This window comes from Prevotella sp. AM34-19LB, from assembly GCF_003468525.1.
Lineage (GTDB): Bacteria > Bacteroidota > Bacteroidia > Bacteroidales > Bacteroidaceae > Prevotella.
Window position 1 is genome coordinate 1 of record NZ_QSIG01000009.1, and the last position, 57,671, is coordinate 57,671.

Consider the following 57,671-nt stretch of genomic DNA (forward strand, 5'->3'; position numbering starts at 1 on the left):
AGCACCTGCATGCCGAATGCAGTGGGTCTTCCACCATCTCTTTAGAAGTTACGACAGAAATCTATCAGATATAGCCAATATCAGACTTCATTCTGTCTCAGGACACACTTTCTGGTGCAAAATTATATAAAGGAATAAACAACAGGTTTAAAAATCATTTCATAAGATACAAAAAATCGTTCAATGAAACATAATTGCCAGCAGATGAACGAATATTAATAAGAATAAAAGAAAAGATTTGCATAAGAAAGAAATAATTCGTATTTTTGCAACAAATAAAGCACACAATTAATAAAAAGTGCAAAACATATAGACAATGGAAGAACGGAAGATTATACATATCGACATGGATGCTTTCTTTGCAGCGGTAGAACAAAGAGACAATCCCGAACTGAGGGGCAAACCCGTAGCGGTAGGCTTCGACGGTCCCCGCGGTGTGGTTTCTACAGCCAGCTATGAAGCTCGAAAATGGGGCGTTCATTCGGCACAATCCATCGTTCAAGCCAAGCAGCGCTGTCCAGATCTTATTATCGTGCCCTGCCGACATGACTATTATGCAGAAATATCCCATCAGATACATCAGATATTTCAGGAATATACCGACCTCATCGAACCCATCTCCATTGATGAAGCCTTTCTGGATGTCACTCACAACAAGAAAGGGATAGAACTGGCGGTGGATATCGCCAAGGAAATCAAGACTCGTATCAAGGAGGCAACAGGTCTCACAGCCTCGGCAGGTATCAGCTATTGCAAGTTTCTCGCCAAGGTGGCATCCGATTACCGGAAGCCAGACGGGCTCTGCACCATCCATCCCGATAAGGCTCTCGATTTCATCAACCAGCTCGCTGTAGAGGATTTCTGGGGCGTAGGCAAGAAGACCCTACAGAAGATGCACTTCATGGGCATCTACAATGGTGCCGACCTACGGAAAGTTTCCGAAGAACATCTCGTAGAAGTATTCGGGAAAGCCGGACATATCTTCTACCATTTTGCAAGAGGAATAGACGAACGCCCCGTCATCACCTACCGGGAACGCAAATCCGTGGGATGTGAACAGACTTTCCTGGAGGATATCTATGCCAAGTCGGCAGTGATTATCGAACTCTACCATACGGTGATTGAACTACTGGAGCGAATCGCCAAGAGCGGTTTCGAAGGAAGGACCTTAACCCTAAAGGTGAAGTTCTCTGATTTCACCCAGATTACCCGCAGTATCTCTCAGGAGAAGATTCTGACGAAAAAGGACGATATCCTTCCCCTGGCCAAGCGACTGCTTCAACTGGTGGATTACTCTTCGATCCGCCCCATCCGTCTGTTGGGCCTATCCGTAAGCAATGCCACCTCAGAAGAAGCCCGGAAGGAAGACAAGGAGAACAGTACCCTGAAACCTAAGTACCGGGAGTTGGAACTCGAGTTTGAGGAATGGAAAGAATGAGAAAGGTGATGAGAAGGAGATGAAATGAAAGAAGAAAAGGAGATAAGCCCCGAATAGAAAGTGAAAAGCAGCTGACAGGCATATTCCTGCAGCTGCTTTTTCATTTTTACTGTTTTTTTCCAAAAACTAACTATTCATTTTCCCAAAACTAACTATAAACCTATCTAAAACAACTAACTAAAGTATTCCCTAAACAACCTTTTACCTAAAAGAAACTAATTACCTCTGAAAAACAATCCTATAAACCTAAATAACTAAAACCTATATACTTACTAAACCTATGAACTTACTAAACCTTAAACTTTTAAACCATTAAAAACTAAACTTAAAAACTTGCAAATATTACTACCTCAAATACTTGAAACAATTTATTAACTTCAAATTTCTGGTGCAAAAGTATGAAGATTCAGCGAGAGTCATGGATAAATATCGTTCAAAAAATAGCAAAAAATAGTACATTGCACTTTTTTTTGCTAAAATGAACGATTTTTGCACATTTTTCGAACGATATTTTGATTCAATGACATTTATTTTCTTGAAAAAGAATAAGGTACATCATCCTCTTGAGTACCTCGCTGCAAGTTTGGTTGCTCAGAAAGACGATAGGTAATCTGTGTTCCCTGCATCAAAGAGTTCATATCAAGATAGTTATGCTGGTAAGAATTGCCATTCAGTAACATCTCATCCACATAGCATCCCTTGCCCTCCGACTGGATATCTACTTCCTTACCATTCTCCAGATGAAGCTTCATCGACTTGAAATAAGGAGTTCCCAACACATACTGGCCACTACCAGGACAAACAGGATAGAATCCCATCGCAGAGAAGACATACCAGGCTGAAGTCTGACCATTATCCTCATCGCCGCAATAGCCATCAGGGGCTGGTGTATAGAGCTTGTCCATCACCTGGCGAATCCAATACTGAGTCTTCCAAGGCTGACCGCTATAGCCATAGAGATAGATGGCATGCTGGATAGGCTGGTTGCCGTGTGCATAATTACCCATATCCATCACCTGCATCTCACGGATTTCATGAATCGTATATCCATAGTAACTGTTGTCGAAGACAGGAGGCAGGATAAAGACAGAGTCGAGCATTTGATTGAAAGCATCCTTACCACCCATCAGCTGGATTAATCCATGAGGATCATGGAATACCGACCAGGTATAATGCCATGCATTACCCTCTGTAAAGGCATCACCCCACTTCAGAGGATTGAAAGGAGACATAAACTTGCCATCCTTCAATCTGCCACGCATCAGCTTCGTTTCCTTATCAAACACCTTCTGATAATTCATCGCACGCTTGGCAAAAGGCTTCAGCTCCTTAGCCGACTTACCCAAAGCCTTACCCAACTGATAGATACACCAGTCATCGTAAGCATATTCCAAGGTACGGGCTACACTCTCATTGATCTTCACATCGTATGGAACATAGCCCAACTTATTGTAATACTCATATCCCAAACGTCCGGTAGAGTTTACCTGAGGATGAACAGCCTGGGTACCATGAACCACAGCCTGCCAAAGCGTTTCCATATCATAACCACGTAAACCGGAAAGATAAGCATCGGCTACCACGGAGGCTGAATTATTGCCTACCATACAGCCACGATGCCCCGGGCTTGCCCACTCTGGCAGGAAACCACTCTCCTTATAGGTATTGGCAAGACCTTCCTGAATCTTCACGTTTTCAGATGGATACATCAGGTTGAGAAGAGGGAAGAGACAGCGGAAAGTATCCCAGAAACCAGTATCCGTGAACATATAGCCCTTCTGAACCGTACCATTGTAAGGACTGTAATGCACGATTTCGCCAGCAGCATCCTTCTCGTAGAAAGCACGAGGGAAAAGTAACGAGCGATAGAGACAGCTATAGAAAGTACGGAGATGATCGATACTCTCATCCTCTACCTCTATCTTTCCCAGAACTTCGTTCCAGCGCTGACGGCCCTGCTGTTTGAGCTGATCCATATCCGCCTGTCCCAGTTCCTTGAGATTCTGCATGGCCTGGGCGCTGCTGATAAACGAAGAAGCTACACGTGCCTGAATCTTTTCGCCACGCTGACTGGTTTTGAAAGTGATGATAGCACCCACGTGGTTTCCCTTCTGTTCGTTAGCAGAAATCAGTTGACCATCCTTCACACTGACAAATGCATCAAAGTCGTGATCGAACTCGATGACAAAGTAATTGCGGAAATTATCAGGTACTCCCCCACTGTTGCGGGTAGAAAAACCGATTACTTTCCGTTCAGCAGGAATCACCTGGATGCAACTTCCCTTGTCGAAGGCATCAATCACCACATTTGCCTGATCAGTCTTCGGGAAGGTGAAAGCCATCAAGCAGCGCGCTCCGTAGGGCACAACTCTGCCGTTACATCATAGTCTGCCAGATAGACACTATAATAATAAGGTGTAGCCTTCTCTGCCTTGTGAGAGAACCAGCTGGCTCGCTTCGCCTCATCAAAGACCGGTTTACCCACGGTAGGCAAGAGAGAGAACTGACCGTAATCATTGATCCAAGGACTTGGCTGATGAGTCTGCTTCAATCCTCTGATTTTCTTAGCCGCATAGGTGTATTGCCATCCATCACCCATCTTTCCGGTCTGAGGAACCCAGAAGTTCATACCCCAAGGCATTGCTATGGCTGGATAAGTATTTCCTGTAGAAAGCTCTGGGTTGGAATCAGAACCAACGAGTGGATTGACGAAATCTACGGCATTCTTTACGTTCACCTTGACAGCATGTGCCAGCAAGGTGAGACATACAAATAGTAATAAAAGTGATTTTCTTTTCATTTTCTTCTGAAAATTAGTTATTATTAGAAACTACGTAAATTATATGATGTCATATTATACATTTCCCACTTCTCCCGGCAACATACCATACTCATCTTTAAAACACTTGGTGAAATAAGAAGGAGCAGAGAAGCCCACATCATAGGCTACCTCGGAAACACTCATACTGCGGGACTCCAGCAAACGTTTTGCTTTCGCCAAGCGAGCCTTGCGAAGCAAATCTACGACAGAAGAACCCGTCATCGCCTTCACCTTACGATAAAGCTGGACGCGGCTCAAGCCAATCTGCTTACCGATATCCTCGACACCAAACTCGCTATCCGAGAGATTCTTCTGAATGATGGCGTGAAGCTGTTTCAGGAACTGCTTATCGCGATCTTCCAGATGAGAATCGGCAATTTCCAGCTCTGCCTCCAAAGTGCCCTGGAAAAGATGCTTCAGAAGCTTGCGCTGCTTCAACAGATTCTCAATACGTGCCAGGAGTACCTTGCTGTGGAACGGCTTGATGATGTAGGAATCGGCACCATGCTCATAACCCTCGGCACGATGCTCTTCCAGATTCTTCGCCGTAAGCATAATGACAGGGATATGAGAGGTTGCAGTATGGGTCTTCAGATTCTGCGTAAACTCCAGACCATCCATCACCGGCATCATCACATCACAGACCACCAGGTCAGGAACTTCCGTCTTGGCAACATCCAGACCTTCCTTACCATCGGCAGCTTCCAAGACAATATAATCATCCTGCAGAAGGGTATGTTCGTACTGACGGATATCATTGTTGTCATCGATAACCAAGACGGTTGGCTTATTCGCATGTTCGCTCAGCACCTGCTGTACTTTTCCACTTTTTCTCTCTCCATCGTCGATATATTGCAGTTCTGACTCACTAATCAAAGTTTTACATTCTGATAAAGAAGCATTTACAGAGTTATCCACGTTATCCACATCCGTGTGGATAACTAGCGACTTATCTTCCTGCTCACGAGGAATCACCACGAAAAAGTCGGATCCCTTACCCAATTCACTTTCTACACGAGCCTCGCCATGATGCAATTCAACAAACGACTTCACCAAAGCCAAGCCGATGCCCGTACCGCTTGCAGCTCCCTTAGCCTGGAAGAAACGCTCGAAAATCTTGCCAGCCTCTTCCTGCGAGATTCCCTTACCGGTATCCCTCACATCCAGACGGAACTTTCCATCCTCGTCTTTCAGAGATACAAAAATATCACCACCGGCAGATGTATATTTCAAGGCATTGCTCAGAAGATTGAAGACAACACGAGCTATCTTCTCCTTATCAGCAACCACCTCCTGAGAACCGACAGAATCAGATATATCCAAATGGAGCTTGATTTGCTTACGCTCAGCAGTAAGCTGGAAATCGCCTACCCACATTTTCAAAGCTTTCACCAGATCGAAGCGATAGAGCGTCAACTCCATCTTTCCGTTCTGAATCTTTCGGAAATCGAGGATGCTGCTCACCAGTTGCTGAAGAGCTACCGCATTACGCTTCACCATCTTTAAGAGTTCACGACTCTTTCCCTTGACGCAACTGTCCTCCAGAAGCATCTCCACAGGATCGGCTATCAATGTCAATGGAGTACGGAGCTCATGACTGATATTCGTAAAGAACACCAGGCGGGAATGGGTGAGTTCCAACACCTCCTCGTTCAGTCGTTTCAACTCAGCGTTCTTGCTTTCCAATTCCCCATTCACTCTTTTCAATTCTCCATTGGTTCTCGCCAGTTCCTCATTCAGTTTAGCCTTCACCACATAACTGCGGAAAATCATAGCAGCAGCGACAATACAAACCAGCAAGAACAGGCACAAGCCTATCAACATCACTTTCTGGGAATTATAGTCAGAAAGATACCGATCCACCTGTTTATGCAAAGCCTTCAGATTATGAGCCTGTCGCTCAGCGTCTCTGGCTTCCATCAACGTAAGTTCCGCATTTTCCCGGGTAATGATAGATGTACTGAGATAGTTTTTCCGCTCAAAAGGCTGATGCTTCAGAATCTTCATCGCCAAGGCAATCACCTCATCACCCTTGGTAGGATAAAGATAGGAAGCCTCAAAGATGCCATCGCGCACCAGCTCCAGGCCACCACCCCTGGTAGCCATTCCATCAACACCCGTAAATTTATAACGATGCTGCAGCCCCATCTGCTTGGCGGCCTCGTAGGCACCCCATGCCAGACGATCGTTGTGAGCAAAGACATAATCAAAATCCTGTGTCTTCTTCAGGATGCGCTTCATAGCCTGAACGCCTCCTTCCTCCTTCCAGTTACCTCCTTCAGAAGCAATAACCTGGATACCCGGATATGGTTTGATGGCATCCATGAAACCAAGATGGCGCTCCATGGCAGGCGAAGATCCATCCAATCCACAGATTTCAACAATACGTCCCTTACCCTGAAGCTTTTGAGCTATAAAGGTACCCATCGACTTACCGATATGATAGTTGTCGCAGCCGATGAATGCAGTATATTTATCGGTATTGGAGAAACGATCATACAGAATCACCGGGATTCCCTTTTCGTAGGCACGCTCAACCGCCTTGGAAATCGCACTCAACTGATTAGGAGAGATGACCAGCAAGTCCACGCCCTCATCCACGAACTGATTAACCTGCCTGTTCTGCAACACATTGTCATCATTAGAGGAAGCAAGCTTCACGATAATCGAATCATTGAGATATTCTCCCATCTTCAGCTCATCATTGAGCTTGTTGCGCCAGATATCCTCGGAGCATTGGGATACACCAATGACAAACTTCTTTGGCTGCTGCTTGCATGCTGCCAAAGAAAGTCCCAAACCTATATATATAATAAGGTATAAATAGCGTTTCATATATATATATATTGTATTGTTTAAATTTATAGATTGAGAGGCTCTAAAAGAGTTGCCTCTATAAGAGTTACGGTGCAAAGTTACTATTTTTTTTTGGATTTTAGTGTATTTGGTGCGTTTTTTACAAATTAAGGTTCATTTTTTATAAAGAGAATCTGCAGAAATCATCGTATCTTTGCAGCGGATAAAGGAAACAACTCCTTCTTCCGAAAACAGAGAATTAATATAATGCAATAACTAGAGAATAGATAACATTAGTATAAACAACAAAACTAACTATATTATGGCTGAAGTTAAAAATTTTAGAGTAGAGTCAGACCTTTTAGGTGAACTCAAAGTTCCTGCTGAAGCACTTTACGGTGTACAGACACAGCGCGGTATCAACAACTATCACATTTCCCGTAAGACTATGAAAGCTTACCCTGATTTCATCATCGCTATCGCTTACGTGAAGTTGGCAGCTATCGAGACCAACCATACCCTCGGTGTGATCAACGATGAAATTTCGGGTTCTATCTCTCAGGCTTGCCGCGAGATCATCGAAGGCAAATGGCATGAGAACTTCCCTATCGACATGGTACAGGGTGGTGCTGGTACTTCTGTAAACATGAATGCCAACGAGGTGATAGCTAACCGTGCACTCGAAATCATGGGTCACGAGAAGGGTGACTATCAGTTCTGCTCTCCTAACGACCATTGCAACTGTGGACAGAGCACCAACGATGTTTACCCAACCTCAATCCGTTTGGCTTTGATTCGTATGAATACACACCTGGTGGGTGCTTTGACTGGTTTGATCAGCGCATTCCGCTACAAGGCAGACGAATATGCAGACGTTATCAAGATGGGCCGTACTCAGTTGCAGGATGCAGTTCCAATGTCTTTCGGTCAGGAATTCAATGCATACGCCAACAACCTGGAAGAGGAAATCCTCAATCTGGAGCGCAACGTGAAGCTCTTACATGAGATCAATATGGGTGGTACTGCTATCGGTACAGGTTTGAACGCTGTTCCTGGCTTTGCTAAGCTTTGTGCTGCCAACCTCAGCAAGTTGACTGGCGAAAACTTCGAAACAGCTACCGACCTGGTAGAGGCTACCCCTGATACCGGTGCTTACGTAAGCTACTCTTCAGCTCTGAAGCGCTTGGCAATCAAGCTATCTAAGATCTGTAACGACCTCCGTTTGATGGCTTCTGGTCCTCGCTGCGGTCTGAACGAAATCAATCTCCCTGCCAAGGCACCAGGTTCTTCTATCATGCCAGGTAAGGTGAACCCTGTTATCCCTGAGGTAACCAACCAGGTTTGCTTCAAGGTAATCGGTAACGATGCTACTGTAAGCTTCGCAGCAGAGGCTGGTCAGTTAGAGTTGAACGTAATGGAGCCTATCATCACCGAGAGCCTCTTCGAGAGCTTGACATGGATGAAGAACGCTATCGAGACTTTGACTTCCGAGTGTATCCTCGGCATCACCGTCAACAAGGAGCGCTGCTACGAGATGGTAAAGAACAGTATCGGTATCGTTACTGCCCTCAATCCTATCATCGGCTACAAGAAAAGTACGAAGGTTGCTAAGGAAGCTCACGCCACAGGCCGTTCCGTTTATGACATCGTCATCGAACAGGGCATTCTGAGCAAGGAAGAGCTTGACAAGGCACTCGATCCTAAGGAGATGTTGCAGTCACACAAATTTACCCTGAAATAAATTTTCCATAACCAGTCAGCTGATTAGCTGACAAACAAAAAACCTGTAAGCGTATTCCTATCAAGGGAATATAGCTTACAGGTTATTTGTTATACATAAAGCTTATATGCCATGTAAGGGCAAAAGCCTTCAACATCAGCCTTGGTTCCGATATGCCAGCGGCGTCATTCCCGCTTTCATCTTAAAGAAATTCGTCATGGCACTCTGATCACTGAAATGAAGATGATTTGCTATTTCTCCCATAGTCATATCCGATTGCTTCAGGAGATTGCAGATTTCCTTATAAAGCAGGGAGGTGATGTGGTCATTCACGGTGGTTCCCGAAATATCCTTGATCATCCTGGAAAGATAAGGTGCCGAGACATTCAACTTGTCGGCATAGACCTGATCTGCCGCTCGGTCTTGAAATGACGATACAGAAGATGAAGGAAAATCTCATAAACTTCCTTCTTGTGGCGCAAATCGCGAGTCACCGATACATTCTCGTAAGGAAGTTCCGAAACCAGAAGCTTCAAAACATTCACCATCGACTGGATCATCTCTACCTTGTAGATGTGCTGATGACGCACGATATCACGAATCATGTGAAAGATATCGATGGCAGCTTTCTGCTTGTCATCCGATAACTGATACACCACATCGGCCGTAATCTCCTCATCCACCAGGATGCACTCTGCCATAAAATCCGCCGACATCTCGGAAAAAGCAATGACATGCTTGGGCGAAACGACCAGCAATTCACCTGCCGAAAACGTCCTGTCGGAATCATTGGCTTCAGTACCTTGCTGAAGTACCCCCATATTGATGTTTCCCTTGGTCACCAACACGAGTTTCGTGAACAGGGTGCGCTCTTGAGCCATCTCTATAAAATCCTTTTCGCATAGATTGTCTATATAAATATGTGCGGCATAAGCCCCAAAGATACTTTCAAGATGGTGTCGAGCGGCAAACTCTTTCAAATTATAAACTTGTTGCTGCTTCATAAAGACCCAAATTTTTAGTTGAGGGCAAAATTACTATTTATTTTTGAAAAATGCAAGAAATGTATGGATAAAAAATGTGAAGAACTTCTAGCAGATTTGGTTATCAACAATCGTTATCCGAACAAGGCTAAACTGATTATCAAGCACTTATATTTCTTTTCCACAGTTATCAACACCCCTGTGGAAAACTTTATCAAGACTTTTGTGGAAAAATGTGGAAAAGTTTGGCGCACAAAAAAGACACTAACTAAAAAGTTAGTGTCTCAATGTAGCGGGAGGGGGCCACGATCCCTCGACCTCCGGATTATGAATCCGACGCTCTAACCAGCTGAGCTATCCCGCCATCCTTACAAGTCATTTCTGATTTGCGGGTGCAAAGGTACAACAATTATTTGATTCCACCAAATTTTTTCGGAGAATTTTTCGAAAAAAGTTTGTTTTTTCTTTTTTTTGCTCAAATTCCGACCTATTTACACCTATTATATATATAAAAAAAGCGAAAAAGAAAGGATTTCTAATTTTTTTGTGTAACTTTGCAGGCTGAAACGATAGCTGTTCACCTCGAAATGATGAGAAAACAGCTTACTAGAAAAAAAGAAATGCTTAGAATTAAGAAATTAGACATATTTATAGCCAAGCAATTTGGACTTCTCTTCATGGGAACCTTCTTCATCTGCCAGTTTGTGCTGATGATGCAGTTCCTGTGGCGATATATCGACGATCTCATCGGAAAGGGAATCTCGATGGACGTGATGGCGCAGTTCTTCTGGTACATGGGCCTGATGCTCGTACCGCAGGCTTTGCCGCTTGCCATCCTCCTCTCCTCACTGATGACTTTCGGTAATCTCGGCGAAAGTTCAGAGCTCACTGCCATCAAGGCTGCCGGCATCTCTCTGATGCAGGCTTTCCGCTCGCTTATCGTCATCACCGTCATCATCATGTTCGGTTCCTTCTACTTCCAGAACAATGTTGGTCCACACTCCAACCAAAAGCTGGCTCAGCTCCTCATCTCCATGAAGCAGAAGAGTCCGGAACTGGAAATCCCGGAAGGCATCTTCTACGACGGAATCCCAAACTGCAATCTCTACGTGCAGAAGAAGGACCTGAATACAGGAAAGCTCTACGGCATCATGATCTATCGCATGACAGACAGCTACGAAGATGCCGCCATCATCCTTGCCGACTCGGGAATGCTGCAAAGTACAGCCGAGAAGAAGCACCTCGTGCTGAGTCTTTACAGCGGAGAATGGTTTGAGAATATGAAGAGCAGTGAATTCGGCAACAGCGCTGCCGTTCCATACAGAAGAGAAACCTTCGTTTCCAAGAAGATCGTGCTCGACTTTGATGCCGACTTCAACCTTACCGATGCCTCGTCGCTTGCCAACAATGCCAAGGGAAAAGGTCTGTCGGAGATCTTCCACTCCATCGACTCCATCAACGGACTGTATGATTCCATAGGAAAGAACTATCTTTCGGAGGCAAATGCCCGATTCTACCGCACGACGCAGGTAAACAAGGCAGATTCGCTGAAAGAAATCAAGAAGGGACAAACGGAGAATTTTGACACCTTATATAATAAGCTCTCGAACGACAAGAAACTCCGGGCACTCAATGATGCACAGATGACAGCACAGCAGGAGCTCACCGACCTTAACTTCAAGGCAATGGTTACGAGTGATGCCGACTATATCATCAGGCAACACAAGATAGAAGCAATCAAGAAATTCACGCTGGCACTATCCTGCCTGATTTTCTTCTTCATCGGAGCCCCACTGGGTGCCATCATCCGAAAGGGTGGATTGGGATTCCCAGTCATCATCTCCGTATTCGTGTTCATCATCTTCTACATCCTCGACAACACAGGCTACCGAATGTCGAGATTGGGAACCTGGACCATCTGGTTCGGCCAGGGACTGGCTCCAGCCGTACTGGCACCAATCGCCGTATTCGTCACCTATAAGGCAACCAACGACTCAACGGTGTTCAATATGGAAATGTACAAGATGTTCTTCATGAAACTGCTCGGTCTCCGTATCAAACGCCACGTCTTCGGCAAGGAGGTCATCATCGAAGAGCCGAAATATACAGAAGATGCACAGCGACTGGAAAAGCTCAACAGCGATATCTATATATATAATAAGGTACACGAGCTGAAGAAGCTTCCAAACTTCATCAACGTGTTCTTCAAATACCAGCCCGACAACGAGATTGAACGCATTAGCGATGAGCTTGAAAACGTGATAGAGGATCTGACCAATACCAGGAACAAGGTCATCCTTCACAATCTCAACCTCTACCCTATCCTCGCTACGAAGGCTCATACCCGCCCATTCGAACGCCAGTGGCTCAACATTCTTGCAGCCATCATCGTACCTGTGGGCATCGTACTCTACCTGAGAATGTGGCGATTCAGAATCCGACTCTACCGAGATCTGAACACCATCAAGCAGAGTAATGCAAACATCATCAGTCAGATAAAAGAAATGTAACTATAAAAAGTATCAAACAAATGGCAGATATCAAACTCAATAGCATCGAAGATGCAGTAAAGGACTTCCAGGAAGGTAAGTTTGTCATCGTTGTAGATGACGAAGATCGCGAAAACGAGGGCGACCTCATCATCGCCGCAGAGAAAATCGACGCAGAGAAGGTAAACTTCATGCTCAAGAACGCAAGAGGTGTGCTCTGCGCCCCTATCACCCTGAGCCGATGTGAGGAACTCGACTTGCCTCATCAGGTATCAGACAACACATCCATGCTCGGCACCCCATTCACTATTACTGTGGATAAGCTGGAGGGTTGCTCAACAGGAGTATCAGCCCACGACCGTGCAGAGACTATCAAGCACTCGCCGATCCGGCATCTACCCCACAGACATTCGGCCGCCCAGGTCACATCAATCCTCTCTATGCCCAGGACAACGGTGTATTGAGAAGAAGCGGACATACCGAGGCTGCCATCGACCTCTGCAGAATGGCAGGACTCTATCCAGCAGGCGCCCTTATGGAGATTATGAACGAAGATGGAACCATGGCACGCCTACCACAGTTGATGGAGATGGCAAAGGAATGGAACCTCAAGATTATCTCTATCAAGGATATGATTGAGTACCGACTCAAGAAAGAATCGCTCATCGAGGTGGGCGAAGAGGTAGATATGCCTACAGAAGACGGACACTTCCGTCTGATTCCTTTCCGCCAGGCAAGCAACGGACTTGAGCACATGGCACTCATCAAGGGTGAATGGAAGGAAGATGAGCCCATCATGGTCCGCGTACATTCATCTTGCGCCACAGGCGACATTCTCGGAAGCAAGCGATGCGACTGCGGACAGCAGCTGCACAAGGCGATGCAGATGATCGAGAAAACAGGCAAGGGTGTAGTCATCTATATGCAGCAGGAAGGCCGAGGCATCGGATTGATGAACAAGATAGCAGCCTACAAGTTGCAGGAAGAAGGATACGATACCGTAGATGCCAACGTACACCTCGGTTTCAAGCCAGACGAGCGCGACTACGGATGTGGGGCACAGATGCTCCGCCACCTCGGCGTACACAAGATGCGCCTGCTCACCAACAACCCTGTAAAGCGTGTTGGGCTGGAGGCTTACGGACTCGAAATCACAGAGAATGTTCCTATAGAAGTAGTACCAAATGAGTACAATGAGCGCTATCTCAAGACCAAGAGAGACCGCATGGGGCACACTTTGCACCTCGGATAATGTAAATTATGTTATTATTTTGCATCAAACTGCGAAATAATGAATAATTTTCTTCCGAAAAAGAAATAAAATGCTTAATTTTGCACTCGATTAATTAACAATAAAATAGAATTATGGCACAATTATCTGATCGTCTTAACAGATTGGCACCATCAGCAACGCTGGCGATGTCACAGAAGAGTAGTGAAATGAAAGCTCAGGGTATCGATGTAATTAACATGAGTGTAGGTGAACCAGACTTCAACACGCCAGACAATATCAAGGAGGCTGCGAAGAAGGCTATTGATGAGAACTTCTCACGTTACTCACCAGTTCCTGGTTATCCTGACTTGCGAAAAGCTATTGTTGCCAAATTGAAAAAAGAAAACGGACTTGACTACACAGTCAACGAGGTAATCGTGGGCACCGGTGGCAAGCAGTGCGTATGCAACGCTGTACTGGCACTCGTAAACCCTGGCGACGAGGTAATCATCCCTGCACCATACTGGGTAAGCTACCCACAGATGGTGAAGTTGGCAGGCGGTACTCCAGTCATCGTGAACGCAGGTTTCGACCAGGACTTCAAGATGACAGCCGAGCAGCTTGGGAACGCAATCACCGAGAAGACCAAGATGCTCATTCTCTGTTCACCAAGCAACCCTACCGGAAGTGTATATTCCAAGGAGGAGTTGGCTGCACTGGCAGAGGTTCTGAAGAAGCATCCAGAGGTATTCGTTTTGGCAGACGAGATCTACGAGCACATCAACTATATTGGCAAGCACCACAGCATTGCACAGGAGCCAGGCATGAAGGAGCAGGTGATCATCGCCAATGGTGTATCCAAGGCATACGCCATGACAGGATGGAGAATTGGTTTCCTCGCAGGTCCAGAGTGGATCATCAAGGGTTGCAACAAGCTGCAGGGGCAATATACCAGCGGTACCTGCTCAGTAAGCCAGAAGGCTGCTGAGGCAGCCTACACACTCGACCAGGGTGCAGTAGAGGAGATGCGCATAGCTTTCGAGCGTCGCCGCAACCTCATCGTGAAGCTCGCCAAGGAGGTACCAGGACTTGAGGTCAATATGCCACAGGGTGCCTTTTATCTCTTCCCTAAGTGCAACAGCTACTTCGGCAAGAGCAATGGTGAGAAGACCATCAACAACTCTACAGATTTCGCAATGTACCTCCTGGAGGAGGCTCACGTAGCAACAGTAGGTGGAGATGCCTTCGGTGATCCAGACTGCTTCCGCATGAGCTATGCCACAAGCGATGAAAACATCGTAGAGGCAATCCGCCGCATCAAGGAAGCTCTGAGCAAATTGAAATAAAAATAGGAGAAAAGAGTCCTAAAAAGGTCAACTTTGTAAGAAAAAAGCAAGATATTGGCAAAAAATGAGCCAATATCTCGTTAAAACTTCTTAATTAGGACGATAGTTTCTCAATATTTATTATCTTTGCCAAGGGAATTTGGATAACCTAAGCGTGTTTATTCAAGACAACACAAACTAGGCATACAAAACAACTACAATAGAGCGAGAAATAAAAAAGAAATATTAATAATTTATTAACTAATAATTTAAAAAAGTAAAAATTATGGCAACTACAAAACAAGCAGCCCCAGCTAAGAAGTCTGAGGGCTTTCAGGGAGTAAGAGGCGCATTCTGGATCATCGTGGTATGTGCTATCATCGCATTCACATTGTTCTTCACATGGTTCGGTAACGACATGCACTTCCAGGATCCAGGTATCCAGGATCACCCAGCAGACATTTGGGGTACAATTTACAAGGGTGGTGTAATCGTACCAGTTATCCACACATTGTTACTCACAGTGTTGGCTATGACTATCGAGCGTTGGTTGGCTCTTAAGACAGCTACAGGTACAGGTGCTCTTCCTAAGTTCGTAGCAAACATCAAGTCTGCATTGAACGCTAACGATTTCGCTAAGGCTGAGCAGCTCTGCAACAAGCAGCGCGGTACAGTTGCTAACGTAGTATTGGCTTCTTTGAACGCTTACAAGTCTATGGAGTCTGGTGCTAACGCATCTTTGAAGAAGGCTCAGAAGGTAGCTAAGATCCAGCAGGCTCACGAGGAGGCAACTCAGTTGGAGATGCCAACTTTGACAATGAACTTGCCTATCATCGCTACAATCGTAACTCTCGGTACATTGACAGGTCTTCTCGGTACTGTAACCGGTATGATCAAGTCATTCCAGGCCATGGGTGAAGGTGGTGGCGCTGACTCAGCAGCACTTTCTGTAGGTATTTCTGAGGCGTTGATCAACACCGCATTCGGTATTTTGACATCTTGGTGTGCTGTAGTATCTTACAACACATTTACAAACAAGGTTGATAAGTTGACATACGCACTCGACGAGGTAGGTTACTCAATTGCTCAGACATACGAAGCTAACCACGCAGAAGAGGCTTAATTTTTGCTAACCCTTTAAAATTTTATCGCTATGGGTAAAGTAAAAATTAAGAAGAGTGACATCTGGATTGATATGACGCCTATGTCAGACGTTATGACCCTGCTGCTTACCTTCTTCATGCTCACCTCTACATTCGTAAAGAATGAGCCAGTGAAGGTAAACACACCAGGTTCTGTGTCTGAGATTAAGGTGCCAGAGAACGGTGTCTTGACCATCTTGGTAAGTCCTGAAAAGGACAAGGCCGGAAAACCAACCGGCGAAGGCCAAGTATTTATGAGTATTGATAATACCGATCAGTTGGGAGCAGCACTGAGCACAATGACAAGCAACTTCGGCGTGTCTTTGAGCCCTAAGCAGATTGAGACATTCAAGAGCGAGGGTACATTCGGTGTTTCTATGAGTGACATGAGCACTTATCTGTCTATGAACGCTGCAAAGCGTCCACAGTATCTCCAGACTAAGGGTATTCCTCTCGACAGTATCAAGGGTGGCATGAGCGAGTTCCAGCAGTGGGTTGACGCTGCTCGTAACGCTAACGAAGACATCAAGATTGCCCTCAAGGCAGATGCTTCTACACCTTACAAGACAGTGAAGAGAGTGATGAACGAACTCCAGGACATGGATGAGAGTCATTACTATATGATTACACAGTTAAAACAACAGGGGGACGAATAAATGGCAAAGAAAGAAAGCAAACAAAAGAAAATGAATGTCCGCGTAGACTTTACGCCTATGGTGGATATGCTCATGCTTCTTATCACGTTCTTCATGCTGTGTACATCTTTGAGCAAACCTCAGACTATGGAGCTGACTATGCCAAGTAATGACGAGAATACTCAAGATGACCAGAAGAACGAGGCGAAAGCTTCTGAGACTATTACCCTCTACGTAGCAGCTGATAACAAGATTTATTATGGTGCTGGTATCCCTAACTACAACGATCCTACATGGATCAAGGAGACAACATGGGGTAGCCAGGGTATCCGTAAGGTCTTGAGAGAGCACGCTACAGAGAACGGTACACGTCCTGTAGAAAGAATTTCGCTCGCTGTTAAGGAGTTGAACATGGATCGTCAGAAGAATCCTAAGCAGTATCCTGATAGCATCTATCAGAAGAAGCTCAGCGATTTGAAGGCTGGTAACTTGAAGGATGGTAAGATTCCTACTCTGACCATCGTCATCAAGCCAACCGACAACGCTTCTTACAAGAATATGGTTGACGCTCTCGACGAAATGCAGATTTCAAACATTGGTACTTACGTCATCGATAAGATTAACGCAGACGATGAGAAGCTTCTCGAGTCTAGACACGTTAAGATGTAAGATGAGTAACAAACAATTTTAAACAAGAAAGAAATGGCAAAAATAGATCTTTACGATCCTAAATGGGTCGAAATGGTTTTCGCCGGAAAGAACAAGGAGTATGGTGCATACCAGCTCCGTAAGGGTACTTCCGGTCGAAACATCAAGTCTCTTCTGATCTTGGTCATTGCTGCAGCTCTCGTGGGTGGATTCTTGGCTTGGAAAGTTATCGAACAGAAACAAGCTGAAGAACAGCAGGCATATATGGAAGCTATGGAGTTGGCTCAACTCCAGCAGCAGGCTAAGAAGGAAGAAAAGAAGAAGGAGCCAGTGAAGCCAAAGATTGAACCTAAGAAGGAGATACCTGTGGCTCGCGAAACTCAGAAGTTTACTGCACCTGTCATCAAGAAGGATGAACTCGTAAAAGAGGAAAACCAGGTTAAGCAGATGGATAAACTGGACGAAAAGGTTGCTGTCGGTACTGAAAACAAGGAAGGTGTGAAGGACCGTACAGTGGAAGCAGTGAGAAGTGAGATTGCGGTAGCAGCTCCACCTCCACCACCAGCTCCAAAACCTGAGGTTGCAACAAAGGTCTTCGATGTTGTAGAGGAGATGCCTTCATTCCCTGGTGGAAATGGAGCTTTGATGCAGTATCTGGCTAGCAACATCAAGTATCCTGTCGTAGCACAGGAGAACGGCGTACAGGGTCGTGTTATCGTTTCATTCGTGGTAGAGCGTGATGGTTCTATCTCTGATGTTAAGGTAGCTCGTTCTGTGGACCCTTCACTTGACCGCGAGGCACAGCGTGTCGTTAAGAGCATGCCTAGATGGTCTCCAGGTAAGCAGAATGGTTCTACTGTACGTGTAAAGTATACTGTACCAGTTGTATTTAGATTGCAGTAATAGAATGAAAAGAATATCTTATATTTATATAGGATTAACAGTACTATCAATGGCTTTCTTCTCGTCTTGTGGCGAGAAGAAAGCCAAAGATGGTAGAACTGATACTCCTACTTCAGGCACAATTGAGTTTGTGGCTGATGAGAGTTTGAGTCCTATCATTGACGAAGAAAGAAGTCAGTTTGAGTTCGAGTACCCAAAGGCCAAGCTCAAACCAAAATACACAGATGAAGTCACAGGACTTCAGATGATCAAGGATTTCAAGACAGCACTCCTCTTCACTACCCGTAATCTGAAAGATAGTGAGATTGCATACTTGAAGTCGAAGAGCAATGTGATTCCTTCCGTTTTCCCTATCGGATACGATGGTCTGGCATTCATTGTCAACAAGAACAATACCGATACTTGCATCACAGTGAATGACATCAAGCGTGTTCTTACAGGAAAGGCGACCCAATGGAGTGATATTGTTCCTGGATCCAAGAGAGGTGATATCGAGGTCATATTTGATAATACCCGCTCTGCAACCACCAACTTCGTAGTAGATTCTGTTCTACACGGCGAAAAGATGGGTGCGAAGATAATGGCTGCCAAAACAAGCAAGCAGGTCATTGACTTCGTTGACCAGAATCCAGGTTCTATCGGTGTTATCGGATCGAATTGGTTGAACGACCGACGCGATTCCACCAACACAACCTTTAAGAAGAATATTCATGTAATGCAGGTATCCATCAAGGAGAAAGCTACCCCTATGAACAGCTGGAAACCTTACCAGGCATACCTGTTGGATGGAAGATATCCATTCGTTAGAACTATATACGCTATCGTGGTTGACCCTCATAAGGCTTTGCCTTGGAGCTTTGCCAACTACATTTCCAATCCTAAGGGACAGCTTATCCTCTTCAAGACGGGCTTGCTTCCTTACAGAGGTGATATTACGATTAAGACAGTTAATGTTAAACGTTAAAAGTTTAGATAGAAAGTAGAATTATGAAAGCAGTTAAATATTTAGTAGCAGGTTTGCTCGTCATGGGTTTGGCAGCTCCTGCAATGGCACAGGACGTTAACTACAAGGATGCTCTGAAGCCAATAGAAGCAACATTAAAGGCTGGTAACGTAGATGCCAAGCTTTTGCCAAGGTTCTCAAGGAGTATCAGAAGGAGTACAAGAAGGATCCTAAGGCACTCGTTGCTTTGGGTAATGCTCTCGTCATCAACAAGGACTACACCAATGCCATGGCTGTAGCTGATGCTGTCATCGCTAAGTACAAGAGTTGTGGTGATGCTTATATCCTCAAGGGCGATATCTACGCTATGCAGGACAATGGTGGTGAGGCTGCTTCTTGGTATAAGAATTGTATGACTATGGACCCTAAGAATCCTCAGGGTTACATCAGCTATGCTAACGTTTACCGCAAGATTGACCCACAGGCTTCTGCAGAGGCTTTGAACAAGTTGAGAACAGTAGATCCTAACTACCCTATTGAGGCAGAAACTGGTCACAACTACTACTCTATCGGTAGCTACGACAAGGCTTATGAGAACTTCTCTAAGGCTAACTTGAATACTATGGAAGAGTATATCTTCTACGAGTACTGCTTCACTACATACGTATTGAACAAGAAGGATGAAACTCTCAACCTTTGCAAGAAAGGTATGCAGAAGTATCCTAAGGATACAGCTTTCTTGATTCTGGCTTTGCGTGCATCTGTTGATACTCAGAACTTTACTGAGGCTCTCCAGTATGCTAACAGCATCATGACTAACAACGATATCAAGAAGAACTCCAGTATCTACTCTTACTATGGTCTGGCACTCGCTGGCAACAAGCAGTTTGACCAGGCTTTGGAGCAGTACAACAAGGCTCTGGAGGTAAACAAGGAAGACTTCAAGCCATATCAGTACATCTCTGAGGCATACAAGGGTATGGGCAATGAGGATAAGGCTATCGAGTTCGCTCAGACATATATGGATAAGAACCCTAACGTGTCACCATCAGACTATGTAAAGATGGCAGAGATCTACAATGCAAAGGCTCAGAAGGGTGGCGATCAGAAGGAGGCTAACGTTGATAAGGCTATCAACGTATATAACAGCTTCGCTGAGAAGTATCCACAGCTGAAGGCATACGCTCACCTCCAGGCTGCCAACATCGCATTCCAGAACGAGTTGGACGACAAGGCTCTTTCTAACTATGAATTGGTTATCAAGGAACTTGAGAGCAAGCAGTATGATGAGGATGAGAAGGGCTACCTGATGCAGGCTTACAAGAACGCCGGTTACATCTACTGGGGTTCTAAGAAGGACCTGACAACAGCTCAGCCATACTTCGAGAAGCTGATCAAGCTTGATCCAAACAACTCTCTCGCCAAGAAGGCTTTAGGTCTTGACGAGGAGCAGCAGGCACAGTAAATTACGAAACAAGAACATAATTAAAGGGGTGATAGCTATGTGATATGGCTTTCACCCCTTTTTTTGTGATATGAATCAGACCATAAACGAAAAGAGCGATTCCAAAGGAACCGCTCTCAATGTTTTATTGTAACTAAAAGTATCTTTCCATAATAAATTATGGAAGACTGATTGCCTCATTAGGACAAACATCAGCACAAGTACCGCACTCTGTGCAGAGATCTGGGTTGATTGAATACTTCTCGCCCTCAGAGATTGCACCTGATGGACACTCGTCAATACATGTACCGCAAGCGATACAATCGTCACCAATTACGTATGCCATAATTCTAAATATTTAAAATGTTAATAATGTCTCTGTATAAATGCTCATCTAGTAATAGGCACATTACCTACTTTTGATGGTGCAAAGATAACAATTATTTTCGAGATACCTACAAATAGGTATGACTTTTTTCTTGATTTTACTCAATTTATACTTTATCGAAATAAATTAGTACAATAAGAAGCCAACCTTGCCGTTTATTAATAATAACGAAGAACAAATAGCAAATATGAAGAGAATCATACTGATGGCTCTAATAGCCTTTTATACAGGTATCAATGGCATGGCACAGCTTAGGACGGTAGAAAATCGCCCATATACCGATTTGCGCCCTTTCCATTTCGGTGTACTCATCGGAACACATGCGCAGGATATTGAGTTTCAGAATACCGGAATCACCCAATACATCGATGCCAACGGTATCGAGCAGCCTTCTCATGTCACTGTAGATCAAGACCGTTGGGATATGGGATTCACCGTTGGCGTACTAGGAGAATTCCGTCTTAACAGAAGCTTCCAGTTCCGTGTAGCCCCTGCCATGTACTTCGGTACTCGCCACCTCACCTTTTATAACCTCTTGGAGAAAGATGGTGCAGGAAACGCCATCGTACAGCATCAGGAGATGAAGACTGCCTACATTTCTTCCGCTATGGACCTGATTTTCGCAGCCGAGCGGTTCAATAATCACCGACCTTACGTGATGGCGGGCATCAATCCGATGATGAACCTCAACAGCCGCAAGTCAGACTACATCAAGCTCAAGAAATCGGAAATATTTCTCGAACTGGGCGTAGGCTGCGATTTCTACATGCCATTTTTCAAGCTCCGTCCGGAACTCAAGTTTATGTATGGATTGACAGATTCCTTCGACAAGAAACATCCCGAGCACATCAAAAACAAGAATGAGCTCCCTTATGCCTTGGCAGCTAAAGGAGCTCATAGTAAGATAATTGCATTGACGTTCTATTTCGAGTAGCCTACTCTACCACTTCCCAAGAGAAGACACAGCCATTCTTCATACCGGCATCAGCGCCCTGGAAATCAGCAGAATAAGGACTTCCGTCGGTAGGATGCTTGCCTATATACCGCTGGGTCTTCAGTGATAGAAGCATACAGCGGTTGTAAAGCATATCCTGCCATACAAACTCCTCAGCATGAGAGGCATCAGAAGTAAGACGCACATCGCCCGACAAGCCAGCACCTGCAATATAGACATATCGTCCATCTGCTGTTTTCAGCACAATCTTGCCCAGTCCACGGTCTTCGATGATGAATTTCACGCCATTGCTCATCTCCTTTATGTTCGAAGAGCTGTGCATGAGACCATGACCGGTAGCATTCATCAGGTTACCATCAGCAAGATTAAAGAGTCGGATAGTCTTTCCTATAGGCAGATTAGCTGTTCTGTCAGCCATCGGTTCCTCCACCTTGAAGTCATCAAAATCAGCCACGCCGCCGTTCACTCCCGCCTTGTTAAAGGCATACAGCGCTACACGCACACCCTGGAAGGTCTTCAACTGATAAGGAGAAAGCATTTGCTCTCCGATATTCTCCCAAGTCTTTCCATCAAGAGAGTAGGAATATTGCAGCAGACTCTTATCATAATCACCCCAAAGGCGCAACCATACCACCTTGTTCTTGGCAATCGGTTTCAGCACCTCCTTGTTGGTATTCTGGTCGTAGCATCTCAGGCTTAATCCCTTTTCCGTCTTCATCACGCCCAATGAAGCGTATGGCGTATTCATAGCACCGAGTCCAGCCTCATCCCCCATCTTCAGTCGGGATGCATCCAGCTTGACAGATGTATAAGATACAGGACCGATGGCACGTTGCGTCAACGAATTTTTTGCCCAGAGCAGCTGCTTGGCAGGCATAGAATGCAATCTGAGCCATCCTTTTCGCTCCTTGTTCAGCGACCACATCTTGTCGTTCGGATTATGATTCCACTGCCAAACCGGCTTGAAAGTCTTTCCCGAGAAATCATCACATCTATCGAATGGAGCCTGTGGTGTCTTCACCGCATCATTCGGTTTGAACCAGGTTCGAGGCGAGCGCCCCAGGTTCTTCTCCAATCCGAAGTAAGGCCAGCCATCCACCCATGTGACAGGCGAAAGGCATACCGTTCTACCCACGGCATTGAAATCCAGCATCGATACGCCCCACCATTTGCCATCAGGAGCCTGTACGATACCGCCTTGGTGAATGGTAGCACAACCCAGATTAACTCCATTAGGCTGGTTGTTTTGGAATCTGAAACCATCTTCCGGCAAAGGCCTACCGATTCCCATGTTACCTACGCTCCATCCAGCAGCATAACCATACGATTCGCGCTCGCTAATTACGCAAGTTTCATAAGGTCCCCAAATGCTCTTGCTTCGGGCGCACTGCATGCGGCCCATCGGTGAATAATCTGCAGAGAGGATATAGTACATACCATTGATTTTATAAATATGATGTCCCTCACCCATCGCATTGCCTTCCGGAATCACCACCTTACTGCTGCCCTCTACCGGACCGCTCAAATCGGGCTTCAACTCCGTAATGGTCACGTTGCCATACTTGTGCACGGCATAAATCTTGCCATCCTCATCGAAGAGCACAGAGAGGTCATAGATATCGCCATTAACTTTATGATGCGTCCAAGGACCCTTGGCACTGTCCGAGATATACACCTGCAATCCATGCCCGTTGATATTGGAGAAGATATAGAACTTGCCGTTATGATATCGGATGGCAGGCGCCCAGATACCCTGTCCGTAAGCCTCCTTGCCATTGCGGAGATTGAAATCATCAGAATCATCAAAGCGGTCGAAGCAATAGGAAGAGAACTCCCAATTTACGAGATCCTTGGAATGGAGCACTACCAATCCCGGAACACTGTGCATCGTGGTACCCGCCAGATAGTAATCCTCCCCCACTCTGATGATATCAGGGTCAGAGAATTCATCGTAAAACAAAGGATTGGTAAAGGTACCATTACCATTATCAGCCGACCAAGACTTCCCTTTCAAAGTCTGTGTCAGAACATTCTTGGTTGCAGATTTTTTCTGCGCCGCTGCTCCCAAAGAACCGCCTAAAAGAGCGATGCAACAGGTTGCAAATAATAATTTCTTCATTCTCATTTATAGGTCTAAAAGATTATTATAAAAAATATTGCCACAAAAGTACGAATAATGATCCAACCAGAGGTGGACAAAATGATACTTTTATGGCAACAAATGTAATTTTAGGACATTATTTAATCAGATAAGTCTTTCCTGGTTCTGTTTCCAAGTCATATTCATATACGTCAGGAATAGGGGCCTTCACTCCTTCTGCTATCCGATGCTGTTCCATTACAGGCTTCACTTCTGCAGATGCAAAAAGGATATTGGGACATATTCCTTCAGCCTTCTTCAGATTCTTCGCCTTCAGCGGAACGTAGGAGCGGAGACGCAGCACACCTCCGATGGTGGAGCGAATCTTCGCCTTCATCAGTCTGCCATTCTTCCAGTCCATATCCACCACAAAGCCGCCACGGGCACGAAGTCCCTTTACGCTTCCCTTGTTCCAGGCATCAGGCAAGGCAGGCAAGAGATGCACGGCTCCATCATGACTCTGCAGGAGCATCTCTGCGATGCCGGCTGTTACTCCGAAGTTACCGTCAATCTGGAATGGTGGATGGGCATCGAAGAGATTCGGATAGGTTCTGCCATCAGGATATTCCTTTGCCTGCGCATCAGATGGCAACAGACGAAGCATATTACTGATGATTCTGAAAGCATAATTGCCATCGAGCATACGTGCCCAGAAGTTCGTTTTCCAACCCAGACTCCAGCCCGTAGCCTGATCGCCACGATGCTTCAGAGTGGTGACTGCGGCATGGAACAGTTCCGGATGAGAGAAAGGAGAAATCTGATTAGATGGATACAATCCATAGAGATGCGAGATATGGCGATGCTCATTCTTCGGATCATCCGCATCCACAAGCCACTCCTGCAACTGTCCGTACTTTCCTATCTGCATCGGCGGAATCTGCAAAACCAGCTGCTGCATATCCTTGCGCTCAGCCTCATCAACTCCCAATACCTCAGAAGCCTTCACAGCATTGGTCAAGGCATCGAAGGCTATCTGGTTATCCATCGTGCATCCCGCCGTTACGGCAGTTCTCTTACCCATAGGTCCCTGTTCCGGACTCACCGACGGCACGGTTACCTTCCATTCGGTGCCCGGTAACTTCTGCATATAGTCAAGATAGAACTCAGCAGCACCTTTTATTACCGGATACCACTGCTTGAGGAAAGCCTTGTCGCCCGTATAGAGATAATGCTGCCAGAGATGGGTGGTGAGCCAGGCTCCGCCATTGGGGAACATGCCCCACTGTGCACCGTCCACCGGACCTGCTATGCGCCAGATATCAGTGTTATGATGTGCCATCCAGCCACGGCAACCATACATTTCCTTAGCCGTCTGTGCTCCCGTTACACTCAAATCCTTAATCAGCGAATACAGAGGCTCCGTGGTGTTACCAAGATTCGTTACCTCGGCAGGTCAGTAGTTCATCTCCGTATTGATGTTGATAGTATATTTACTGTCCCAAGGTGCATTTTTGCTGTCGTTCCAAACGCCCTGCAGGTTTGCCGCCTGTCCACCAGGCTGTGAAGAGGAGATGAGCAGATAGCGACCGTAATTATACATCAGCGCTACCATCGCCATATCCTTGCTGCCTGCAAATTTCTCCAGGCGCTGATTGGTAGGCAACGAAGCATTGATATCGGCTGGCAGAACCAGAGAAGAAGTAGCGAACTGCTTCTGGTAAGCCTCCACATGGCGTTTCTCCAACTGTGCATAGCTCATCAGTTTCACCTTATTTATATAGTCAGCATTGCGCTGGGCTGCATTGCCCGACACATCGTGATAGTTCACAAAATTAGTGGCAGCACTCACGATGATGGTTGCCTCGATGCCATCCGTCCTTACATCCGTCACACATTCGGCAGTGAGAGCCGCCTTGATGCCTTCCTGGTCTTGTCCCTTCACCTTCAGCATAACCCCAGAAGGCGTTTTCTGATTCAGATGTTCAAAAGGCGAATCCAGGGTAACATCGATATTCAAAGCCCCCTTTCTACTCGCCTTGATGTGGCAAACGATGACGCCATCAGCCAGCGAAGCAAAGGTAGTACGGGTATATCTTACGCCATCCATCACGAAAGAAGTCGTGGCAATCGCCCTCTTCAAATCCAAGTCGCGCACAAACTGCTCAGCCTTTCCCTGATTCTTCATGGTGATATGCAGATTTGCCATCGGCAGGAAGCGCATGCCATGAGGACCTGGGATGAAGGTCTGGTTGATGAGAGCAGCCGCCTCCTCTTCCCTGCCATTGAAGATGAGTTCCCTCACCTTTGGCAGATTCTCCAGGGATTTCTTACTATTGTTGTTATGAGGACCGCCACTCCAGAAAGTCTCCTCATTCAACTGGATATTCTCGTCCGTGGTTCCGCCATACACCATACCTCCCAGATGAGAGTTTCCGATAGGCAGAGCCTCCAGCCACTGCTGGGCTGGGGCGTTATACCAAAGTAGGGTGCTATTATCAGAACTGCTAGCCTTAGCCATCATCTTTACCGGAAGAAGGAACGCCAAAGCCATAGTTCCCACTATTATTCTATTTCTCACTACTATTCTGTTTTTGATACTCAAAACTATCCACATCCACATATCCGCCAGCAGCCTTTGTGGCATAATTGTAGATGGCGATACGGGTACCCATGAAGAGGCGGCGATAATCATACTGCATCTTGAAATCCTTGATGGCAGGAATCCAGGTCTTTCCATCTATACTATATAATAAGGTGGCGAGATCCTGATGAAGACGGAAATCGCAGCTCATCTTCAGATAGATGATGCTTGATTTCGTTGCCTTATCCTGCTTCAGATTCAAAGGCTGGCGATACACCTCCTCACGCTTCACATCGGTCACAGCCTTTTCCTTTTCAGTCAAAGCTACACTCTCCTTGGTACCCACCACAAAGAGTTTCTTGCCTTCCTTCACGATAGAGAGCAGAGCCGCATCACCCTGGAAAGCTGACAGACCAGCCACATCGCCATCCTTCATCCGGCTTACATCCATCTTGATGATTCCCTCACAGGTTGGTCCTTCAGTACGGGTACTGATGGTATTGGGAGCCAGGAAGATGTTAGGAACAACGCGGGATGTCTTCAGGCGGAGCCAGCCCTTGCGCTCTGTGAGCGACCAGGCATTATCCACAGGATTGTGGTTCCACTGCCACTGCAATTCCAGTTTATCCTTCGAGAAATCGTCGCTATACACGAGTCCCTTACCGTCATATCCCAATACAGGCTTCTGCATCTCGGCAGGAATATTGCCCTTCTCATCTGTCAGCATAGGCCATCCATCCTTCCAGGTACATGGCTCCAGCGTGAGCACTCTGCCCACACCACCACGGTCTTGGAATACGATGCCATACCAGTTGCCATCCTTATCATCTACAATCGTACCTTGTCCCACGCCATTGAATCCGGCAAACTCCGTTTCCAGAATCACCTTCTTTTCGTAAGGACCCGTTATTTTATCAGCACGATAACAAACCTCACGACGAGGATGTCCCTTGGTCCACGAAATCATCAGGAGATAATACTTGCCGTTGTGCTTAATCATGCGGGAGCCTTCGAGCAAGCCCGTTTCATCAGCATCACGCTCAAAGAGTTTACGATGGCTGCCCGGCACCACATCCGTCAGGTCGGCATTCAGCTGCACCATCTCTCCTGTGCCATAAACCACATACGCCTTGTCGTCGTCGTCGAAGAAGAGAGCGGCATCATGGAAATGCTGCAAACGGCTGTGGACAGTCCATTTGCCCTCGATATCATCGGCGGTGCAGATATAAGTCTCTCCACCGGGATTATCATTCGGAGCAAAGAGCGCATAGAACTTGCCACGATGATACTGCAGAGATGTTGCCCACTGACCACGACCATACACCGTACCCTCCTTCATGTCATACTTAGGTGAATCGGTAAGTTTAGGGAAGATATAGTTCACGGTTTCCCAGTTCACCAGATCCTTCGATTTCATGATAGGCGCACCCGGCATCAGATGCATGGTGGTGCTTACCATATAGAAGCTGTCACCCACACGGATTACATCCACATCAGGCACATCAGCCCAAACCACAGGATTGGCGAAATTCTTCTCAAACTTCCACCAGTCGAAATTGAAGAGTTTGCTTCCCTTCAATCCCTTGAATACGAAGTAAATATCATGCTTTCCTGTCACTTTCTTTAGCATTTGTGCAGAGAAAGTCTTCCACTTTTCCCAGCCACCCGTCTTGGTAACATCAAGTTTAGCTATCAGTTCGCCATCTTCCTTATCGAGATGAACCTCCAGCGAACCTCCAAGCGAAGAGCACGCTGCAGAGATAGCAAATGCATCCGGACTCTCATTTCCGAAATCCACCTCGCGTACCTTGATATAATCGCCTTCATGGATTTCAGAAATATAAACACCCGTATCATCGGTCTGCTCCGACTTCACTCCCTTAGAGAAAGCGATGGTTTCAGCCTCCTGACGCTTGTAAGGATTGAGGGTTGCGATAGGAGCCACTCCTTCCTGAGTATGGTGGATAATTGGGAACGTGCCGTCGGCATTATATTTGAATTCTTCCACAGCCACACTGCGTCCGAATCCGCCTCCCAGTTTACCCGTATGGTAGAAGAAATAAGACTTGCCCTTGAAGTCGGTCACACCGCAATGGTTAGTAAAGGAACCCGTATCTTCCAATGGCATGATTTCGCCCATATACTTCCATGGTCCGAAAGGCTTCTTGCTCATGGAATAAGCAATGTGCTCAGGCACTCCACCTGCAGCATAAAGCATATAATAGTTCTTGCCACGCTTCATGAACCAAGGTCCCTCGGTGTAGCAATCTTTATATTTTCGGGTAGAATCACGCTTCTCCACGTCAGGCGAACCGAATCCCTCCTCAGTCATCACGATTCTGCCCACTTCACGCTTTTCATCAACAGCTGCCTTAGCATCTATACCACCCTTGAAGCTGATCATATCTTTATTCAGTTTGGCATAGTAAAGATGCGGATTACCCCAATAAAGATAAGCCTGACCATCCTCGTCCATCCAGACGGTAGGGTCGATATTGTCCCAACTTCCATTATCGAAAAGCGGTTTTCCCAGCGCATCCTTGAACGGACCGGTAGGAGAATCTGCCACAGCTACGCCGATAGCCATTCCGCCCGTCAGTTTAGAGTTCGCACAGATATACCAGTAATACTTACCATTACGTTCGATGGTCTGTGCTGCCCAGGCACGGTCGTCTGCCCAGGAAAAAGAACTGAGGTCGAGCGGAGAACCATGGTCTGTCCAGTTCACCATATCCTTGGTGGAATACACACGCCATTCATTCATCCAGAAGAAGTCAGCCTTATCTTCATCATGACCGGTATATACATAGAGACGGTCTCCGACAACCAGAGGTGCCGGGTCGGTAGTTAACTGTGTTTGTACGATTGGGTTCTGTGCATAGGTAGCCCCCTGCATGGCAAGCAGCCATGCGCTTATCAGTAACGGCTTTCTGAAAGCCAAGATTTTCGTTGTATTCATCATTATGATTGTTTTTTCGTTTAATGCTGCAAAATTACAAAAAACAATCATAATGACTTTATAGAATGTTTCAAAAACTTTATTAAGTTTATCTTACTCCCCAAACTTCCACCAATCCAATACGATAGTCTTATCTTCATCAATCATAAAGTTCATACCAATCTTTTCCACGGTTTTGCCTCTTAGAACAAAAGCATCAGCATAATGCTTGTTGTTGATTTGGTCAAGAGCCTCTTGTGCCGACTTATTAAATTTCAGTTCTATCACATAGATGGTATCCTTTGTTTCCATCGTAATGTCTGTTCTTCCCCGGAAAGTATGCTGTTCCACCAATATTCGGAAATTCGTAAGCAGGGCAAAGATGATATACATTGTCTGCTGATAATGCCCCTCATAATCGGTATTATCGCAATAAGGTACCGTCTCCCAGAACGTTTTCAATAGCTGAAGAGCACCATCCATGTTACTCTTATTGATAAGAGCCGACATCTTGGCCACGGTCGTATTGCACATTGCAGACTTTGCCGCCAAATAATGCGGCAACATACTGCGATACAAACCTATCCTCACTTCTTTGTTTGGCAGAGCCAAGGTATAGAGTTCCGTTTCCGGATCATAATTCTTGATTGTGATATAACCACTCTGATAAAGCAAAGGCATGATAGTAGTCATCGTCTCAGTGGCTGCATCGAAATCATCCTTTGACGCATCCATCTGTTCACCCAGGTCAATCGGTGTAAAGTCATATTTTCGCATCATATTAAGGAGATAGGTAGGAGTGCCTGAGCCAAACCAATAGGAATCAACCTTTCGCTTTGAAAAGCAAGTGAGCAAGCTATATGGATTGAATATGTCAGAAGAAGGCCAAGCGAAATGATAGCCATCATAATTTTCCTTCAACTTTTCCAAAGTTTTATCATACGACAAGCCCAACACATCTGCCATCTGCTGAATATCTTCATGCATTTCTGTCACAAGTTCCTCCTTGGTAATGCCGCAAATGCCAGCATATTCTGTATCCATACTCACATTTGTAATATTATTGAGTTCACTGAAGATACTAAGTTGCGAGAACTTTGTGATGCCTGTCAAGAAGACGAAACGCAGCATACGGTCGCTATCCTTTAGGGGACTATAGAAATTGCGCATCACCTCCCTTAAGACGCCCAAACTAGTATCCTCATGTACCACATCAAGCAAAGGAGCATCGTATTCATCGATGAGCACAACGACCTTCTGCCCAGTCTGCTCATATACCGTTTTTATTAAATTAAGCATACGGACATTCGGGTCGGGAGACTCATTGACGATGCAAAATTTTTCTTCATTTACCTTTAATATATATAAGAGATAGCGCACCAATTGATCTTTCTCCATGTGCTTTCCACCTGCCAAACTAAAATGAAGCACAGGATATTCCGTCCAATCTTTTTCTAGCTTTTCGATGGCAAGCCCCTTAAAGAGTTCCTTCTTTCCCTCGAAATAGCTCTGCATAGTAGAGACGAGGAGTGACTTTCCGAAACGACGTGGACGCGCCAAGAAGAAATACTTTCCACTCGTATGAGTCATACGATAGATGTACTCCGTCTTATCTACATAGAGAAAGTCCTCCTCTCGAATCTCAGAGAAGGTCTGCATGCCTATTGGATATAACTTCGTTGCCATATTATCAACTATTTACCATTAACGTTGGCAAAGATAAGCAAAAATCCCGAAACCGCCAAGCGATTTCGGGATTTATTCTGTATTGATCTGTGTATCCAATACCTTGAAGGGAATTTTATCACTTTATCAACGTTTATCAAAGAGTTTATAGGATGTAACAAGTAAGAAGAGGATGCGTCATAAAATGAGATGAGGTGTTTTGGTTAAATCTCCAAACTTTTTGGGAGTTTTTCATCTTTTATAGGTGCCGATCGCTTACGTGAAAAAGTTTTTTAGCGAAAAAAGTCTCATAGTCTCATTTTTGTTTGAAAAATATGGCTTAAGCACTTGTTATATAAAGAATTAGCAACAATGAGACTTCTCTGTTTTAGCGCCGAGAAGTCTCATTGATGTATCATAGAAGTATCATTGACTGCACTTTTAGCTAATGCGTCTACTATTTCAGTTTTATGAAATTGATAGTGTCTACCTTTCTAGTTTATAAAGTAAAAAAGTGTCTACTGAAATCAGGAAAATTCAGTTCATCAGATGGTCCCTCTATGCCCTTCGGTTGGTCTGCCTGTGCCCGTTACACGGGCATCCGTAGCCCACCAAGTGGGCATCGACAGCCCCTGTGCTGGGCAACCACTGCCCATAACGCGGGCAACGAGTGCCCAAATATCGGACTCATTTTTGGGCAATATCCTTTTGATTCTTTGCGATATTTAAAATGCATTTTTGCTATGTTTAAAATGACTTTTTCTGATGTTTAAAACAGGGTTAAACTGGCTTTTCGCATACTGTGGTAAGCGGCTCCGCGTTTATACCTTGCATAATTCAAAAAAACAGTAACAGCTGATTAAACAAATGCTGCTACTGCTTTTTCCATCGGTTAGGAAGTAAGTCTCTATATTTTTCCAGTGGGGGATAGGCATCTTTACGAGTTGTAAAGAGCTTCTTACCATGTCGGAAAGAGTATCTTCTCGGGTTGGAGAAAGTATCATTCCGGGTGCAAGGAAGTAACTTCTCCAACGTTGCCACTAGGCTCGGCAGACCTGCTAACTGCAGTCAGCACCTCAGTCGAGCCTAGTGGGAACACCTTGTTGTCGTACAACTATAACCCATTTAGTCGTATAACTATACACCCTATAGTTGTACAATCGTAGCTTTATAGTCGTACAACTTCACCTTTGGTGAAGAGTGGTGAAGGGTGGTGAAGGGTCAGCGACACCCTTCACCCGTATAAACATCTAACTATTAGATATTTATACCTGATTGGTGAAGGATGAAGGGCGTTTTTGAAAGTAGCTTTCTATCCACCGCCTGAATCTTCTATCCACTCTTCTCAACTCCGGGTGCAAGGATACGAAATTACCTCCATAATCCCACATTATAGACACAGGAATTTACTGGTGCGCCCAAAAAACTTTATTATTTTTTCCATCTCTACCAATTATTATATAGTCCATACAAATCTGCATTGTATTACTTCTCACAATAATTCAAACTCACCCATTCACTTTTGAGGGTACAATATTACTTTTTTACCTCTTTTTTTAGAAGGATACATATATTGGTAATTTTTTGGAATACCATATAATTTTATATCAGGAGACACTAAATCTTCTGATTCTATGTAATTATAAAATCCAGAATATTGTCTTAACAGATATATGACTCGCGGATTTACAGAAATACTATCATGATGAACATTTACAACATCAAACCAGCGATTAATATAATATTTAGCATTGCCAATTTTTACGCTAAAACGCACATCAAATTCTTCTATCTTTTTATCATTTGTTTTTTTAAAACCATTATAAATACTATCAAACTCATTTTTAGGTATATAAGACATATCAACTTTATAATGTTGAAAATCTGAATCAAATTTTTTGGGTTCGACAGAAAAAGGAGTCTCCACCCCATCATAAAGGTAAGAAACCATAATGTCCTTTTTTAAAGAACAAGATGTCAACATAAATATGCAAAAAAATAATTTCTTCATACGCTTTTTTATTTTATACTAAAAGAGTTCTTCGTTGGAAAATTTTTCCCCTTATGATTTTTACGAATTCCCTCTTTATTTTTTCTTGCTGTTAAACTTTCATATCCGGTAACAACTCGTTTTTCTTCTTTATTATCATATTGATAATCCTTAGTTTGTTCCCTTTCTTTATGATTTTTGTGATTTAGCACATCATCAACGTAATGAGCAAATTCATGTTCCAAAATTGTTGCAGCAGATTGTTTATCTCCATTACTTAAAAGAAGTCCTTGACGAGATTGCCAAACTACATATTTATCTTTGCGACCATTATTTTGATAATAGCTCTCATTTTCTTTTAAATCTAAAGCATTAAACAGATTAAAATCAACCTGAGATTTTGCAGCTTCAAGCATTGCCTTACCACCACCATTATTTATATTGTAAAAATATGCCTGAATAAAGTCCCTTACAAATTGATTCTGCGGTAATTCTTTCGTTTCTTGTCCTGTAAAAACGAAAGATTGATCATTTCCGATTTTGTCTTTATACCACACAATAATTCTATTACCATCATCATCAATAGAATTAATCGGATTATTTCCACTATACAAATAAGTATTAAGAGGGTAATATTTGTCATACAAAGGCTCCATCCTATCCCAAGCCAATCTTGCCGCATCATACATTCTAGCCCCATGGTCATACCAATCCAACCCATGCATGTGGTCGAACTCCTTGCCGATGTACTTGTTTCTTTGCAACTCGCCTTTGTATGACAAGTCGCCATATACTCCACCGAATGGATAGTAATGATTCACTTGTTCTATCGTACCATTCTCATTCACCACCATCCTTACACTGCCGAGATGATCCTTCTCGTAATAATGGAAACTTGGATTCTGATTGTTATCGAAGGAGCAATAGCCACCATCGAAGAGATACTTAGATAGCTTTCCATCTTCGAGCACGAAGTTGCCAATGTAATCAGTCGTGTTTGCCACGACTGACTCATGAGTGGTTCGCAGTTTATTGCCTGCTGCATCATAGATATATTTCGTCTTGAAGCCATTAGAGAAAGTGATGCGCTTCAAGTTACCAAGAATATCATACTCTATATTGCTGATGCCCTTGTTCAAGTCCTTGACCAATGCGCCATTGGCATCATAGAAATACTCCACGTCCGCATTTGCTCCATCCTTGAAATCAAAGGAACCATTATAGAGTAAGCTACCAGCCTTATCGCTGATTGCCTTTATCTGGTTGCCGTTGTATGAGTACGTTAAGTCGTCTATGAGACCAAACGTCCCATTGTTTTTTCCCATACCACCAAGACCATTGGTTGCTGTCTCCACAGGATTCCCCAAACCATCATAATACGTAACAGTCGTTATGGCGTGAGTTCCATCGACGTCAAGCACGTCCTTACTCATCACATAGTTTTGAGTAGGACTTTGTGCCTTGACTGAAATGGCCAAGGCACAAAGAAACAACATGATACTTAAAGTTCTTTCAATTTTCATTTTCGTTTGAAATTATATGAATATCTGTGCAAAACATCTAAATGGTCTCCTACACTTGTAAGCCTGCCTTCTTAGTCAGATTTTTCTTAATATTCATAATTTACCATTATCTTCTTCAAATCCTTATCAGCCGAACTGCTGCCGTAATAAACCTCATACTTTCCTGCCTTGGCACGGACGGTATTGGTTGCAGCATCGAAGAGTTCGAAGTTTCTGCTATCCAGCGTGATGACAGCCTCAGCAGTCTTTCCAGCCTTCACCTCCACTCTCTCGAAAGCCTTCAAGCTCTTCAATGGTCCTTCGGTATCGGCAGGATCCTTCACATACACCTGCACCACCTCGGTCCATCCTTCTTTCCTACATTGCTTACCGGTACCTTCAGCGTAATCTTCTCACCCTTCTTCAAGATAGAGTTGGAAAGTGTAGCATCACCCATACGGAAAGAAGTGTAGCTTAAACCATATCCGAATGGGAAGAGGGCATCGTTCATATAACGATAGGTTCTACCCTTCATGCTGTAATCCTTGAAATCAGGCAACTGCTCTGAATTCTTATAGAACGTAATAGGCAACTTGCCGGCAGGATTGTACTCTCCGAAGAGTACACGAGCCACTGCCTCTCCACCTTCCTGACCAGGATACCAAGCTTGGAGAATGGCATCGCAACTCTCTGTCTCTGGAGTCAAGGCGATAGCCGAACCCGAACAGTTGACAAAGACAACCTTTTTGCCCGCCTCCTTCAAAGCCTTCAGGAAATTGCGCTGAACCTTAGGCAATTCGATGTTGGTGCGGTCACCACCCTTGAAGCCAGAAATCTCGATAGGCATTTCCTCACCTTCCAACTGTGGAGAGATGCCACCTACGAAGACTACTGTCTCGCAATCCTTCAACTGCTTGAGCGAAGCCTGATAGTCGATAGGATTCTCATGCCCGATATTGAACTTCATGTCCGCATTATAGTTAGGCATCTCGTGATAGCGAATCTCTATCTTATACTCCTTGCCTTTCTCGGCTTGGAACTCGATACGACTCTCGGTAGTGCGCCAGATAGAATGCTCTGCCTTCTTCTCACCATTCAGATAAACCTCGTAGTGACCGCAACCAGCCACGTCGAGCAACACCTTGTCTGTCTGCTTAGGACGGAACACGGTTTCATATTTTGCAGAGAAGCCCACCAGCTTCACATTAGGAGCGAAGGAGTGCTGACCATAGGTAGTTACCTGCACAGGATTCTTCTCCTGGGTGATGGTAACAGGCTTACCGTTCATTTCACGATTGTTCCAGAAAGTGCCCTTAAAGCCCATCTTGCCATCCATGCTACACTGGTCGAAGTAAGAATTCAAAACTTGGTCGTTCACCAAGTCGCATCCATTAAAGGTGACAACCTGGTTTTTCTTCAAACGACTCCTGATACCATCCAGGATGGTAATTGTCTGTCGTGGAGTACCATTATAGTTTCCCCACATCATCGGTTCGTTATCCACATTCGGTCCGATGAAAGCAATCTTCTTTACTTTTTTATTGAGAGGCAAAACCTCATTATTGTTTTGGAGCAGCGTCATGGTCTGCAGAGCCATATCGAGCGAGAGCTGGCGATGCGCCTTACTGCAAAGCACCGATACAGGAATCTTCGACCATGATACAATCTTGTTGTCATCCATCTCGCCCAAATCGAAACGACCTTCGAGCAGACGAATCACATGCTTATCAACTTCATCTTCAGTCAAGGCACCATACTCTACAGCCTCAGGCACAGACTTATATGCATAATTATATCCACACTCCACATCTGTACCAGCCAGCACGCCCTTGGCAGCCGCATTTCTGGCATTGCTCGAAACCTTATGATTCTCCCAGAAATCAGTAACAGCGCCACAGTCGGAAACTACCAGGTACTTGAATCCCCACTCATCCCTGAGAATCTGCTGCAAAAGGCGGGTACTGCCGCAGCATGGTTCATCATCCCAACGCTGATAGGCACACATCACCTCGCGCACTTTGGCATCCTGCACCAGTGATTTGAAGGCAGGCATATAAGTTTCCCAAAGGTCGCGCGGTGTAACATCGGTAATATTGTCTGTATGGCGAGCCCATTCTGGTCCGCTATGAATTGCATAGTGCTTGGCACAAGCCCAGAGTTTGCGGTATTTCGTATCTTCAGGTCCCTGCAATCCGCGCACCACGGCACATCCCATCCTACTGGTAAGATAAGGATCCTCACCATAGGTTTCCTGTCCACGTCCCCAGCGAGGATCACGGAAGATATTCACGTTTGGAGTCCAGACAGATAAAGCATGGAAACGGGTTACATCTCCTCCCTTCTGCTGCAGTTCATTCCATTTGGCACGCATCTCATCAGATGTTGCATCAAAGACTCTATACACCATTCTGTCGTTAAACGAAGCTGCCATTCCGATAGGTTCCGGAAAGACGGTTACATCTCCCATGTTCGCCACACCATGCAGTGCTTCGCTCCACCACTGGAATCTCTTGATTCCCAATCGTGGGATAGCCGGCGAATCATCCAGCATCAGAGAAGCTTTCTCTTCCAAAGTGAGACGACCACATAAATCTACCGCTCTCTCATGAGCCGAGAGGGCTGGATTCTGATAAGGCAACTGCTGCGCTGAGGCTTTGCCGGATGACATAGTCAGCACAAACATCAAAGCTGCGTATATAACTTTTTTGTTCATTGTAATTACTATTAAGCTATTAGTATATTAAATTGGGATTCATCATGAATTTATTGTTGCCTGAAATTCCATTTAGAATTGTCGCTGTTGAAATCGAAGGGAGCCAAGCCTGGAGTACAGTCGCCGAGTGAAACCAATGCCAGTTTCTCTTCAGTGCCTGGCACAGCCTTAGGCATGATGCGATAGGTGCCATCGGTGAGCTGTTCGATACGCCAAAGCTGGGCATCTTCACCCGTAAACTCAGGTTTGGCAATGATATCATGCTGAGCGGTTGCGGTAAGATAGCGAGTAGTGCCTTCTATGCAGATTTTATAATAAGGACCACCCAGATAACCACCCTTTCCGGCAGGCATGATACTCCACTTCTGATGAGGACGGAACATATAATCGTTCATTCTTACCTTCACCTCGCCCTTAGGCCATTCTGCCTCTACCTCCTTCAATGTCTGAGGTTCGATATTCTTCAGAGGCTTGGTCGGCTTGATCCAGAAAGGTTCGATATCACGTTGCATTCTCACGAAATCTACGGCAATCTCCAGGGCATAGCCTCTTCGTTCCGATTCTATCTCGTAGGTTCCGGCATGAAATTCATCACCAGCCACAGGCCAGTCGTTCTTCCACAATAAAGGACGGATAGCCAATACGCTTCGTCCTCCCTGTCTGAAATCAGACTCATAGTGGAATGACATCTTTTCTACACCCTCTTCCTCGATATAGCGTCCGAAGTGACCGGGACCCGTCTTCAGATTGTTGGCAGCAATCACCATCTTTCCACCGCCCTGCAACATCTCTCTGCCCAAATTATCTACGTATGGACCGGTTATCTTTCGCGAACGTCCCACCACGATATTGTAGGTAGAATTAGGACCATCGCAACAGGTGCCATGAGTGCCGAGAAGATAATACCAGCCATTGCGGTAAATCAAATCAGTAGCTTCGCAGTCGATGGCAATATTGACGGGTTCGTTGCCTTCCATCCGCTTACCCGTCTTCGGATCGAGTTCTACCAGACGGATAAATCCGAAATAGGTACCATAACTGAGCCAGAGTCTGCCAGTAGTAGGGTCGAGCAACAAGCCCGCATCAATGGCATCACAGTCTTCATCATCCAAGGATGAGGCTACCACCACCGGTTCAGTATATTTAAAATCAGGCGATTTCGGATCGAGCGTTTTGTTCCACATCGTCAGGACATCACCGCGATGACTGCCTCCCAATCCACCACCCGTAGCACTGTAGGCTACAAGATAACGGTCGCCAATCTTCAACACATCAGGAGCCGCTCCTCTGCCGGGACGAACAGCACCACCCTGCCAGGTCCAGCCATCCTCCGACCAGATTCCACCTTCACCCGTTCCAAAGGTATAATACTTTCCATCACACTGGGCAATGGTAGAAGGATCATGAATGAAAGGTTCACCCACCTGGGCTTCTGCCTCGTAAGCAGAGGAAGATAACAAGGCAACCAAAGCAGCGGCATAAAGTTTCTGCTGAGCAGCAACCGGGCTAAAATATCTGAAAAATATATTGTTCTGTTTCATAACTTTCTTTATTGATTGCACTACTTCACGTGAATAGACAGGTTTCTGACAGGCTTGCCCTGTCCGTCGATGAATCGGACACAGAAGTCGCTCATACCAGGACCATTGATTACCGCACCACGAAGAATATTCCTACCTTTCTTCAAGGTAAGTTTCTTAGAAACCACATCATCACGAACCATCCTTCGGTCGCCTTCGAGCATCACCGCCTCCTCACCATTGAGCCACCACATGGAAGCACCATTCGAGCCAACAGACAAGCGGACGTCTTTCATGTCCTCAGGGCAATCGATGATGGTAACCGCCCAGAACAAGACACCATACTTGGACTTCTTAAACGAAGTAGCGAAACGGAAGAGCTTCACATTAAACAGTTTACTGTCCAGCGCATGCCATTTCAGTTTTTCCTTACCCACCTTCACGACGGCTCCATCCTTAGGAACTGTTTCCATCTGTTTAGGGAAATACTGCTTATGGAATATCTCCTTCAGATAAGAATCAGTAAAAACGACATTGCTCTTGACCGGCATAGAGATTGGCTCCAGGAGCAACCATCTCTGAATAAAGCCAGCCGCATTAGGCATGACAGCCTGCTTGCCGACTGGTCCGAAATAAGGATTGATGTCTGCAGGTAAATTCCTATTTTGGGCATCCGCAGAGGAATGTCCAAAAAGGAATACACATAAACAAAACAATCTTACTATTTTATTGAAAAAGTTGTTCATAGACTATTCTTTTTATTTTTGAGGTTTGATAATCTGATAACGGCCACTCAGATGCATGAAGGCGAAGAGGCGCAACAGTCCGTCGTAGTAGCCATCGAAGAAGCCTGCTTTATCTGGCTCATGCTTGGCATTCCAGAAATGACTGACGAATTCCCTGCCCTTCACATGATTGCTGACCAATGAAGCCGCAGCCGAAGTGGCAACAAAACCGATGGAATGGCGGAGTGCCTTAGGAGCCGTACCTGCCGGCAGAATATCTTCTACCATCGTTCCATCTACATTATACTGGTCCAGGAAAGAATCAATGCCCTGACTATACAGGAAGTTCTGCAGCGTATTGGCATATTTCTGCTGCCACTCCTTATCCTTACAAGCCCAGGAATAATCGAGCGCTATGTTCATAGGCACTCGCCATGAGTCATAACGGAAAGCATCTCCCAACAACCGACCGGTCTTCATCAGACTGCCATCATAGTTGCAATAGTCCGGGTTCAAGCCCGTCTTCTCATTGATGCACTTATGCAGGAACTCACGGCTTTTCTCAGCACACTTCTTCCAGAACTGAGAACGTCCATCGTTAGCCCATTTAGCCCAAACCTCGTAAAAGGCAGGGAGATGGTAAGAAGGATCGGTAAACTTCCCACCCCAATGATCGGGCGTAAAGGTGATGAGCTGATGTTCGAGATTGATGAGCGGAGCTGTGCGGTCCATTCCCACCTTCTGCATACTACAATCCAGAATATTCTGCGCTTCCTTCAGATAGTTGATGCCCGTATCATTGCCCCATCGGTTGGATGCAAAGATGAGCGAAGTTACGAAATAGAGTTCACCATCCGATGCGGCTCCCTGCGCATTTCTCGTTCCATCAGTCTTGCAACTCCATGCGAAATAGCCCTTATAAGGTCCTTCCTGATGCTGCATGTATTTCTTGCTCCATCGCCAGAGGCGGTCGAAGATGTCCTTCTTGTCAAACTGCACGGCAGCCATCATTCCATACGACATGCCCTCGGTTCTCACATCATTGTTCTTCACATCGCTGACATATCCCATGGAATCGCCCACTTCGAAATAAACCTTGTTCTTACCATAGAATACATCATTAAATACTTCGTTCACCTTCCTGTCAATATCAGCCTGCTTATAGCCCATCTCGGCAAAGAGATTGCGATACTGATGAGTTTCGAAAGCTCCTTTATCCCAAGGCAAAGCAGCAAATCCCAGCCAGTCTACCTCTACATCGGCACCACTCTGCAAGGATACGTGTAGAGCATGGACACCTAGAGGAGCATGGAGCACCTGGGCACGGACATTCTTCCAGCCTGCCGACTTCGGAATCTTCACCTTAGCGATGATATTACCCTTCTTGCCATCGGCTCTGACTACGAGCACACCGCCCTTAACCGACTTGGCACGAACGGTGATTTCTTCCACCTTCTCATTACCGAAATCCACCTTATTATATATAAGAGCTGTATTCGATTTAGAGAAGAGAGTCTTCCATCCGGCAAAACAATTGTTTTTATCCAGATATTCAATACCAATACCCTTGCCTTGCAGCGCAGAATAACGGTCAATCTGAATATGCGAACGTGCCTTCGTCAATCCCACACCTCTTAGTGTAGGTATCACCTTCTGTATCGTTCCGTCAGGATTGAAGTTCAGAGAGTCGATTCGCACCGAGCGGTTCTTGTCAAACTTAGGCGAATAATCATTATGATGATAGAAGAGATACCACTGTCCCTGATATTCCACGATGCTATGATGATTGGTCCAGCACTTCGTAGGCGACTCATCCATGATGATGCCCTTGAACGTGAAAGGTCCCATCGGATGGTCAGCCATGGCATAAGCCAGCGTTTCGGTTCCATCCTTTTCACGTACCCAAGGGAAGGTGAAATAATATTTGCCGTTACGCTCGAAGACAAACGGGCCTTCCTTGAATCCCTCAGGCAACCCCTCTACCAGTTTTGGTTCCGAGGCAAGTTCCATCATGTTTGGTTTCAGCTTAGCCATGTGCAAACCTGCTCCCGCCCAGTAGATATAAGCCTGTCCGTCCTTATCTATCAGCACACAAGGGTCTATGCCGTGCACACCCTCTATGGGTTTCCACATCGGCATAAACGGTCCTTCAGGCTGGTCGGCAACCGCCACACCTATTCCGAATCCCTTCTCCTCCCCTTTCGGAGCAGCAGGGAAATAGAAGTAATATTTCCCGTCTTTCTCCACACAATCTGGAGCCCACATCGTATAGCTTCCATCCTGTACCCAAGGTACTTTATCCTGCGAAACGATGACACCATGATCCTGCCACTCAGTAAGATTGGTAGAAGAGAAAACGTGATAATCTGCCATGCAGAACCATTCCTTCAGTTTCTCGATAGGACTCGGAATGTCATGAGAAGGATAAAGATACATCTTCCCGTTGAATACGCGAGCCGTAGGATCAGCAGAATACTGTCCGCTGATAATCGGGTTTTGGGCTGATGCTCCTACCGCCATTGTCATCAACATTGCACACATCCATGTTTTCATACGCAAATTCCTTTAAAGAAGAAAAAAGGGAGTGTTTTTTTCAAAACACCCCCTAATTGTCAAACTAACCTATAGTCTTATAACTTAAAACGTTTTATTTACAAAACAACTTCATGATTACCAACCAGGGTTCTGCTCCAGGTTAGGGTTCATGTTCTTCACTGTTTGTGGATAAGGGAAGTAATCATGTTTTCCCTCTTGGTAACCAACTGTGAAACCAGCATCCTTTGCTGCATGAGAAGAAACTGTATAGAAGCGGCTATTTGCCTCTGTACCATGCTCCCAGTGCAACTTCTCGTCAGAAGCCTGAGGTGCGCGGAACAACTTGTCAAAGAGGTGAGGTACATCGGTACCCGCATTCTTGATGCGATTGATGGCAGTGGCATCCTTCCATCTCTTGATGTCGAACCAACGACAACCTTCCATCCACAACTCGTATGATTTCTCCTTCTTGAGAACATCCATATCTACTGAGCTACTAATGGTCTTGGATCCTGCACGCTCCTGAATGGCATTAATATACTTCTTGGCCTCACCCTGATCGCCAGTCTGGAGACAAGCCTCAGCATAGTTCAAAAGAACCTCGGCATAACGCATCACGAGATAGTTGTTCAAGCGGATGTTGTCACCATATTTCTTACCATCTGAGTCAGCTGCACGCATCACTGTCTTGAATGCCAACCAAGTAGAGTTACCATAAAGTCCCTGAACCTGATCCTTAATACCAACAGCCGTGCTTACCTTCTTCTGCTCAACCGTCATCTTGTTTAGCTCATCATTAGCATACTCCATTTTATAAACAGCATCATCAATGTGCTTCAAGGTAGCCTTGAAACGGTAAGAGTCGCCATCGTTCTCATGGAACTCATCACCAAACCACTGAGGTACACCTAAGCCACCCCAACCATCGATACCACTATATACAGACTGAGGAGAAACTACGAAGTTACCAGCACGCCAGTTCATTGCATTAGACTCCATCCAGGTAGAACGCTGAATCATACCGCCCCATGCACCCTTACCAGCATTGTACTCGAAGTTGATTTCGAAGACCTTTTCCTCGTCGCCATCACCCTCAATATGGAAGTTGTCCATATACTTGTCGCCTGGAACAAGGGCATACTTGCCTGAGTCGATAACCTTCTTGAGGGCAGTCTTAGCCTGTTCATACTTGCCAGCGAAGAGGTAAGCCTTACCAGCCAATGCATTAGCAAAGCCCTTGGTTACCTTTACAGCTCCATCCTTGTCATCCTTGCTTTTACGCTCATCAAGATCGGCCGCAGCTGCCTCACATTCAGAAGCAACCCACTCTATCAACTGTTCGTGGGTCATAGGATGCTCAGGATCCTTATCGCAGTTGTATGGAAGCGCATCAGCTGTCAACTGGTTTAAGACGAATGGAGGAGTGCCCCAGAAGTTTGCCAACAAGAAGTAGTCGTAAGCACGAAGCACACGAGCCTCAGCCACACAACGCTTCTTGACTGGTGTATCTGGATTAGCAAACTTGTTAATGACCAAGTTGCAAGTATACACAGAAGAATAGAGGCCTGAGTACATCAACTTTGGAACCAAGGCATCAGTATCATAGCGGAACTCATTGAGGCAACCTGCGTCCTCATGGTCTCCATAGTTACCACTGGCATAGTAAACATCATCACCACACATGTTCAGAATCAACTTGTGAGGAGTATAGATACCCATACTTCCCTGGAAGTCTGGCTGACGCCCTACTACATTACACATAAAGCCTTCGTATGCTGCCACCAAAGCAGCCTCAGCATCGGCATCAGTCTTATAGAACTGTTCCTCCGAAGTAGCACCCTTCTGCTCAATATCGAGCTGACTCTCACAGGAAGTAAAAGATACTGTTCCTGTCAACGCAAGGGCTAATATACTAGAATATAATAAATACTTTTTCATTGCTGTATCATTTAATAATTAGAATGTTACATTGATACCAAATACCATCTTCTTAGAAGTAGGATAAGTACCATTATCAAAACCACGAGACTGAGCGCTGTTCATAGAAGCTGTCTCAGGATCGGCTCCAGGATACTTGGTGATAGTGAAGAAGTCATCCAAAGAGCAGTAAACACGCACACCATTTAGACCAATCTTGCCCGTAATGAGACGTGGCAATGTGTAACCCAACTGAATCTGTTTAATCTTGAAGTAAGAACCGCTGAAGACAGCTGCGCTAGAACTGAAGAATGTCCAGTCAGTTGCCACCTTCTTCATATCAGGATACTTGGCGTTGGTATTACTCTCTGTCCAAGAATTCTTCCAATATTCATCGATACCATTCAAGAGTGGTCGGTCGGCAGATACCATCAAGTTGTAAATCTTATTGCCAGCTGCTCCTGTACCGAAGATGGTCAAGTCGAAGCCCTTGTACTCAGCATTGAGGGTGATACCATAAGTAAACTTAGGAATACCCACACCCAAATCCTGCTTATCATTATCCGTAGGCGCATTGGTGGTTTTGCCATCCTTGTCATAATACAAAGCACTTCCATCCTCAGCTACACCTGCATACTTGTAACCACGGAAGTACCAGATAGAGTGCCCCACCTCGAATGTTGGCTTCAAACGGCTGTTGAAGCCATCGATACCTATACCCTCGATACGGCTGATGAATGAAGAAAGATCCTTTACCTCATTCTTCAAGGTAGAACCGTTGACAGAAACAGAGTACTTGAAATCACGGATATGATCTCTCCAACCCAACTCAAAGTCGAAACCTGTGTTAAGCACCTTACCTGAGTTGACGATAGACTTGCTTACACCAATTTCAGGAAGAGGGTTGATTTCTACCAAGAGGTCCTTGGTGTTCTTGCGATACCAGTCGAGAGAGAATGTCAAGCGGTCGTTCAAGAAACGTGCATCAAGACCCAAGTCAACCTGCTCTGAAGTCTCCCAAGTCAAATCTGGGTTAGCAAGACCTGTTGGCTTAGAACCATAAGACAACTTTCCATCACCGATAGATGGATTGTACTGATAGAAGCTCTGGTTGATGGCAATAGGAGAAGCATACTTGTAGTTGCTCAATACATTGACATTACCATTCTTACCCCAAGATCCACGAAGCTTCAAGAAAGAGATGGCATCACGACTGATGTTGTCCTTGAAGAACTTCTCATTGCTGATAGTCCAACCCGCAGATACAGATGGGAAGTTACCCCAACGAGCATCCTTTGAAAGCTTAGATGAATCGAATGCATCACGACGGAAGTTGAACTGCAAGAAATAACGATTATCGTAGCTATAAGACAAACGTCCGAAGTATGAAAGTTCTGTTGCATCGCCAGGAGCATTGCCTACGCTCTTAGTTGCATCAGCAAGCAAATAGTCGATGTAACAATAGTTAGGAGCGTAGTTTGAAAGAATATCCGTACCCTCAGAACCTATAGTAGCATTGTCCCAATGATTCTTGGTAAACGACATACCCACCATAGCTCCTACAGTATGCTTGCCAAATGTATTCAAATAGTTTGCAAAGTTCTCCCACTGATAGTAAAGACCATTGTTGGTATGAGCCTCTATCTTGTACTGTGAGGAGTTGGAGAGGGTATTGATGTAATATGGCTGCTCATAGTTGTGGAAGTTGCTCTGCGTGATGCGGTAACCCAAACGAGATGTATAGGTGAAGCCCTTGAATGGCTTGATGTTGGCAGCAACGGTACCACGTACATTGATACCCTGGTTGTAAGAGCCCACGCGGTCGCGCTGTGCCAATGGGTTACCCGTAGCATCCTCTACATAGTGAGATGTACCATAGAAATCATTATTATGGTCAGCATCTCTCATCACAGGAGCGCCATTCTGATAAGCGTTATAAACATTGGTTGGCAACTTTGAAGGGTCGCTTACATAGCAAGGTGTCAATGGATCTACAGAAACAACAGAGTTCAACACAGAACCATAACCTTTGTTCACACCCTTGGTCTTCCACTTCTCGAAAGAGGTGTTTGTCGAGATGTTCAACCACTTATATACATCGTAGTCTGCATTAATCTGACCTGTAAAACGCTTGTAAACATCCTTATCTCCCTTGACGATACCATTGTTATTGAGGATATTCAAGTTGGCAAGGAAACGGCCCTTACCATTGCTAGCCTGGATGGTAAGGCTGTGCTGATGAGCCAAACTATTTTCAAAAGCCTCATCATACCAGTTGGTGTTCTCTCCATTGTATCCCTCAGCCTTCAACTTATCATCCGTCAAGTCGCCCAAGTACTTATGGTATGAAATATACTCTGGAGCGTCGAAGAGCTTAGCCTTTCTACCAATAGACTGGATGGTAAACTTGCTGCTATAAGAAATCTCAGCCTTACCGCCATTGGCAGCACCACTCTTGGTAGTGATGATGACGACACCATTACCAGCCTGCGCACCATAGATGGCAGCAGAAGCAGCATCCTTCAAAACCTCCATGCTCTCGATCATAGATGGATCAAGATACTGGATATTGTCCACCTTCAAACCATCAACAATGAGCAATGGACTGATATTTCCACTGTTAGAAGAATAACCACGCACACGGATATCTGCAGCCTCACCTGGACCACCCGAGTTGATAATCTGTACACCGGCAGCCTTACCCTGGAGGGCAGCACCAGCATCTGTTGTAGACAAGCCCTTGATGTCATCACTCTTGATAGAAGCCACGGCACCAGTCAAGTCGCTCTTCTTCTGCACACCATAACCGATGACTACCACGTCATCAATGACCTTGGCATCATCTTTCAGTGAGATGGTAAGCGTCTTGCCAGCCTCAGCCTTGACGGTCTTTGGCTCCATACCTATATAAGTAATGGTTAATGTTGCGTTTGGCGCAGCATCAATGCTAAACTTACCATCCAAATCGGTAACCACACCCTTCTTGCTGCCTGCAGCTTTCACTGTAGCACCAATGACAGGTTCACCACTTGTGTCTGTAACTACTCCTTTTACAATACTCTGAGCCGACATTCCTGCAGGGAATAAACAGAGAAAGGATAGCAACGCTAACGGCTTTTCAATCTTTCTTAAGTTCCTCATAAGAAAATAGATTAAATTATTAATTTTATCAGTTTATGATTGTATACATGTTCAGTAAAAACATTCTTTTGCAAAGCACGTTGCAAAATTAAGATTTATTTCGTGAAATGACTTTCTTTTATGTTACAATTTCTTTGCGAAACATAAAAAAAAAACCAAAAAGAAACATAAGATATTAGAAATATAACAAAAAGAAATCCCGAAACTGCCTGGCAGCTTCGGGATTTCTTTTATATTATCTTATAGATTTCCAGTCTTGTTACTTGAACAGATGTGGCACAAATTCCTTCAGACAGCGGCGCCAGGTAAGCCACTCATGATGAGTTCCAGGTGAAACATAGACATCAAGCTTGATGCCCAGGTCCTTCAATTCCTTCGCCATCTTCTCCGTGCCGAAGTTCTCTTCTGAACCGCAGCCCATGAACATATAGTTTATCTGGCTGTTGAACTTCTCTGCATCGGCAAAGACGCCGTTAAAGCAGGTCTTGACATCCACACCGAAAAGTGCACCGCTGAAGGTTCCCAGGGCAGAGAACTTATCCAAGTTCGGCAACACGGTGTTGAAAGTCTGGCAACCGCCCCATGACAAGCCAGCCATCGCACGATGGTTTCTGTCGGTATAGGTGCGGAACTTCTTATCTACCATCGGAATCAGATCCTTGATAATCACATCGTAGAAAGATGCGCCATAGAGCTTGCGCTCCTCATCCACATCCTTGCCCGGACGTGGCACGAAAGGCTGCTTTACATCGCCGCTCTCCATCACCACAATCATAGGCTCAGCCTTGCCTTCGGCAATGAGATTGTCCATGATGTGCTGCATATAGCCCTGATGGCTCCAGCCCGTCTCATCCTCGCCCATTCCGTGCTGCAGATAAAGCACTGGATAGCGCTTGCTCAGATTGGTTTCATATTCTGCCGGCGTATAAACCATGGCTCTGCGGAATTTACCCTGAGATGCGGCATAATAGGATACAGAGCGAACCTGACCCTGTGCCACTCCCTGCTGAGGACGATAGTAATTGCCTTCAGTTCCCTCAGGAACCTCCAAGCCACTTGCCTCTCGGCAGCAACCGAAGTAGGTTTCGCTAGCAGGATCTACTACCTGTACGCCATCTACATTCAGGAAATAATAGTGGAAACCCACTACCAGAGGGTCAGAAACGCCATACCAGTCGCCATCGAAATCCTTCTTCATCGGATACTTCTTTCCGCAGATATCAAAGATTACCTGCTTGGCCTCTGGTGCATGAAGCTTGACGTAGGCACGGTGGTCTTTATCCACACGTGGATAGTTGGCATCCGGAATGATGCCGAGCAGCGAGAGCATCATGTTGGCATAACGCTTACCCATGGTGCGATAGCTTTCGGCAATGAAATGCAGACCATCGCCACGCTGCGGACATCCCTTGGAAGAGATGACGTGGGCAGTAGGGATAGTCTTTGCGATATCATCCACAATGGCGATATGCTGCCAGCAGCTGCCGCCTGATCTTTCTGAACGGTCTCACCCACGAGCAAAGGTACATCTTCTGCCTTCAGATTCAAATCTTTCAGGATATCATTATATACGGTCTTTACCCGGTTAGGCCAGTTGGCATCGCCATTGTTGGTTTCACCCTGGTGCAGAAGGATACCCTTGATGACACCCTGCTTCTTGGCAATCTTGGCAAGCTCGATGAGTCGGGCATAAGGATTACCATGATACTGGGATGCGAAATTCTTCATCCAGTCTGGCTGCTTCTTCAGGTAAGCCTTATAGGTACGCTTATCGAAGAGGTCAATGCTAGCACCACCCACCGCCACGGTGATGGTTCCCACCTTGATGCTATCAGGCAGGTTATCTACCATTTTTCTGCCAAAGTAATCCACCGGACTCAAGCCAGTGCTTGGTCGTGCCTGAGGTGGAACGGCAGTATGCCACTGTCCTTTTTTCCATCCAGCTTTTTCATCATCCACGGCATACATCGCCATGAATCTTGGATTCACTCCTGTTCGGTCGATGTCTTCAATGGCGGCATTGCCCTCCATGTTCGACTGTCCGAAACAGAGATAAATCTGAAAATTTGGGTCGGGGCTTACACTCCCCCCTTTCCCCCCATTACTAGCCTGTACTCCCATAGGGTAGCACAGAGTCATGAGAAGAGATGCAATAATTGTTAAACGTCTCATTTGCTAATACAATTGAAATATAAATAGTTGGTCATGCCATCACGACACGACCAACCTTAACGACTAACATCATTTCGGTTAATCCTTGTATATGATAAAACCTAAACTAATGTCTTTTCAATTTATTATATATTTGATACTAATATCTGGCAATATCTTTACTTGGCATCGTTCCAATATTCAGGAGCACCAAGACCTGCTGCAAAGCCACCATAGGTGTGCTTGCGATAATAATCCAAATCCCAGAGGCCTACTGGCAAACCAGCACGCCAACCACTATTGGCAGGACTGTCAGTAGCACACCACTGACAGATACCCCACTGCTGATCCTCAGGGATGATTTCGAAGTACTTCTTGATGACGAACTCATAAAGGTCACGCATCTGCTTGTGCTGCTCCTCAGTCATATCGTTGGTGTTTACACTCTTGCCTGTTTCATCCACATAACCCATATCCAACTCAGAGATACGAACCAACTTGCGAGAGTCAGCCATCAACTTCAACATGTTGACAATAGCATTCTTCTTAGACTCCTGAGTCTGAGGATTACCATAGCAAGAGATGTGCATCTGGCTACCGATACCATCAATCTTGGTAACACCATCAGCCTCCCAATCCTTGATCCACTGAATCAAGCTCTTGAGTTTGCCATTCTGATCCCAATCACTCTCCAAGTTGTAATCATTGACGAAGAGCTTGAGTTCCTCTGGGTTGCCACCATTTTCCTCAAAATGCTTGCGAGCAGAAGCTACAGCTGTGCGAACATAGTCGAGGTCGCCGAGGTAATCCTGCCAGTAGAAGCTGTTAGGAATATCATCGTCTGGGGCTGTACCACGAGTTGCAGACTGAAGGTCATACTTACCGTCACCGTTAGTATCAGCACCAGAGAGAGCCTCATTGACAACATCCCAAGCCTTTACCTTGCCTTCTGTTGCCTCCATCATACCAGCAATCCACTTGTCCAAGGCAGTAGTCAGAACTTCCTTCTTTTCCTTGTCAGACAATGGAATACCACCACCTATCTTCTCACACTTGAAGGTAGGACCCTGCCAGTTGCTGCCCCAACCTGCGGTTGCATTCTGGGCGAAGTCACCGTTGGCTACAAGATTTTCCTCAGTACCTTCTTTAACGAGAGTAATATCATCTATGCTTACGCTCTCGTTATTCTTCAACATACCGAAGCAGAACTGCAACAAATCATGAGTAAACTGAGCCTCAAACTCCCATGTAAGAGTAGTCCATTTGGTAGAGATGTCTTTGTCCTCACAATACTGGACATCATTACTGCCACCCCACTGGTTTTTGTTAGGGCTGGCGTTCCAGATAGGCCAGAAAGCAAACTTGGTCTTAGAAGTAGACTTCACCTTCATGGTCAACACATACTTAGCACCCTGCACCAAAGTCTTATCCAGTTTGTAAGTAGCCTGATGATCCCAAAGGTTGGCGCCATCCTTTGTTGTGGTATATTTGATGCAGAAATTACCGCCAGCACTTTCTCCAGAACCTTGCTTGATAGCAAAAGAAGGACCTTGCCAATTGCTGCCCCAAGCTGAAATATTATCTGTGGTGAAATCACCATTGGCTACCAAGTTGTCATCAGAACCATCCTTAACAAGTTTGACATCATCAAAGTCGATAGTGCCACCTAGCTTACCAAAGCAGAACTGCAACATATCATGAGTAAAGGCTGCATTAAATTTCCAAGTAAGCGTAGTCCACTCTGTTGTAGCCTTGTAAGTATCCAAATACTGCACATCATTACTGCCACCCCACTGGTTCTTGTTAGGGCTAGCGTTCCAAATAGGCCAGAAAGCGATATCGCAGTCTTCAGATGCCTTCACTTTCATGGTAAGCGTATAGCTTGCTCCCTTTTCCAATGGTTCAGAAAGTTTACAGTTAGCCTGATTGTCCCACGGATTGGCACCAGCAGCTGCCGTTGTATAGCGAATATACTTGTTATCACCACCAGGAACCTCTGGAGCAGGTCTATCTGCGATCAAACCATTCAGATATTTCAATGGCTGCTGTGAATGCCAAGCCAAGGTATGGCCATAAACAGAAAGGCCTGCATCGGTAGCATTCTTAACATATTCACTTACCTTATCGAAATTCATGCTACCATCATCAGCAACACAAGAAGACATCTTCATGGCGTTGCCGGCTACAGTCTCGTTAAAGTTGCTGTTGGTCAAAGCATACACCAGTTCCTTCTTGTTATATTCATCTACAGCAGTTCCGATTCCGAGGTGGAAGTTTGGACGGTCCTTGATGTATTCCTTCAAGGCATCATATTGCTCCAGATAACCATACTGCGCTTCCTTATCAGGACGTACGGTCTCGAAATTCTGGTCGAAGTGGTCTGCACAAGAGGCCAAAAGCATGGCCCCGAGTGCAGATACTAATATTTGTTTATTCATAACTTATGCGATCATTAATTATTATAGGTATAAGAGAACTCCTCCTTGGTTACTCCACTACGCCACCAAACGAGTTTCTCATTGAGATTCTTCTTAACGCCGCCAGCGAAAGTAATCTCAGCATTGAGTTCCATCAAGTCACGATACATGTTGTTCCAAGACAGCAAGGCATCGTCAGCCCAAGAACCAGTACCTGTTGCAGTAACACCATCGGTGAGAGAAGTGATGGTACACTTCTCATTGGCATCAAATGTAAGCAAGAGGTCTGCCTTCAAAATATTGCTTCCCTCCTGAAACTCTACAGTATAAACAGAGCTGTTCAGGGTGCGGGTAGCAATCTGAACCTGTGAAGCCTTCTCGATATTATCGGTACTTGTATTGTGATTGGTCAACCACCAGCCACTATACTTGTTCTGATACTTCACGCAATACATCACATAATCCTGTGGAGCCGTCTCCCAAATAGAAGCATTGGTTCGAGAGCCTGTTTTACCCTCTTTTAATGTTCCAGTGGCGATTCTGTCAAAACCAGTCTGATTCTGCATGACCAAAGGAATCACGTATGTATTCTTTACAGCATCAGGGTCATTGAAGAAAGCATCAGTAAGCTGCACCTCTGTACCTCCCTTCATACCTCCATTGAAATTGAAGGCTGTAGTAGATAGCTGATAATACTCTGCAGGCATAGCCTTTACTGGCGTGCCATCAGCGAATGTAAGATTGTCGCACAAGCTATTGTCAACAGCCACATTCACGGTAGCATTTCTGCCATTATAGGAACCACCAAAGGTTGCCAGGATCTTACACTTATGTGCCTTGTCCAATGTTGTATCATACTCATCATCGCCCAGCACAATAGTACGAACTGGTGATTGATAAGCAAAGTAAGCAGTAGTTCCACCCTCGTAATCATCGAAAGCCTGGTCTCCATTCTCACATGCCGTGAAAGAAGCCATCAGTGTCAGAAGGGCTGCCACCATTTTGATATATCGTTTCATAATCATTAGTCTTTATTTATAATATTAGTCGTTTATTATTTCCAACCCTCGTTCTGCTTGAGGTTGCTGTATTTCAGAATCTCAGTGTATGGGATAGGACCATAGTACATATAGTCTGAATACTTGCGTTCCTCAGCGTCGAAAGTCTTGTAGATGTATTCGCCTGTTGTGGCATCTGTCGTGATGTTGATACCCTTGGCAGCCTCATTGAGATTAGCCTTCCAGCGGCGCAAATCCCAGAAACGATGGTTCTCGAAGCAAAGCTCCAGACGGCGCTCGTTGCGGATCAGCTCACGCATCTTATCCTTGCTCTGTGCGCACTCCTCCAAGTATGGATCCTCGCCAAACTCACCAAGTCCGGCACGCTCACGGATTGCCTTGATTACATCGTAGGCAGAATAGTTGGCACCGCCCACATTTGCCTTAGGACCCTGAGCCTCATTGCAGCCTCAGCATAGTCGAGCAAGATTTCCGTAGTACGGATACGAGCTGGCAGATGCTTCTGCTTGGTTGCAGAGCTTGGGTTGAGGTTCACATCAGGACGGAGCAACTTGCGAAGATAGTAACCCGTCTTGGTTGATTTTCCATTCTCCTTGTTCAAGCCATCCAGAGTCTTAGAATCAGCAGCTGTATTTACCACTCCATCAGTAGCACCGATTTTATCGCCATTTACAAGAATGTAGGCAGCGAGACGTGGGTCACGGTTCTGATATGGATTCTTGGCATCGTATTCTGCATTGGCATCAGCAATAGGATAACCGTTTGCCATAGGGAACGCATCCACCAGGTTCTGGGTTGGATTGATCTTACCGCTACCATAGAGCGAAGGAGGATAGTAATCTGTCTCCAGAGAGTTGCTTTCTTCAACATTTCCACGCCAGATAATCTCCTTAGGATTCTCGGATGTAGCACCCAATCCGTCTATGAGCGACTTATTGCAGAACCACTTCCATCCGTCAGGATCCACTGCATCCAAACCACCAAACTCGCTCAGGCAGTTGGCAGCATATTTGGCAGCATCCTCATAAGAGGCTACACCGGCAGATGCATAAGCAGGAGAAGCGGCGAGGATGGCGAGCTGAGCCTTGAAAGCCGAGATGATGCGACCGTCAATCTTGCCACGATGGTTGGTACCGAAGGCACGATTGTACTCTGCATTGGTAGCACCCTTCTGGGCATACTTGGCAGGAACCTGATCCTCATTCACATCGGCATACTGCTCAGGCAAATACTTCAGAGCCTCATCGAAATCAGACATAATCTGGTCGTAGCACTCCTTGAAGGTGTTGCGTGGAAGATTGAAATCAGACTTTGAATCTTCTGAAGAAAGATGGATAGGCACACCCATCAACTGACCATCTACCATCCGGCATGAGCACGGAGCAAGTACATCAGGTGTAAGCCACGCAAAGCATAGGCATTACCCTTGTAGTTGTCGCAATACATCTGCTTGAGAATCTCGCTGGAGTAAGCCCACTCTACCTTATCGCAGTTTTCCAACATCAGGTTACAGTACTGGATGGCGTGATAACGACCATCCCACTGTGAAACCGGATTCATATTTGCAGCCCAAGAACCTGTTGCCATCTTCTTGTAATCATCACCGTTCTGGTTGATAACGGCATCGTCGGTGGCAGCATCAGTAGATGGCGAATTGCTATATGGCAGAGCCAGGTAAGCATTGTCAAGAATACCACGGGCAAACGTAGGATCCTTATACATCTCGCTGATATCTTGGTTATTTTCCAAGGCAGGCTCAAACAGGTCGTCACAAGAAGTGAGCGATACTAAGACTGCACTTATCAATAATAATCTTGATAATTTCATAATTTTAATTCTTTAATTAATTCTAGAATGAAACCTTAGCACCGATGCTATAGAAGCGGTTCAATGGTGCCGAACCTGAATTGTTAACATTCATATCCATGAGCTTGCGCTCCTTGGCTATGGTGAGCAGACTGTTGCCGTTGACAAAGAGCTGAAGTCCGCGTACGAAACTCTTCATGAACATCGCCTTAGGGAAGTCGTAGCTCAACTGCACCTTCTGAAGGTCGATGCGGTCGGTAGAGTACATCCAGAAGTCTGATGTCTGATAGTTGTTCGTACCTGCCTCTGTGGTCAGACGTGGGAAGGTGGCTGTGGCTGCAGTCTCCTTGGTCCATCTGCCGCGCATCTCTGCTGTATATTTGGCACTACCGCCCACCCAGAAGTAGGTGGAGTTCTTCACGGCGTGAGCACCGAAGTTTCCTGTGCCGAGCATGAAGAGGGTGAAGCCCTTATATTTCAGAGTGAGGTTCATACCGATAGTGGTAGGAGTTCCATACCAGCCGCCCTTGCCCAGATAAACCTGGTCCTTGCTATCGATGACGTTGTCGCCGTTCTGGTCCTTGTACTTCAGGTCACCCGGACGGATGGTTCCGCCGATAATCTGGGTTGGAGAGTTCTTGATATCATTCTCATCCTGGAAGAAGCCCAGGCACTCATAACCCCAGATAGCATCGAGTGGCTGCCCCTGGCGATACTGATAGGTATCAGCATACTGCGAATCATCTCGCTTGGTTGCCTCGGTGGTGTAGTAAGTTACGTTGGCTCCTACGCCGAAACCGAAATCACCAAACTGCTTCTTGTAGTTCACAGCAAAGTCGAAACCGCTGCGCTTGTCCTCATTAAAATTAATGTAAGGAACGAAAGAAGACTCAGGATAGTAGCTGAACAGATAGCTAGGCACCTGATTGCGAGCCTCCAGAATTCCGTTGGTCCACTTAGAGAGGAAGTAAGATGCATCGAAACTCAAAGCCTTGTTGAGCATCTCTGCATGAACCGTAGCAGAAATTTCCTTGCGGTGCAGGTAGCTGAGTTCATTGTTGCTACCACGCTTAGACTGCATAGCTGAGTGACCGGAACCACCATTCCAATCCCACCAGCCACCGCTCTGATAGGTTCCGAGATACATGTAGTAATCGTCGATACCCAGATCGGTCTTCATGTCGGTGTAGCTTGCGCTGAGGGTCAGATCATCGAAGAATGAATTCTCCATAAACTTCTCCTTAGAGAGGCGCCAGCCCAGAGTGACAGATGGAGATACACCCAATCGCTTGGCTGATGGCAACTTGGCAGACCAAGGTGTAGCCAGAGCGAAATCGGCATAATACTTATGATCATAGTTATAAGAGACCTGCAGGCCCATGTTGGCGTTGCTCACCTTATGATACTCTGCAGACTTACTCTGCTGATAACCGTTGGCCACCAGCATGGCACTTACGTTGTGCACATCGTTGAAGGTGCGGTTGTAATCGAAGTGCGCATTGAATGCGATGGTCTGGTTATCGGTAGAACCAGAGATATTCTGAGCACCCGATTTTTTGTCCACCGTACCATTGTTGTTCAAACCTACGATAACATCCTTGCCGTTGAAGTTAGCCCATGTAGGCTGGAAGGTGGCGTAGGAATTGTTGAACGATGTTGAGTATGCCGTAGCATAGTCGATGGCTACCATGGTGTGGAAACTCAAGCCCTTGAGTACAGAAGAGAGGTCGAAGTTCAAACCTGCATCAAACTGGAACTGACGGCTGTGATAGACATTGGTACCCGAAGCGTAGATATCACCGAACACGTTGGTGAGGTCGGCAGAAGAACCACCCAGGAAGTACTTGCCATCAATGATATTGCTGGTAGCCCCAATCATAGTCAGCGCCGACTTGGCATTAGGGTCAATCATTTCCACAGGAATCAGCGGAGCCACGCGGTTAGGACGGAAGGTGCGGGCCTGCTCCCAGTAGCTGCTATTGTTAGTGTTAGCCGACTTAGCCCCGTAGAAGGTGGCATTCGCATTTACGTAGGCATTGATGGTGCTGCTCAAGGCGAAATCCACATTACCTCTTACATTGAATCGGTCGGTATAGTTCTTCTTAGCCTCGCCGAAGTTCAAGTTGTCACCGTTGCGATAGTAACTCACGTTGGCATAGAAGCGCGCCTTCTGGTTGCCACCTTCTATCTCGGCAGATACCTCCGAGCGGTTGAACGCCTTCTTGATGTAATCAGAAGAATAGAAGTCTACGCTAGGATAGCGATATGGATTCTTTCCGGATGCATAGTTGTAGATGGTCTCTGCAGAATATGGCAGGTTGTTTTCGGCACCGCCATCATTGAGGAAAGCCTCGTTGTAGAGAGTCATGTACTCAGCCGAACCGAGATACTCAGGAAAAGCCTTGGCTACATTCCAACCCGTATTGGCATTCACCTTCACAGACAAACCGTCATTCACACTACCACGCTTGGTGGTAATCATGATAACGCCATTGGCAGCCTTGCTGCCATAAAGTACTGTGGCCTGGGCACCCTTCAGAAAAGAGATATCCTCAATCTCGTCGGGGCGAACATTACTGGCTTCACGTGGCACACCGTCGATGAGGACAAGTGCATTGGAATAACCCCACATACCACTGCCATTATAACCGGATACATAACCCTGCATGTTGTCAAGGCTGTAGGTATTATAGTTTTTCTCTGTCAATTCTCTGACATTGACGGTGCTCACACCACCGAGCACATCGCTCTGGTACGCCTTCTTGAACGCCACGTTAACCATTGCGCTATCAGCAGATTCCTGAGCCGAAGCAGGCAACTGTGCCAGAAGTGCCGTAACCACTGTCAGAGCAGAGTATATTGTTTTCTTATTATTTTTCATATATAATATGATTATTTCTAAGTTTATGCTTTTTATATATCACATCTCCGGGTGATTACCATCCTGGATTCTGTCCAAACTCAGGATACAGATAAACATCGCTTTCCTTGAGTGGCAAGAGATAGTGTTTCTCTGAGAAGTCGCGGGTCACGATGGTCTTCTCGCTCCATCCTGTCACCTCGGCATCACGTGGATCGTTCTTGGTATAATCGAAATTACCTACACGCTTGAATTCCTGTGAAGTCTT

Annotated in this window: 29 protein-coding genes, 1 tRNA gene and 6 pseudogenes (1 of these 36 running past the window's edge); 12 read left to right on the forward strand and 24 right to left on the reverse strand. The window is 45.6% G+C overall.

Annotated elements, in window-relative coordinates; translation table 11 throughout:
- The first annotated feature begins 316 nt into the window (after positions 1-316).
- Entirely contained in the window at positions 317-1,438 is a 1,122-nt protein-coding gene (dinB, locus tag DW830_RS04330; protein ID WP_119249021.1) for a DNA polymerase IV, read from the forward strand.
- Positions 1,439-1,965: 527 nt separating this feature from the next.
- On the opposite strand, the pseudogene DW830_RS04335 reads toward dinB, so the two are convergent.
- Both DW830_RS04335 and DW830_RS04340 read right to left on the reverse strand, forming a co-directional pair.
- Positions 1,966-4,238 (reverse strand): annotated as a pseudogene (locus tag DW830_RS04335) (GH92 family glycosyl hydrolase).
- Between the two features lie 54 nt (positions 4,239-4,292).
- Positions 4,293-7,094, reverse strand: coding sequence for a substrate-binding domain-containing protein (locus DW830_RS04340; protein WP_119249022.1), 2,802 nt, complete (start codon positions 7,092-7,094; stop codon positions 4,293-4,295).
- A 283-nt stretch (positions 7,095-7,377) separates the two neighbouring features.
- Here DW830_RS04340 and DW830_RS04345 point away from each other — a divergent pair, with 283 nt between their 5' ends.
- Complete coding sequence (locus DW830_RS04345) at positions 7,378-8,796, forward strand: aspartate ammonia-lyase (RefSeq protein WP_119249023.1); 1,419 nt, start codon at positions 7,378-7,380, stop codon at positions 8,794-8,796.
- A gap of 135 nt (positions 8,797-8,931) precedes the next feature.
- Here DW830_RS04345 and DW830_RS04350 read toward each other — a convergent pair whose 3' ends face one another.
- The 3 genes from DW830_RS04350 to DW830_RS04360 all read right to left on the reverse strand — a co-directional run bounded on the left by DW830_RS04350 (position 8,932) and on the right by DW830_RS04360 (position 10,122).
- The gene (locus DW830_RS04350; RefSeq protein ID WP_119249024.1) at positions 8,932-9,135 is read right to left on the reverse strand and encodes a helix-turn-helix domain-containing protein; all 204 of its coding nucleotides are present in this window, start codon (positions 9,133-9,135) and stop codon (positions 8,932-8,934) included.
- A 26-nt stretch (positions 9,136-9,161) separates the two neighbouring features.
- Positions 9,162-9,656 carry a hypothetical protein gene (locus DW830_RS04355; protein ID WP_147487207.1) on the reverse strand — a complete coding sequence of 165 codons (495 nt, stop codon included), beginning with the start codon at positions 9,654-9,656 and terminating at the stop codon, positions 9,162-9,164.
- 392 nt (positions 9,657-10,048) lie between these two features.
- A tRNA-Met gene (locus DW830_RS04360) sits at positions 10,049-10,122 on the reverse strand.
- A gap of 256 nt (positions 10,123-10,378) precedes the next feature.
- Here DW830_RS04360 and DW830_RS04365 point away from each other — a divergent pair.
- The 9 genes and pseudogenes from DW830_RS04365 to DW830_RS04405 all read left to right on the forward strand — a co-directional run bounded on the left by DW830_RS04365 (position 10,379) and on the right by DW830_RS04405 (position 20,521).
- Positions 10,379-12,268 (forward strand): LptF/LptG family permease, encoded by a 1,890-nt coding sequence (locus DW830_RS04365; protein WP_119249060.1) that lies wholly within the window; start codon positions 10,379-10,381, stop codon positions 12,266-12,268.
- Positions 12,269-12,288: 20 nt separating this feature from the next.
- Positions 12,289-13,499 (forward strand): annotated as a pseudogene (locus DW830_RS04370) (bifunctional 3,4-dihydroxy-2-butanone-4-phosphate synthase/GTP cyclohydrolase II).
- 113 nt (positions 13,500-13,612) lie between these two features.
- Positions 13,613-14,806 carry a pyridoxal phosphate-dependent aminotransferase gene (locus tag DW830_RS04375; protein WP_119249026.1) on the forward strand — a complete coding sequence of 398 codons (1,194 nt, stop codon included), beginning with the start codon at positions 13,613-13,615 and terminating at the stop codon, positions 14,804-14,806.
- Between the two features lie 265 nt (positions 14,807-15,071).
- Positions 15,072-15,908: a MotA/TolQ/ExbB proton channel family protein gene (locus tag DW830_RS04380; RefSeq protein ID WP_117663293.1), complete on the forward strand. Its 837-nt coding sequence runs from the start codon at positions 15,072-15,074 to the stop codon at positions 15,906-15,908.
- Positions 15,909-15,938: 30 nt separating this feature from the next.
- A complete protein-coding gene (locus tag DW830_RS04385; protein WP_119249027.1) occupies positions 15,939-16,583 on the forward strand; it encodes an ExbD/TolR family protein in 645 nt (214 codons plus the stop codon).
- On the forward strand, positions 16,584-17,231 hold the full coding sequence (locus DW830_RS04390) for an ExbD/TolR family protein (RefSeq protein WP_119249028.1): 648 nt from the start codon (positions 16,584-16,586) through the stop codon (positions 17,229-17,231).
- A gap of 33 nt (positions 17,232-17,264) precedes the next feature.
- The gene (locus DW830_RS04395; protein WP_119249029.1) at positions 17,265-18,113 is read left to right on the forward strand and encodes an energy transducer TonB; all 849 of its coding nucleotides are present in this window, start codon (positions 17,265-17,267) and stop codon (positions 18,111-18,113) included.
- 49 nt (positions 18,114-18,162) lie between these two features.
- Positions 18,163-19,077: a PstS family phosphate ABC transporter substrate-binding protein gene (locus DW830_RS04400; protein WP_233544376.1), complete on the forward strand. Its 915-nt coding sequence runs from the start codon at positions 18,163-18,165 to the stop codon at positions 19,075-19,077.
- Positions 19,078-19,303: 226 nt separating this feature from the next.
- Positions 19,304-20,521, forward strand: a complete 1,218-nt coding sequence (locus DW830_RS04405; protein ID WP_317125369.1) for a tetratricopeptide repeat protein — start codon at positions 19,304-19,306, stop codon at positions 20,519-20,521.
- 157 nt (positions 20,522-20,678) lie between these two features.
- Here the strand turns inward: DW830_RS04405 and DW830_RS04410 are convergent, their stop codons facing one another.
- Positions 20,679-20,846: a 4Fe-4S binding protein gene (locus DW830_RS04410; protein WP_006849139.1), complete on the reverse strand. Its 168-nt coding sequence runs from the start codon at positions 20,844-20,846 to the stop codon at positions 20,679-20,681.
- Between the two features lie 229 nt (positions 20,847-21,075).
- Between DW830_RS04410 and DW830_RS04415 the strand changes: the two genes are divergently transcribed.
- Entirely contained in the window at positions 21,076-21,822 is a 747-nt protein-coding gene (locus DW830_RS04415; protein ID WP_119249031.1) for a porin family protein, read from the forward strand.
- Between the two features lies 1 nt (position 21,823).
- On the opposite strand, the gene DW830_RS04420 is transcribed toward DW830_RS04415, so the two are convergent.
- The 18 genes and pseudogenes from DW830_RS04420 to DW830_RS04510 all read right to left on the reverse strand — a co-directional run.
- Positions 21,824-23,962, reverse strand: a complete 2,139-nt coding sequence (locus DW830_RS04420; protein ID WP_119249032.1) for a glycoside hydrolase 43 family protein — start codon at positions 23,960-23,962, stop codon at positions 21,824-21,826.
- Between the two features lie 118 nt (positions 23,963-24,080).
- Positions 24,081-26,444 (reverse strand): annotated as a pseudogene (locus DW830_RS04425) (glycosyl hydrolase family 95 catalytic domain-containing protein).
- Between the two features lie 46 nt (positions 26,445-26,490).
- Positions 26,491-29,463, reverse strand: a complete 2,973-nt coding sequence (locus DW830_RS04430) for a family 43 glycosylhydrolase (RefSeq protein ID WP_410524483.1) — start codon at positions 29,461-29,463, stop codon at positions 26,491-26,493.
- Positions 29,464-29,556: 93 nt separating this feature from the next.
- The gene (locus DW830_RS04435; protein WP_119249033.1) at positions 29,557-31,128 is read right to left on the reverse strand and encodes an ATP-binding protein; all 1,572 of its coding nucleotides are present in this window, start codon (positions 31,126-31,128) and stop codon (positions 29,557-29,559) included.
- A 1,495-nt stretch (positions 31,129-32,623) separates the two neighbouring features.
- Positions 32,624-33,118: a hypothetical protein gene (locus DW830_RS04445; protein WP_119249035.1), complete on the reverse strand. Its 495-nt coding sequence runs from the start codon at positions 33,116-33,118 to the stop codon at positions 32,624-32,626.
- An 8-nt stretch (positions 33,119-33,126) separates the two neighbouring features.
- Positions 33,127-34,620, reverse strand: coding sequence for an RHS repeat domain-containing protein (locus tag DW830_RS04450; protein ID WP_119249036.1), 1,494 nt, complete (start codon positions 34,618-34,620; stop codon positions 33,127-33,129).
- Between the two features lie 86 nt (positions 34,621-34,706).
- Positions 34,707-37,312: pseudogene (gene xyl3A, locus DW830_RS04455) on the reverse strand (xylan 1,4-beta-xylosidase).
- A gap of 50 nt (positions 37,313-37,362) precedes the next feature.
- Positions 37,363-38,853, reverse strand: a complete 1,491-nt coding sequence (locus tag DW830_RS04460) for a family 43 glycosylhydrolase (RefSeq protein WP_119249037.1) — start codon at positions 38,851-38,853, stop codon at positions 37,363-37,365.
- A 20-nt stretch (positions 38,854-38,873) separates the two neighbouring features.
- Positions 38,874-39,578, reverse strand: a complete 705-nt coding sequence (locus DW830_RS04465) for an acetylxylan esterase (protein ID WP_119249038.1) — start codon at positions 39,576-39,578, stop codon at positions 38,874-38,876.
- Positions 39,579-39,590: 12 nt separating this feature from the next.
- The gene (locus DW830_RS04470) at positions 39,591-42,110 is read right to left on the reverse strand and encodes a glycosyl hydrolase family 8 (protein ID WP_119249039.1); all 2,520 of its coding nucleotides are present in this window, start codon (positions 42,108-42,110) and stop codon (positions 39,591-39,593) included.
- A 117-nt stretch (positions 42,111-42,227) separates the two neighbouring features.
- Positions 42,228-44,030 (reverse strand): RagB/SusD family nutrient uptake outer membrane protein, encoded by a 1,803-nt coding sequence (locus tag DW830_RS04475; RefSeq protein ID WP_119249040.1) that lies wholly within the window; start codon positions 44,028-44,030, stop codon positions 42,228-42,230.
- 18 nt (positions 44,031-44,048) lie between these two features.
- Positions 44,049-47,081 (reverse strand): SusC/RagA family TonB-linked outer membrane protein, encoded by a 3,033-nt coding sequence (locus DW830_RS04480; RefSeq protein WP_119249041.1) that lies wholly within the window; start codon positions 47,079-47,081, stop codon positions 44,049-44,051.
- Between the two features lie 328 nt (positions 47,082-47,409).
- Positions 47,410-49,271, reverse strand: a pseudogene (locus tag DW830_RS04485) (sialate O-acetylesterase).
- 209 nt (positions 49,272-49,480) lie between these two features.
- On the reverse strand, positions 49,481-51,739 hold the full coding sequence (locus tag DW830_RS04490; protein ID WP_119249042.1) for an endo-1,4-beta-xylanase: 2,259 nt from the start codon (positions 51,737-51,739) through the stop codon (positions 49,481-49,483).
- Positions 51,740-51,753: 14 nt separating this feature from the next.
- Positions 51,754-52,737 carry a BT_3987 domain-containing protein gene (locus DW830_RS04495; RefSeq protein ID WP_158573440.1) on the reverse strand — a complete coding sequence of 328 codons (984 nt, stop codon included), beginning with the start codon at positions 52,735-52,737 and terminating at the stop codon, positions 51,754-51,756.
- Positions 52,738-52,772: 35 nt separating this feature from the next.
- Positions 52,773-54,564 (reverse strand): annotated as a pseudogene (locus DW830_RS04500) (RagB/SusD family nutrient uptake outer membrane protein).
- Between the two features lie 22 nt (positions 54,565-54,586).
- Positions 54,587-57,424 (reverse strand): SusC/RagA family TonB-linked outer membrane protein, encoded by a 2,838-nt coding sequence (locus DW830_RS04505; RefSeq protein ID WP_119249044.1) that lies wholly within the window; start codon positions 57,422-57,424, stop codon positions 54,587-54,589.
- 55 nt (positions 57,425-57,479) lie between these two features.
- Positions 57,480-57,671 carry the 3' end of a RagB/SusD family nutrient uptake outer membrane protein gene (locus DW830_RS04510; protein WP_119249045.1) on the reverse strand. 1,776 nt of this gene lie beyond the right edge of the window, so only the last 192 of its 1,968 coding nucleotides appear in the window; its start codon lies beyond the right edge, outside the window — the gene reads right to left on this strand; it ends in the stop codon at positions 57,480-57,482.

Excerpts from the sequence above, each read along its gene's own strand:
- dinB (WP_119249021.1), top strand. The coding sequence starts at position 317 with ATGGAAGAACGGAAGATTATACATATCGACATGGATGCTTTCTTTGCA.
- DW830_RS04340 (WP_119249022.1), bottom strand. The coding sequence starts at position 7,094 with ATGAAACGCTATTTATACCTTATTATATATATAGGTTTGGGACTTTCT.
- DW830_RS04345 (WP_119249023.1), top strand. The coding sequence starts at position 7,378 with ATGGCTGAAGTTAAAAATTTTAGAGTAGAGTCAGACCTTTTAGGTGAA.
- DW830_RS04350 (WP_119249024.1), bottom strand. The coding sequence starts at position 9,135 with ATGATCAAGGATATTTCGGGAACCACCGTGAATGACCACATCACCTCC.
- DW830_RS04355 (WP_147487207.1), bottom strand. The coding sequence starts at position 9,656 with ATGGCTCAAGAGCGCACCCTGTTCACGAAACTCGTGTTGGTGACCAAG.
- DW830_RS04365 (WP_119249060.1), top strand. The coding sequence starts at position 10,379 with ATGCTTAGAATTAAGAAATTAGACATATTTATAGCCAAGCAATTTGGA.
- DW830_RS04375 (WP_119249026.1), top strand. The coding sequence starts at position 13,613 with ATGGCACAATTATCTGATCGTCTTAACAGATTGGCACCATCAGCAACG.
- DW830_RS04380 (WP_117663293.1), top strand. The coding sequence starts at position 15,072 with ATGGCAACTACAAAACAAGCAGCCCCAGCTAAGAAGTCTGAGGGCTTT.
- DW830_RS04385 (WP_119249027.1), top strand. The coding sequence starts at position 15,939 with ATGGGTAAAGTAAAAATTAAGAAGAGTGACATCTGGATTGATATGACG.
- DW830_RS04390 (WP_119249028.1), top strand. The coding sequence starts at position 16,584 with ATGGCAAAGAAAGAAAGCAAACAAAAGAAAATGAATGTCCGCGTAGAC.
- DW830_RS04395 (WP_119249029.1), top strand. The coding sequence starts at position 17,265 with ATGGCAAAAATAGATCTTTACGATCCTAAATGGGTCGAAATGGTTTTC.
- DW830_RS04400 (WP_233544376.1), top strand. The coding sequence starts at position 18,163 with ATGGCTTTCTTCTCGTCTTGTGGCGAGAAGAAAGCCAAAGATGGTAGA.
- DW830_RS04410 (WP_006849139.1), bottom strand. The coding sequence starts at position 20,846 with ATGGCATACGTAATTGGTGACGATTGTATCGCTTGCGGTACATGTATT.
- DW830_RS04415 (WP_119249031.1), top strand. The coding sequence starts at position 21,076 with ATGAAGAGAATCATACTGATGGCTCTAATAGCCTTTTATACAGGTATC.
- DW830_RS04420 (WP_119249032.1), bottom strand. The coding sequence starts at position 23,962 with ATGAAGAAATTATTATTTGCAACCTGTTGCATCGCTCTTTTAGGCGGT.
- DW830_RS04430 (WP_410524483.1), bottom strand. The coding sequence starts at position 29,463 with ATGAATACAACGAAAATCTTGGCTTTCAGAAAGCCGTTACTGATAAGC.
- DW830_RS04435 (WP_119249033.1), bottom strand. The coding sequence starts at position 31,128 with ATGGCAACGAAGTTATATCCAATAGGCATGCAGACCTTCTCTGAGATT.
- DW830_RS04445 (WP_119249035.1), bottom strand. The coding sequence starts at position 33,118 with ATGAAGAAATTATTTTTTTGCATATTTATGTTGACATCTTGTTCTTTA.
- DW830_RS04450 (WP_119249036.1), bottom strand. The coding sequence starts at position 34,620 with ATGAAAATTGAAAGAACTTTAAGTATCATGTTGTTTCTTTGTGCCTTG.
- DW830_RS04460 (WP_119249037.1), bottom strand. The coding sequence starts at position 38,853 with ATGAAACAGAACAATATATTTTTCAGATATTTTAGCCCGGTTGCTGCT.
- DW830_RS04465 (WP_119249038.1), bottom strand. The coding sequence starts at position 39,578 with ATGAACAACTTTTTCAATAAAATAGTAAGATTGTTTTGTTTATGTGTA.
- DW830_RS04470 (WP_119249039.1), bottom strand. The coding sequence starts at position 42,110 with ATGAAAACATGGATGTGTGCAATGTTGATGACAATGGCGGTAGGAGCA.
- DW830_RS04475 (WP_119249040.1), bottom strand. The coding sequence starts at position 44,030 with ATGAAAAAGTATTTATTATATTCTAGTATATTAGCCCTTGCGTTGACA.
- DW830_RS04480 (WP_119249041.1), bottom strand. The coding sequence starts at position 47,081 with ATGTCGGCTCAGAGTATTGTAAAAGGAGTAGTTACAGACACAAGTGGT.
- DW830_RS04490 (WP_119249042.1), bottom strand. The coding sequence starts at position 51,739 with ATGAATAAACAAATATTAGTATCTGCACTCGGGGCCATGCTTTTGGCC.
- DW830_RS04495 (WP_158573440.1), bottom strand. The coding sequence starts at position 52,737 with ATGAAACGATATATCAAAATGGTGGCAGCCCTTCTGACACTGATGGCT.
- DW830_RS04505 (WP_119249044.1), bottom strand. The coding sequence starts at position 57,424 with ATGAAAAATAATAAGAAAACAATATACTCTGCTCTGACAGTGGTTACG.